46 protein-coding genes are annotated in these 53,932 nt (G+C 63.5%); 23 read left to right on the top strand and 23 right to left on the bottom strand.

What is annotated here, in order from left to right; genetic code table 11:
* Window positions 1-2,698, top strand: a 2,698-nt coding sequence (locus tag Q7V20_RS01035; RefSeq protein WP_304786248.1) for a cadherin-like domain-containing protein, incomplete at its 5' end; no start/stop codon positions are given.
* A gap of 32 nt (window positions 2,699-2,730) precedes the next feature.
* Here Q7V20_RS01035 and Q7V20_RS01030 read toward each other — a convergent pair.
* The 4 genes from Q7V20_RS01030 to Q7V20_RS01015 are packed head-to-tail and all read right to left on the bottom strand — an operon-like array spanning window position 2,731 to window position 6,126.
* Complete coding sequence (locus tag Q7V20_RS01030; protein WP_304786246.1) at window positions 2,731-3,576, bottom strand: urease accessory protein UreD; 846 nt, start codon at window positions 3,574-3,576, stop codon at window positions 2,731-2,733.
* Between the two features lie 31 nt (window positions 3,577-3,607).
* Window positions 3,608-4,378, bottom strand: a complete 771-nt coding sequence (locus Q7V20_RS01025) for an ABC transporter permease (protein ID WP_304786244.1) — start codon at window positions 4,376-4,378, stop codon at window positions 3,608-3,610.
* Window positions 4,375-5,118: an ABC transporter ATP-binding protein gene (locus tag Q7V20_RS01020; RefSeq protein WP_304786256.1), complete on the bottom strand. Its 744-nt coding sequence runs from the start codon at window positions 5,116-5,118 to the stop codon at window positions 4,375-4,377. The genes Q7V20_RS01025 and Q7V20_RS01020 overlap by 4 nt, the downstream gene beginning before the upstream one ends.
* A gap of 24 nt (window positions 5,119-5,142) precedes the next feature.
* Window positions 5,143-6,126, bottom strand: a complete 984-nt coding sequence (locus Q7V20_RS01015; RefSeq protein ID WP_304786242.1) for an ABC transporter substrate-binding protein — start codon at window positions 6,124-6,126, stop codon at window positions 5,143-5,145.
* A gap of 212 nt (window positions 6,127-6,338) precedes the next feature.
* On the opposite strand from Q7V20_RS01015, the gene Q7V20_RS01010 reads away from it, so the two are divergent.
* Entirely contained in the window at window positions 6,339-8,876 is a 2,538-nt protein-coding gene (locus tag Q7V20_RS01010) for a chemotaxis protein CheW (RefSeq protein WP_304786240.1), read from the top strand.
* Window positions 8,877-8,919: 43 nt separating this feature from the next.
* Here Q7V20_RS01010 and Q7V20_RS01005 read toward each other — a convergent pair whose 3' ends face one another.
* The 7 genes from Q7V20_RS01005 to Q7V20_RS00975 form a co-directional block, all read right to left on the bottom strand.
* Complete coding sequence (locus tag Q7V20_RS01005; RefSeq protein ID WP_304786238.1) at window positions 8,920-11,238, bottom strand: hybrid sensor histidine kinase/response regulator; 2,319 nt, start codon at window positions 11,236-11,238, stop codon at window positions 8,920-8,922.
* A gap of 128 nt (window positions 11,239-11,366) precedes the next feature.
* Window positions 11,367-11,939, bottom strand: a complete 573-nt coding sequence (locus Q7V20_RS01000) for a tRNA-uridine aminocarboxypropyltransferase (RefSeq protein WP_304786236.1) — start codon at window positions 11,937-11,939, stop codon at window positions 11,367-11,369.
* Window positions 11,936-13,378 carry an aminoacyl-histidine dipeptidase gene (locus Q7V20_RS00995; RefSeq protein ID WP_304786234.1) on the bottom strand — a complete coding sequence of 481 codons (1,443 nt, stop codon included), beginning with the start codon at window positions 13,376-13,378 and terminating at the stop codon, window positions 11,936-11,938. The genes Q7V20_RS01000 and Q7V20_RS00995 overlap by 4 nt, the downstream gene beginning before the upstream one ends.
* A 33-nt stretch (window positions 13,379-13,411) precedes the next feature.
* Window positions 13,412-14,662 (bottom strand): M20/M25/M40 family metallo-hydrolase, encoded by a 1,251-nt coding sequence (locus tag Q7V20_RS00990; RefSeq protein WP_304786232.1) that lies wholly within the window; start codon window positions 14,660-14,662, stop codon window positions 13,412-13,414.
* Window positions 14,659-16,440, bottom strand: a complete 1,782-nt coding sequence (gene uraD / locus Q7V20_RS00985; protein ID WP_304786230.1) for a 2-oxo-4-hydroxy-4-carboxy-5-ureidoimidazoline decarboxylase — start codon at window positions 16,438-16,440, stop codon at window positions 14,659-14,661. Before uraD ends, Q7V20_RS00990 begins: the two co-directional genes overlap by 4 nt.
* Window positions 16,437-17,381: an allantoinase PuuE gene (gene puuE, locus Q7V20_RS00980; protein ID WP_304786228.1), complete on the bottom strand. Its 945-nt coding sequence runs from the start codon at window positions 17,379-17,381 to the stop codon at window positions 16,437-16,439. The genes uraD and puuE overlap by 4 nt, the downstream gene beginning before the upstream one ends.
* Window positions 17,378-18,130, bottom strand: a complete 753-nt coding sequence (locus Q7V20_RS00975) for a GntR family transcriptional regulator (RefSeq protein WP_370652379.1) — start codon at window positions 18,128-18,130, stop codon at window positions 17,378-17,380. Before Q7V20_RS00975 ends, puuE begins: the two co-directional genes overlap by 4 nt.
* Before the next feature lie 121 nt (window positions 18,131-18,251).
* Between Q7V20_RS00975 and uraH the strand changes: the two genes are divergently transcribed.
* The 4 genes from uraH (at window position 18,252) to Q7V20_RS00955 (ending at window position 23,537) form a co-directional block, all read left to right on the top strand.
* Window positions 18,252-18,638, top strand: coding sequence for a hydroxyisourate hydrolase (gene uraH / locus Q7V20_RS00970; RefSeq protein ID WP_304786226.1), 387 nt, complete (start codon window positions 18,252-18,254; stop codon window positions 18,636-18,638).
* 3 nt (window positions 18,639-18,641) lie between these two features.
* Window positions 18,642-19,895, top strand: coding sequence for a urate hydroxylase PuuD (locus tag Q7V20_RS00965; RefSeq protein WP_304786224.1), 1,254 nt, complete (start codon window positions 18,642-18,644; stop codon window positions 19,893-19,895).
* Window positions 19,896-19,999: 104 nt separating this feature from the next.
* Window positions 20,000-22,264 carry a catalase/peroxidase HPI gene (gene katG / locus Q7V20_RS00960; RefSeq protein ID WP_304786222.1) on the top strand — a complete coding sequence of 755 codons (2,265 nt, stop codon included), beginning with the start codon at window positions 20,000-20,002 and terminating at the stop codon, window positions 22,262-22,264.
* Between the two features lie 22 nt (window positions 22,265-22,286).
* Complete coding sequence (locus Q7V20_RS00955; protein WP_304786220.1) at window positions 22,287-23,537, top strand: trans-acting enoyl reductase family protein; 1,251 nt, start codon at window positions 22,287-22,289, stop codon at window positions 23,535-23,537.
* Between the two features lie 88 nt (window positions 23,538-23,625).
* Here the strand turns inward: Q7V20_RS00955 and Q7V20_RS00950 are convergent, their stop codons facing one another.
* Both Q7V20_RS00950 and Q7V20_RS00945 read right to left on the bottom strand, forming a co-directional pair.
* Entirely contained in the window at window positions 23,626-24,105 is a 480-nt protein-coding gene (locus Q7V20_RS00950; protein ID WP_304786217.1) for a VOC family protein, read from the bottom strand.
* A gap of 23 nt (window positions 24,106-24,128) precedes the next feature.
* Window positions 24,129-25,712, bottom strand: a complete 1,584-nt coding sequence (locus Q7V20_RS00945) for a bifunctional 3-(3-hydroxy-phenyl)propionate/3-hydroxycinnamic acid hydroxylase (protein ID WP_304786215.1) — start codon at window positions 25,710-25,712, stop codon at window positions 24,129-24,131.
* A gap of 147 nt (window positions 25,713-25,859) precedes the next feature.
* Between Q7V20_RS00945 and Q7V20_RS00940 the strand changes: the two genes are divergently transcribed.
* The 8 genes from Q7V20_RS00940 to Q7V20_RS00905 all read left to right on the top strand — a co-directional run bounded on the left by Q7V20_RS00940 (window position 25,860) and on the right by Q7V20_RS00905 (window position 32,422).
* The gene (locus Q7V20_RS00940) at window positions 25,860-26,480 is read left to right on the top strand and encodes a TetR/AcrR family transcriptional regulator (protein WP_300545682.1); all 621 of its coding nucleotides are present in this window, start codon (window positions 25,860-25,862) and stop codon (window positions 26,478-26,480) included.
* Window positions 26,477-27,547 (top strand): 2,4,5-trihydroxytoluene oxygenase, encoded by a 1,071-nt coding sequence (locus Q7V20_RS00935; RefSeq protein ID WP_304786211.1) that lies wholly within the window; start codon window positions 26,477-26,479, stop codon window positions 27,545-27,547. Before Q7V20_RS00940 ends, Q7V20_RS00935 begins: the two co-directional genes overlap by 4 nt.
* Window positions 27,548-27,704: 157 nt before the next feature.
* Window positions 27,705-28,676, top strand: a complete 972-nt coding sequence (locus tag Q7V20_RS00930; RefSeq protein WP_304786252.1) for a fumarylacetoacetate hydrolase family protein — start codon at window positions 27,705-27,707, stop codon at window positions 28,674-28,676.
* A gap of 14 nt (window positions 28,677-28,690) precedes the next feature.
* On the top strand, window positions 28,691-29,485 hold the full coding sequence (locus Q7V20_RS00925; RefSeq protein WP_304786209.1) for an SDR family oxidoreductase: 795 nt from the start codon (window positions 28,691-28,693) through the stop codon (window positions 29,483-29,485).
* 2 nt (window positions 29,486-29,487) lie between these two features.
* Window positions 29,488-30,237, top strand: coding sequence for an SDR family oxidoreductase (locus Q7V20_RS00920; protein ID WP_304786208.1), 750 nt, complete (start codon window positions 29,488-29,490; stop codon window positions 30,235-30,237).
* Window positions 30,238-30,379: 142 nt separating this feature from the next.
* On the top strand, window positions 30,380-31,345 hold the full coding sequence (locus tag Q7V20_RS00915; RefSeq protein WP_304786206.1) for a fumarylacetoacetate hydrolase family protein: 966 nt from the start codon (window positions 30,380-30,382) through the stop codon (window positions 31,343-31,345).
* A complete protein-coding gene (locus Q7V20_RS00910) occupies window positions 31,342-31,695 on the top strand; it encodes an SDR family NAD(P)-dependent oxidoreductase (protein ID WP_304786204.1) in 354 nt (117 codons plus the stop codon). The genes Q7V20_RS00915 and Q7V20_RS00910 overlap by 4 nt, the downstream gene beginning before the upstream one ends.
* A gap of 121 nt (window positions 31,696-31,816) precedes the next feature.
* A complete protein-coding gene (locus tag Q7V20_RS00905; protein WP_304786202.1) occupies window positions 31,817-32,422 on the top strand; it encodes a TetR family transcriptional regulator in 606 nt (201 codons plus the stop codon).
* Here Q7V20_RS00905 and Q7V20_RS00900 read toward each other — a convergent pair.
* The 5 genes from Q7V20_RS00900 to Q7V20_RS00880 all read right to left on the bottom strand — a co-directional run bounded on the left by Q7V20_RS00900 (window position 32,410) and on the right by Q7V20_RS00880 (window position 37,545).
* Window positions 32,410-33,570, bottom strand: coding sequence for a serine hydrolase (locus Q7V20_RS00900; protein ID WP_304786201.1), 1,161 nt, complete (start codon window positions 33,568-33,570; stop codon window positions 32,410-32,412). The genes Q7V20_RS00905 and Q7V20_RS00900 overlap by 13 nt on opposite strands.
* A 21-nt stretch (window positions 33,571-33,591) precedes the next feature.
* Window positions 33,592-34,689, bottom strand: a complete 1,098-nt coding sequence (locus Q7V20_RS00895; protein ID WP_304786199.1) for an amidohydrolase family protein — start codon at window positions 34,687-34,689, stop codon at window positions 33,592-33,594.
* Window positions 34,690-34,769: 80 nt separating this feature from the next.
* A complete protein-coding gene (locus tag Q7V20_RS00890) occupies window positions 34,770-36,179 on the bottom strand; it encodes a serine hydrolase (RefSeq protein WP_304786197.1) in 1,410 nt (469 codons plus the stop codon).
* Window positions 36,176-36,778 (bottom strand): TetR/AcrR family transcriptional regulator, encoded by a 603-nt coding sequence (locus Q7V20_RS00885; RefSeq protein ID WP_304786195.1) that lies wholly within the window; start codon window positions 36,776-36,778, stop codon window positions 36,176-36,178. Before Q7V20_RS00885 ends, Q7V20_RS00890 begins: the two co-directional genes overlap by 4 nt.
* Window positions 36,779-36,834: 56 nt before the next feature.
* Window positions 36,835-37,545: a TetR/AcrR family transcriptional regulator gene (locus tag Q7V20_RS00880; protein WP_304786193.1), complete on the bottom strand. Its 711-nt coding sequence runs from the start codon at window positions 37,543-37,545 to the stop codon at window positions 36,835-36,837.
* 115 nt (window positions 37,546-37,660) lie between these two features.
* Here Q7V20_RS00880 and Q7V20_RS00875 point away from each other — a divergent pair, with 115 nt between their 5' ends.
* The 5 genes from Q7V20_RS00875 to Q7V20_RS00855 all read left to right on the top strand — a co-directional run bounded on the left by Q7V20_RS00875 (window position 37,661) and on the right by Q7V20_RS00855 (window position 42,548).
* Complete coding sequence (locus tag Q7V20_RS00875) at window positions 37,661-38,662, top strand: phytanoyl-CoA dioxygenase family protein (RefSeq protein WP_304786191.1); 1,002 nt, start codon at window positions 37,661-37,663, stop codon at window positions 38,660-38,662.
* Between the two features lie 6 nt (window positions 38,663-38,668).
* The gene (locus tag Q7V20_RS00870; protein ID WP_304786189.1) at window positions 38,669-39,721 is read left to right on the top strand and encodes an SMP-30/gluconolactonase/LRE family protein; all 1,053 of its coding nucleotides are present in this window, start codon (window positions 38,669-38,671) and stop codon (window positions 39,719-39,721) included.
* A gap of 150 nt (window positions 39,722-39,871) precedes the next feature.
* Complete coding sequence (locus Q7V20_RS00865) at window positions 39,872-40,747, top strand: hypothetical protein (RefSeq protein ID WP_304786187.1); 876 nt, start codon at window positions 39,872-39,874, stop codon at window positions 40,745-40,747.
* Between the two features lie 111 nt (window positions 40,748-40,858).
* Window positions 40,859-42,082: a lipase family protein gene (locus Q7V20_RS00860; RefSeq protein ID WP_304786185.1), complete on the top strand. Its 1,224-nt coding sequence runs from the start codon at window positions 40,859-40,861 to the stop codon at window positions 42,080-42,082.
* Window positions 42,083-42,137: 55 nt separating this feature from the next.
* A complete protein-coding gene (locus tag Q7V20_RS00855; protein WP_304786183.1) occupies window positions 42,138-42,548 on the top strand; it encodes a GFA family protein in 411 nt (136 codons plus the stop codon).
* 40 nt (window positions 42,549-42,588) lie between these two features.
* Here the strand turns inward: Q7V20_RS00855 and Q7V20_RS00850 are convergent, their stop codons facing one another.
* Complete coding sequence (locus Q7V20_RS00850; protein WP_304786181.1) at window positions 42,589-43,332, bottom strand: SDR family oxidoreductase; 744 nt, start codon at window positions 43,330-43,332, stop codon at window positions 42,589-42,591.
* 63 nt (window positions 43,333-43,395) lie between these two features.
* Here Q7V20_RS00850 and Q7V20_RS00845 point away from each other — a divergent pair, with 63 nt between their 5' ends.
* The gene (locus Q7V20_RS00845) at window positions 43,396-44,499 is read left to right on the top strand and encodes a GlxA family transcriptional regulator (RefSeq protein WP_304786179.1); all 1,104 of its coding nucleotides are present in this window, start codon (window positions 43,396-43,398) and stop codon (window positions 44,497-44,499) included.
* Here the strand turns inward: Q7V20_RS00845 and Q7V20_RS00840 are convergent.
* Genes Q7V20_RS00840 through xdhA form a run of 4 tightly spaced genes read right to left on the bottom strand, consistent with a single transcriptional unit; the run spans window position 44,432 to window position 50,523 of the window.
* The gene (locus tag Q7V20_RS00840) at window positions 44,432-45,793 is read right to left on the bottom strand and encodes an 8-oxoguanine deaminase (RefSeq protein WP_304786250.1); all 1,362 of its coding nucleotides are present in this window, start codon (window positions 45,791-45,793) and stop codon (window positions 44,432-44,434) included. The two genes, Q7V20_RS00845 and Q7V20_RS00840, sit on opposite strands and share 68 nt — an antisense overlap.
* Before the next feature lie 40 nt (window positions 45,794-45,833).
* Window positions 45,834-46,706 (bottom strand): xanthine dehydrogenase accessory protein XdhC, encoded by an 873-nt coding sequence (gene xdhC, locus Q7V20_RS00835; RefSeq protein ID WP_304786178.1) that lies wholly within the window; start codon window positions 46,704-46,706, stop codon window positions 45,834-45,836.
* Between the two features lie 5 nt (window positions 46,707-46,711).
* Window positions 46,712-49,024: a xanthine dehydrogenase molybdopterin binding subunit gene (xdhB, locus tag Q7V20_RS00830; RefSeq protein WP_304786176.1), complete on the bottom strand. Its 2,313-nt coding sequence runs from the start codon at window positions 49,022-49,024 to the stop codon at window positions 46,712-46,714.
* The gene (gene xdhA, locus Q7V20_RS00825) at window positions 49,024-50,523 is read right to left on the bottom strand and encodes a xanthine dehydrogenase small subunit (RefSeq protein ID WP_304786174.1); all 1,500 of its coding nucleotides are present in this window, start codon (window positions 50,521-50,523) and stop codon (window positions 49,024-49,026) included. Before xdhA ends, xdhB begins: the two co-directional genes overlap by 1 nt.
* 130 nt (window positions 50,524-50,653) lie before the next feature.
* Here xdhA and Q7V20_RS00820 point away from each other — a divergent pair, with 130 nt between their 5' ends.
* The 3 genes from Q7V20_RS00820 to Q7V20_RS00810 all read left to right on the top strand — a co-directional run.
* On the top strand, window positions 50,654-51,667 hold the full coding sequence (locus tag Q7V20_RS00820; protein WP_304786172.1) for a LysR family transcriptional regulator: 1,014 nt from the start codon (window positions 50,654-50,656) through the stop codon (window positions 51,665-51,667).
* 6 nt (window positions 51,668-51,673) lie between these two features.
* Window positions 51,674-53,074: a guanine deaminase gene (gene guaD / locus Q7V20_RS00815; protein ID WP_304786170.1), complete on the top strand. Its 1,401-nt coding sequence runs from the start codon at window positions 51,674-51,676 to the stop codon at window positions 53,072-53,074.
* Between the two features lie 18 nt (window positions 53,075-53,092).
* The coding region (locus Q7V20_RS00810) for an ATP-binding cassette domain-containing protein (RefSeq protein WP_304786168.1) at window positions 53,093-53,932 on the top strand (840 nt) is incomplete at its 3' end.

The raw sequence follows: 53,932 nt of genomic DNA, 5'->3' as shown, positions 1-53,932 counted from the left end.
CGGCACGGCCAACGGTGGGGCCAACCTGGACACCACGGCCCGCACGATGACGCTCAACGTCACCTCGGTGAACGACGCCCCCACAGGTGCCAGCACCACCATCACCACGCTGGAAGACACGGCCCACACCTTCACGGCAGCTGACTTCGGCTTCACCGATGCCAACGACACGCCAGGCAACACTTTGCTGAGCGTGAGGATCACGACCTTGCCAGGCGCAGGCAGCTTGACCTTGAACGGCGTGGCAGTCACGGCGGGGCAGGTGATCTCGGCGGCCGACATCGCCTCGGACATGCTGGTGTACACACCCGGTGCGGATGACAACGGCGCAGGCTACGCCAGCTTCACCTTCCAGGTGCAAGACAACGGCGGCACGGTCAACGGTGGCGTCAACCTCGATGGCACACCGCGCACGATGACCGTCAATGTGATGACGGTGAATGACGCACCCGAAGGAACCGACGCCACCGTGACCACGCTGGAGGACGCCACCTACACCTTCACGGCAGCAGACTTTGGCTTCGCCGACCCCAATGACGCACCAGGCAATGCCATGCAGGCCGTCAGGATCACGACCTTGCCCAGCGCAGGCAGCTTGACCTTGAACGGCGTGGCGGTCAGCGCGGGCGACTTCATCTCAGCCGCCGACATCGCGTCCGGCCTGCTGGTGTACACCCCGGGCGCCAACGACAACGGCACGGGCTACGCCAGCTTCACCTTCCAGGTGCAGGACGATGGCGGCACGGCCAACGGCGGCGTCAACCTGGATGCCACACCCCGCACCATGACAGTCACCGTCACCTCGGTCAACGATGCCCCGGTGGGCACCGACACCACGGTGAGCACCCATGAAGACACCAGCTACACCTTCACTGCGGCCGACTTTGGCTTCACAGATGCCAATGACTCACCCGGCGCCTTGCTACAGGCCATCAGGATCACGACCTTGCCCAGCGCAGGCGGCTTGACCTTGAACGGCGTGGCGGTCAGCGCGGGTGACTTCATCTCGGCCGCCGACATCGCCGCCGGCCTGCTGGTGTACACACCGGGTACCGACGAACACGGCGCGGGCTACGCCAGCTTCACCTTCCAGGTGCAGGACGATGGCGGCACGGCCAACGGTGGGGCCAACCTGGACACCACGGCCCGCACCATGACCGTCAACGTGAGCTCGGTGAACGATGCGCCCACAGGCGCCAGCACCACCATCACCACGCTGGAAGACACGGCCTACGTCTTCACGGCAGCTGACTTCGGTTTCAGCGACTTGAACGACGCACCTGGCAACACCTTGCTGGGCGTCATGATCACGAACCTGCCAGCCTCGGGCAGCTTGACTTTGAGCGGCGTGGTGGTCACCGCAGGCCAGGTGATCTCGGCGGCCAACATCAGCTCGGGTCTGCTGGTCTACACCCCCGGCGCTGACGGCAACGGCGCGGGCTACACCAGCTTCAGCTTCCAGGTGCAGGACGATGGCGGCACGGCCAACGGCGGCGTCAATCTGGATGTCACGCCCAGGACGGTGAACTTCAACATCACCGCGGTCAACGACGCTCCGATGGGCAGCGACAAAACGGTGAGCACCACAGCAGGCAACAGCTACATCTTCGGGATGGCTGATTTCGGCTTCACCGACCTGCGCGATGCCCCGGCCAACGCCTTCTGGTCTGTGGGCATCAGCACCTTGCCCGGTGCAGGCTCATTGACCTTGAACGGCGCGGCCGTCAACGCGGGCGACTTTGTACTGGCCAGTGACATCGCGGCTGGCAAACTGATGTTCACCCCGGTGACCGGCGCCAGCGGGGCCGTCTATGCCAGCTTCACCTTCCAGGTCATGGACGATGGCGGTACGGCCTTGGCTGGTTCTGACACCGATGTCACTGCGCGCAGGATGACCATCGCAGTCACCTCCGCGGAGGTGCCAGGCATGCCCGGCACGTCCAATCCAGGCTCGGGCCCAGGCACGGGCACCGGCGGCGGCTCGCTCACGGACCCCAGCCCCGAGTCCCCCACCACCCCACCGAGCGACCCCAAGGACGACACGGTGGACCAGATCGGGGACAAGCTGGAAGAATCGGCCGAGGGGGCAACCAACCCGCCAGAAGACTCCCCGCTACCACCGGTTCAAGGCGGTGAGGATGCTGGCGTCTCCGGCCAAGCCGCCAGAGCAACCGGCTACTCCTCATCGTACGGCGCCACCCACCAGGGCATGGGCTTTGCCTTCCGCTTGGAAGCAGGCGGCTTCAACCTGGGTTTGATGAGCGGCAACCTGCTGCAGGGCGTCAGCATCAATCCGGTCAACGTGACCGCTGATCAGGACCTCAACCTGAGCTTCTCCAACACGGGCGTGAATGGCTCGGGATACGCTGCACCCAGCCTGATGTTCACGGAAACCGCTGAAGATCGCCAGGTCAAAGTCGAAAAGATGGTAGTGCAGACCTCGGGCGCGGCCCTGTCGATCGGTGCGGTCTGGTGGGCGGCGCGGATGTCGGGCTTGTTGGCCAGCTTGATGATCAGCACCCCGGCCTGGCGCTCGATCGACCCCTTGCCTGTGATGGGCCTGGGCGAAGGGAAAGGGCCGGATGACGACGATGACGGCGATGAGCAAGGGGATGACCCCAGCGGCATGGACGCCCGGGCGGCGCGGCTGTTTGGGGCCAACAAGTTCAGAAGCCGTGAAATAGAAGGCATTGGATGAGCGAGGGGGCGATGCCGGATACCGGATTGGCCTCAGGTTCGCCAGACCCTGGGCGGGCAAGCTGCCATCTGCCATGCGACATCACGCCAGTTTGCCCGCACCGAGGTGAGCAACTGCATGGCGGGTTCCACGCGATCGGCCAGCACGCGCAGCACCACGACCTGATCGTGCGGACTGGTGCAACCGGCTTGTGCTTTTAATGCATGCGCATCGATCAAGGCTCGGGCGCCATCCAGCAATGCATCGCGCCGCGCGCCGTTCATGGCCTGTCCGGTGGCGAACCACAGGGTGGCCATCACTCGGTGGCCCGCCCAGCCCAAAGGGCTGTCCAACAGGCGGTGGTCGTCGGCCTTGACGGTGCCGCGCTCCAGCCACACACCGGGCAGGTCGATGCTCTGGGTGTAGTGCGCACCCGCGTGCGCCGGATCGTCGAACAGCTCGCCCGCCGCAGGCAGGCCCAGCGCCAGCACATCCCAGCCCATCATCTCGGCGCCAGGGGCCAACTCGAAACGCATGCGGTTCTCGGCGCGGCAGCCCCGGTAGGCGATGGTCTCAAGAGGCAGCCATTCCAGGCGCGCGCCATCGGCCACCTTGGCGACCAACGATTGCTCGGCCAACGCCCCGGCGCTGCGGTAAAACCGCGTGGCCCCCGGTGTGGTGATCAGGGCATGGCTGCCTGGTGCCAGGTTGGCTGCGATCTCGAGCACGTCGCCACCGGCAATGCCTCCCGGCGGGTGAACCAGCACGTGGTGGCACACGGCATCGCCTTCCGGGTAAAGCCGTTGCAGCACACGCAATGGTCCGTGGTGCAGGTCGTGCGCGATCGTGCGCGGGCCATCAAGGCGGTAATCCAGGGTCAGGTGGCCATGCCAGCTCATGGGGCAACAACTCGCTTCAACTCGAACCCGTTCAGTGTAGTGGCCGGGCCGACTCGTGCCAGCCGCCCAGCACCCACCTGGTCAACGCCGCCAGCACCGCGAACAGGCCGACCCCGGTCAACGTGATCAGCGTCAATGCGGCGAACATGCGCGGAATGTTGAGTTGATAACCCGACTGCAGGATCTGATAGGCCAGGCCGGTGCCGGTGCCACCCGTGCCCGCCACGAACTCGGCCACCACTGCGCCGATCAATGACAAACCGCCAGAGATGCGCAGCCCCGCCAGGAAAAAGGGCAGGGCACTGGGGATGCGCAAACGCACGAGCAACTGCCAGCGGCTGGCGCCCTGCAGCCTGAAATAATCGGCCAGCCCGGGATGGATGCTGCGCAAACCGGTCGTCGTGTTGGCGATGATGGGGAACAAGGCCACCAGCGTGGCGCACACCACCAGCGACCAGGTCGGATCCTTCACCCAGATGATGATGAGCGGGGCGATGGCCACGATGGGCGTCACTTGAAGCAACACGGCGTAGGGAAAGAACGCGGCTTCGATCCAACGACTTTGCACGAACACGAAGGCGATCAGGCTTCCGATCACGACCGACGCCGTGAAGGCCAGCAAGGTGATTTTCAAGGTCACCAGCAGCGCCGCACCCAGCAGGGGCCAGTCCGACACCAGGGTCTGACCGACCAGCCAGGGCGAAGGCACCAGGTAGGCAGGCACCTCGAAGTACACCACGCAGGCTTGCCACAAGCCCAGCAACAGCGCGGCGGCCAGGACAGGCAGGGCGATTCGCATCATGTCGTCGCCTTCATGGCATTTTTCAGGCATTGACGCAGATGCCGCTCCAGGGTGTGGAAGGCCGAACTGGCCCGCCAGTCGTCGCCACGCGGGTAGGGGGCGCCAATGCTGATCTCATCCACAATGCGGCCAGGGTGCGCCGCCATGACCACCACGCGTTGCGACAGGTAGACCGCCTCGCTGATCGAGTGCGTCACGAAGACCACCGTCAGGCCTTGGGCTTGCCAAAGCTTGAGCAGTTCGTCGTCCAACCCTTGTCGGGTGATCTCGTCCAAGGCGCCAAAAGGCTCGTCCATCAGCAAAATCCGAGGCTCGGTCACCAGGCCGCGGGCAATCGACACGCGCATCTGCATGCCGCCTGACAACTCCCTTGGGCGTTGCCCGGCGGCGCTCTGCAAGCCCACCAGCGCCAACGCGCGCGCGACTCGCCCCTCAGCGTGCGGCCTGGGCACATGGGCCAAATCCAGCGGCAGCCTGACATTGGCCTGCACGCTGGCCCACGGCATCAAGGTGGCTTCCTGGAACACAAAGGACAAGCGCTGGCCTTGCACCACGATGCCGCCTTCAGTGGGCAACAGCAAACCCGCCATCATACGAAGCAAGGTGCTCTTGCCACAGCCCGAGGGGCCCAGCAGGGTGACGAACTCGCCCTCGGCCACCGACAGGCTCACCGGCAGCAAGGCCTGCGTGCCATTGGGGTAGACCTGCGTGGCCCCCTGGACTTCAATCGCTGGATGCATGCTCAAACCGGCGTGCTCCCGGGCTCAGGGCATGACCTTGGCCGGCGCGATGAAATCGGTTCGGTAGGTCTGTTTGAGCGGCACCTTGGCAGGGTCCACCAGCTTTTGCTTGACCAGCATGTCGTAGGTCTGCTTCATGCGCTCGTCCGTGATGATGCCGATGCCCAGCTTGGCCGCATCGCCTCCCATCACCGTGCCGGTGTCTTTCAGGGTGGCAATGCCATAGGCCAATTGCTCGTCGGTCATGTTGGGGTTGTCTTTCCTGATCAGCGCATTGGCGGGGGATGGGTCTCCCGTCAGGTAGCTTTTCCAACCCTCCATGGACGCCTTGACGAAAGCCGCCACCGCCTTGGGCCGTTCTTTCAGGGTCTTGTCCATGCAGACCACGGCCGTGGCATAAGGCGGCCAGCCTTCGTCGGCCAGCATGAAGACGCTGGGTTTGAGCTTGCCCTCCTTCTGGATGGCAAAAGGCTCGGACGCCAGGTAGCCTTGCTGCGCGATGCCCTTGTCAGCCAGAAAGGGCTGGATGTTGAAGGTGTAGGGCCGCATCTGGCTGTCGGTGAAGCCGTATTTGGCCTTGAGCCAGGGCCAATAGGTGACCATGCCGGCGCTGCCAATCAACAGGGTGCGGCTTTTCAGCTCGGGCAGTTGCTTGACATCGGGGTGGGCAATCAGCACCACCGGGTCTTTCTGGAAGGCGGCGGCCACGGTCACGGCCTTGATGCCTTGCGCCCAGGACTGGATGGTCTGCACGTCGTAGCCCATCACGCAATCGGCCTGGCCAGCCAGCATCAGTTGCATGATGTTGACCTGCGGCCCGCCCATCTTCAAGGTGACGTCAAGGCCGGCTTTGGCATACAGGCCGGTGGCCTTTGCCTGGTAGAAGCCGCCGTGTTCGGCCTGGGCATACCAATTTGTCACGTAAATGAACTTTTCTGCGGCGTGACTCAAAGGGGTGCACAGCAAGGCCAGAAGAGCCAGGCTTGTGCGCTGAAATCGCTTGTTCATGGGGGCGTCCATTGGGTGTTCCGGGATGGCGGGGACCATGCGCAAGTATGGCGCAAGCCAGTTGTGACAAATGAACGTGTGCGCACCACCAGCGTGCAGCCCACATCGCGGGCCTCCCTGGTGAAAGCGCTGATTTCCTGGTCAAGTTTTTCGGAAAGTAGTCGTTGTCATGACCTGCACCGAACCTTGAGCAACATGATGTGGGAGCTGGCATGACCCAAGCGACTGAGTTGATCCCTTACATGCGTGACGTCACGCTGTGCGAGCGGCAATTGAACGAGCTGGAGTTCACCTGGCGCCTGATCGAGACCACGGCCAAGATGATCTGCCCGGCCGAAGCCAAGACCATCTTGCCCTCGATGGCTGGCACGCGGGAAGCGTTTGCCAAGCTGGAGCACCAGTTGGTGGCCGCGCTGGCCACCGAGAACCTCAACAAGGTGGTACTCGACATAGGCTCGAAAGCGCAGGTGGTGGTGGACATCGTGATCCGCAACCTGTTCGAGCGCACGGCCGACGTGGGCTTTCTGGCGACCGATGAAGACATCCGCCGCTTCCTGCGTGGCGATGGCGTGGGCCGCGATGCCATCGAGCATCGGCTCAAGGAGTACATTGCCAAGTATTCGGTGTACGACGAGATCCTGGTGCTGTCGCCCGATGGCCAGGTGCTGGCCCACCACGATGCCACCAATGACGTGAGCCACAGCGCCGACCCTTTGCTGGCGCAGACTCTGGCTTCCACCGACTACGTGGAAACCTTCAGGCGCACCGACCTGTGTCCGTCGAAAGACCGCGCCTTGATCTATTCGCGCCGCATTGAGGACGACACTGGCCAGGTGCTGGGCGTGCTGTGCCTGTCGTTCCGGTTTGACGACGAGATGGAAAGCATCTTTCGCGCCTTTCGACGCAAACAGGACCGGTCGGTGATGCTGCTGCTGGACGACGAAGGCCAGGTGATTGCCAGCAGCCAGGAAGACCACGTCGCTGTGGGCAAGCGCCTGCCCGCCGATCCGCAAGCCCGGTGCGACATCATCGAGTTCGGTGGGCGCGACTACATCGCCAAGGCCTGCCGAACCACGGGCTATCAGGGCTACATGGGGCTGGGCTGGATGGGCTTCGTGATGGTGCCGGTGGATGCCGCCTTCCGTGACCAGCGGGTGTCGGAGCAGGTGGCGGTGGGTGGCGCAGGCATGCTGTGCGAAGAGCTGCGCGCCATCGAAACCCAGGCCAGCCAGATCAACAAGGCCTTGCGCCGGGTGGTGTGGAGTGGCCAGGTCATGTCCAGCGGCAAGGGTACCGAGCTGGCCAAGCTCAAGGCGGTGCTGCAGCAGGTCAGCGAAACCGGGGAGCGCATGCGCAGCGTGTTCTCGCGGGCCATGCAAGACCTGTCGCACACGGTGGTGTCATCCAGCCTGCACGATTTGCAATTTGCCTCGCACCTGATGATCGACATCATGGACCGCAATTTGTATGAGCGCGCCAACGATTGCCGCTGGTGGGCACTGTCCTCCGAGATCCGCGAGATCCTTGGGGCGGGCGAGGTGGACCAGGTGGGCGTGCAACGCATCGCGGCCATCCTGGACTACATCAATGGCCTGTACACGGTGTACGCCAGCCTGTATGTGCATGACCGCCATGGGCGCATCCTGGCCGCGAGCGATCTTCACAAGACGGAGCTGGCCGTGGTGGGCGACCGGCTGGATGGTCGGCTGTTGAGCCACGTTGGCGCCTTGCAGTCGACCCAGGACTACTGCGTGTCACCTTTCGCGGCCAGCCCGATGTATGGCGGTCGGCCCACCTACGTCTACCAGGCGGCCATCCGCCATCCGCATGACGAGGGGGCGGTGGTGGGGGGTATCGGCGTGGTGTTTGACAGCGAGACCGAGTTCTTGAACATGCTCAAGGGCGCTTTGCCGGCACGCGCTGGCGTTTGGGCCGTGTTTTGCGATAAGGCCGGCCATGTGATTGCCTCCACGCACCCGGACATCCAGGCCGGTCAGACCGTGCCGTTTGACGTGGACATGCTGGACCTGACGCATGGCGCGGGCACCTCCATGGTGGCTCCCATCTTTGGCCAACCGCACCTGGTGGGCGTGACCATGTCTTCGGGCTACCGCGAGTACAAGAACACGGGAGACTATGACAACGATGTGCTGGCCCTGGTGGCGTTGCCCTTGGTGTCGGCTGAACTGGCTGCCGCTGATGGCTTGCCCGCACTGGAAATCCAGGCGCCAGCGCGGGTGGGCGATGGCCACGAGTACGCCACCATGCTGCTGCATGACCGCTACCTGGCGGTCGCGGTGGAATCGGTGATGGAAGCTGGTGAGATGTCGGCGCTGCGCAGCCTGGGCTCGGGGGCAGGGCAGATCGTGGGGGTGATCCCCCTGCAGAACGCGGACAACCAAACCAGCTTTGTGCCGGTGCTCAGCCTCTACGATTTCTTTGACCTGCCGCATGGGGAATTGAGCGGCCAGATCATCATCACTCGCTGCAGCCATGGCCTGCTGGGCCTGTTGGTGGACGAATTGCACGAGGTGCTGGAGTTTGACGACGCGGCCATCAAGAGCCTGCCGGACATCATGAGTGGCCGCTTCCGCTGGATCTCTCAGCTCATCAGCGTCAATGGCGGGCGCGAGGTGATCACCGCGATCAATCCGGAGGCCATCTATGAAATGCTGCGCGACAAGATCAAGGGCAAGCTCAATGAGCTGGAAAGCTCCGAAGGCTTGATTGCGCATAGCGGCGCAGGCTGAACACCATCACGGCGCCCCACACCCCTTTGGACGACGCGGTGCGTCAAAGCTTGTGGGAGCTGGGTTGCCTGTCTGCCTCGCCGAGGTTCAGCAAGGAATCCAGCATGCCCAGCGTTAGCTTCAAGTCCAAGGGCTTGTGAAGGTAGCTCAGGGCCCCGGCGCGCTCTGCACGGGCCTTGGTTTCGGCGCTGACATCCGCGGACACGATGACCACCGGTGGCCGGGGTTGCTGTCGCTCTTCGCTCAACCACGTCAGCAGATCCAGCCCATTTCCATCGGGCAATTGCATGTCCAGCAGCACCAGGTCAAAGGTCTCGCTCTCCAGGCGCGCCATGGCGGTCTGGGCGGAATGCTCGAAGACGAGGCTGATCTGCGGGCGCAGCGCCAGCATGGCGGTCATGGCGTCGCGGTTGGTCTGTCGGTCTTCCACGCACAACACCTTGCGTTGGCCTGCGGTGGTATCCAGTTGGGGTGAGGCCAGGGAGCTCTGCGCGTGGGCGGAACCGGAGCCCGTGGCAGGCAGGGTGAACTGGAACTCGCTGCCTTCGTTCTCGATGGTGCGCACGCTCAAGCCGCTGCCCATCAGTTCCAGCAGCCGCTTGCAAATCACCAGTCCAATGCCGGTGCCGGGCGTGGAGGTGTTTTCGCGACCCAGCCTGTTGAAGGGTTCGAACAAGTGTTCGACCTGTTCCCGCGTCATGCCCAGGCCCGTGTCCCTGACCCGGAAGGTCAGTTGGCCCTCGTGCGCCTGGATGATCAAGCTGACCTGGCCGCCCCGCCGGTTGTACTTCACGGCGTTGCCAAGCAGGTTCAGCAGCACCTGCTTGAGCCGTGTACGGTCCGCGCGCACTTGTGCCACACCATCCTGCGTGATGACGTCCAGGTGCACCCCGGCCGAGCGCGCTTGCGTGGTCAACATCTGCTGGCAGTCGCGCGTCAGAGCGCGCACATCCACGTCTTCGATGAACACATCGACTGAGTCGCTTTCGATCTTCGACACGTCCAGTACATCAGAGATCATCTCCAGCAAGTGCAGTCCGGAAGATTCGATCTGACTGACCATGCCCAGTTGCCGGGCACTGAGTGGATCGGCCGTGTTCATCTTGAGCACCTGAGCAAAGCCCAGCACGGCGTTCAACGGGGTGCGCAACTCGTGGCTCATGCGCGAGAGGAAATCGGTTTTGGCCTGGTTGGCGGCTTCGGCAGCGGCCTTGGCCCGACGTTCCTGTTCATGCTGGCGCAGGCGCTCGCCCATTTCTGAGAAGCCTTGCTCCAGCGCCACGAACTCGCGGCTGGCCATGGCGTTGGAGGGGGGGCCGGGGTCCACGCCCCGCGACAAGCTGCTCATGCGGGCCAGCAGCCGATGTGCCGGGTCCACCACCTTGGCCATCGCCAGCCGCCATGCCACCCACATGGCTGCCAGGGACAGCAGGGCGTTGACGATCAGCAGCGTGATCAAGGACTCTTTCAGTCCGGCAGCCAGGTCGGCCTTGGGCACGCCCACCGCCACGCTCCAGTTGGAGATGCTGGAGCGGCTGAAGGCCGTGATCACGGGGATGCCGTCCAGGGTGGTGGTTTCCAGAACGCCTTCCCGCTGTTCTTGCACCATGCGGACCAGGTCGGGCACGGCCGACTTGCCCTGAAAGCGAGTCAATTCATGTGTGCGTGTGATCACTTTGCCCTGGCCGTCCAGCACGGCGCCAATCCAGTTGGCGGGCAGGCGCTGCGCCAGCAGCACCTTGGCGACGCGGTCCGGAAATATTCCGGCATTGAGGCTGTAGATGATGTGGCCGTTGCGCTTGACTGGCACGCTGATGGCCAGGATGGGTTTACCGGTGGCGGGCCCGATGAACAAGTCCGTCAGGACGGTACTGCCGGTGGTGAACACGGCTTGCAGCTGCGCTGGCCCACCTTTGGCTGGCAAGGGGGCATCGGGGGGCAATATGGTGTTGAGTTGCTGCCGCCCGCTGGCGTCGATCAAGACGTAATTGGTGATGTTCTGAAAAGGCAGCGCCTGCTTGGCTTGCTGATAAAAGGCGGGCAGGTCATGGGTGTCCAGTGAGGCAGAAGTGGCCAGCACATGCAGCCCCGATTCGATGCTGGCGATGTCTCGGTCGAGGTTGGCCGAAATGGCGCGTGTGGTGGCAATGGCATCCTGTGTGGCCCGTGCTTTTTGCTGCCGGTAGTCCGACACGATGAAGTAGGTGGACATCATGGCGCCAGGCAGGATGCAGGCCATGGCCAGCAAAGCGAGGCTGCTGCGGATGCTCCAGGTGGTGGCCAGGCGCGCCGACAGCCCGGCTCCGCGTTTGAAGACCCAGGTCTTTCGTGGGCCGATGCTTCGTGGCACGAAGTGAATCATGGCGTGAATCCAGAGGCATGGATGTCTTGAACACGGGCAGCCTGTGGACGAGGCAGCAGCGGGCACAACCAACAACACAACTGTCCACTCGGGCAGTAGACCACAAGCCTGCAGCGGCATGTTTGGATTCAGCGCATCTGGTGGGCCACGAAACCGTCAAACGACGCCAGCAAGGGTTCAAATTGGCCAGACAGCCCTTGCAGCTGCTGCAGGGCGAAGCAGGTGGCTTCCAGCGTGGACAACTGGCCAGGGCGATGTGCCTTGCGGATCAGGTAGTGAGAGGGCGGAGGCGCCTGAAGGGCCAGGCGAGGCAGCAGGCGCAGGGCCGGGTTCAGGTGCAGCATCTTGCGGCTTTTGCGCCACGTGCCGTCCAGCACGATCAGTCGAATCTGACTGGGATTGGTCGGCAAGGGGGCTGGTGGGGCTTCTTCGGCATCACCGGGGTACAGCAGAAGGTTGACGCGGTGCGTGGTGTCCAGCAGGCCTTGCAACATCAGTGGATCAAAAACCTCGCCGGTCACCAGGCGGCTGCCGACCAAGCTCAGGTGCAGCAAGCGCGCGCTGCCTTTGGCTTGGTGGACTTCCATGGGGTGCTGAAGGATCAGCACCTCTGTCTGCGTCACGGTAGGGGTGACCCATCGACAGATGCAAGTGCTTTCGGGGCGCAAGCACCGTGTGCACTGCGGCCGACCAGGCCTCACGCGTGCGCCGCCAGGATGGCCGTCAGCAGTTGCCAGGTGCGCGCCACCGAGGCCACGTCCACCGATTCGCCAGGGGCATGCGCGCCCCGGATGGTGGGTCCGAAGGAGACGATGTCCATGCCTGGGTATTTGGCCGCGATGATCCCGCATTCCAGTCCGGCGTGGATCACCTGCACGGTCGATTCGGCTTGGAACTCGTCTCGGTAGACACGCTGGCACAGCTTCAACAGGGCCGAGTCGGGGTTGGGTGTCCAGCCAGGGTATTGGCCGGCCGATTCGGCCACGGTGGAGGACAGTGCCCACAGGCTGACGATCTCGTCGGCCAGCGCCTGGCTGCCACTGTCCAGCAGAGAGCGGACCATGAAGTTGCAGTTGCCGCCGCTGGGCTTCAGGTCCACCATGCCCAGGTTGTTCGAGGTTTCGACCACGCTGGGCACGCGTTGGCTCATGCGCCGCACGCCATGGGGGCTGGCATGCAGGGTATTCAGCCACACGCCTTGGTCTTGGTCCGACAGCACTTGGGCGACCGAGGTGGCTTGAGCACTCAGCTGCAAGCCTGGCTCCACGCCAGCCAGCTCCTGGCTCAAGAGGTTTTGCCAGCGCACCAGTTCATCGGCCAACTCGGCGCCTCTTCCAGCTGGCAGGGCGATGGTGGCAAAGGCTTCGCGGGGCAGGGCGTTGCGGGCCGTGCCGCCGCGCAGTTCAGACAGCAACATGGGGTGGCGTCGTGCCAGGTCATGCAGCACCCGCACCAGCAGCTTGATCGCGTTGCCGCGCTCTTCATGGATGTTCACGCCAGAGTGCCCGCCACGCAGGCCGCGCAGAGACAGTTGCCACGTTTCGTGGCCGCCGGGCAGCGGCAGGGCCTGACCTGGCCGGGACACATTCACATCCATGCCACCAGCGCAGCCCAGGTAGAACTCGCCCCATTCCTCGGTGTCCAGGTTCAGCATCACGCTGCCTTGCAGCACGCCGCTGGCCAGGCCCTGCGCACCGCCCATGCCGGCCTCTTCATCCACGGTGAACAGCGCTTCGATCGGGCCGTGGGCCAAGCCACGGTCTTCCAACACTGCCAGGATCATGGCCACGCCCATGCCGTTGTCGGCCCCCAACGTGGTGTCCTCGGCCACCAGAAAGCCTTCGCGCAGCACCGCCTTGATCGGGTCGCGTGAGAAGTCGTGTGTGGAGTCGCTGTTCTTCTGGCAGACCATGTCCAGGTGACCTTGCAGCACCATGCCGGGCACGTGCTCGCGGCCCGGGCTGGCCGACTTGCGGACGATCAGGTTGCCAGCGGCATCGACCTGTGTGGCCAAGCCTCGCCCGTTGGCCCATTCGCGCAGGTGGTCGCGCAAGGCCTCTTCCTGCTTGGACTGGCGGGGAATGCGGCACAGCGTGGCGAAGTGGGCCCACACGGTGCTTGGATGCAAATCGCTGAACATCAACTTACCTTGTGCTGGTCTAAAACGGCATTGTCAGGTCAGCAGGTCCAGCAGGGTCCTGGCGATCACCTTGGTGGCCTTGCGCAGGTCTTCCAGCTCCAGGTGTTCATCAGCTCTTTTGGCGTTGGACTCGAAGACCGTGCGTGGCCCGGCGCCATAGATCACGGCCGGGATGCCTTGGGCGCAGTACAGCCGCACGTCGGTGTACAGGGGGGTGCCCATGTTGGGGATGGCTTGCCCAAACACCGACTGGCCGTGCTTTTGAATGGCCTCCACCAAGGGCGCGTTGCCCGGCAGTGGCTGCAATGACTTGGCCAGCAGCAGGCGTTTCACGTCCACGGTGATGCCGGGGAAGTTGGCGGCGGCCTCGGCGATCACGCGGCGGATGTCGGCTTCCACGGCCACGGGGTCTTCTTCCGGGATCATGCGGCGGTCCAGCTTCAGCACCACTTTGCCGGGGACCACATTGGTGTTGGTGCCGCCTTCAATGCGGCCCACGTTCAGGTAGGGGTGTGTGATGCCCGGCACCTTGGACGTGGTCGCTTTGTAGAGAGCGTTTTGCGCGTACAGGGCATTGAGGATGACGACCGCGCCTTGCAAGGCGTCGATCCCGGTGTGCGGGATGGCGGCGTGGGCCATCAGGCCGTGCACGGTCACTTCCATCTGCAGGCAGCCGTTGTGGGCGGTGACGACCTCGTAGCTGAATCCTGCGGCGATCAGCAGGTCGGGTTTGGTCAAGCCCTGGCGCAGCAACCAGCCTGGGCCCATCTCGCCACCGAACTCTTCGTCGTAGGTGAAGTGCAGTTCGACCCCGCCTTGGATGGTGGGCGCTCCAGTCTGGGCGGCCAGGGCTTCCAGCGCACGCAGGGCAAAGCTGAAGGTGGCGAAGTCGCTTTTGCTGACGGCGCTGGCGCGGCCATACAGCTTGCCATCGACGACCTCGCCGCCATAGGGGGCGTGGGTCCAGCCTTCGCCCGGGGGGACCACGTCGCCGTGGGCGTTGAGGGCCACGGTGCGGCCGCCTTCGGCAAAGCGGCGGCGCACGATCAGGTTGGTCAGGCTGGTCAGCCCGTAGTCTCGCACCTCGGCTTCGGGCACGGCGTGTTGCTCGGCCTGCCAGCCAAAAATAGAGAGCAACTCGGCGGTGCGTTGCGCGTGCGGCGCGTTGTTGCCGGGGGGCGTGTCGGTGGGCACCTGCACCAGGGCCTGCAGAAAGCGCACTTCTTCGTCGAAGTGGGCGTCGATCCAGGCGTCCAGGGCCTGGTAGGCGGAAGCGGTTGTCATAGGTTTTCCAGCAAGTGCATGAAGGCGTCCACGCAAAGTTGGGCGTCGTCGCTGGTGATGGTCTCGAGCGGGTTGTGGCTGATGCCGGCGTTGCCGCCCCGCACAAAGAGCATGGCTTGCGGCATGACCTGGTGCAGCTTCATGGCGTCGTGGCCAGCGCCGCTGGGCAGGGTGTAAGCCGGCAGGCCGGTGGCTTGAACAGCCTGGGCCCAGCGGGCTTGCCAGGCAGGGTCGCTGGGCGCGGCGGCGGCGGTCATGGTGCGTTCCAGTTTGTAGTGCACACCGCGTCGTGCGCAGATGCTTTGCAGCGCACCTTCCACGTCGCTGGCCAGGGCGTCGCGCTGCTCGTTGTTGGGCGCGCGCAGGTCCAAGGTGAACTGGCAGCGGCCGGGCACCACGTTGATCGAGCCTTGCGGCACATTCAAGACGCCCACGGTGCCGACGGAGGGGCCATGGGGGCTGCTCTGATCCAGACCCGCCCGGCGCTCGACGTAGAGCAGCAGCTTGGCCACGGCGGCGGCGGCATCCTTGCGGCGGTCCATGGGTGTGGTGCCGGCGTGGCTGGCCATGCCCACCACTTCGCCGCTGTAGCGTGCGCTGCCGTTGATGGACGTGACCACGCCCAAGGGCATGTCGATTTCGTCCAGCACGGGGCCTTGCTCGATGTGCACTTCGACAAATGCCTTGTACTGGCTGGGGTCACGCTTCAGGGCCTTGATGGCGTCCAGTTTGCCCGGCAGTCCAGCGTCCACCATGGCCTGGCGCACGGAGATGCCATCGGCGTCAAGCAGGTCCAGCCAGGCTGGGTTGAAGTCGCCGGTCAATGCGCCCGATCCTAAAAAGGTGGCCTTGTAGCGCTGGCCTTCTTCTTCGGCAAAGCCCACCACCTCGATGCCGAAGGGCAGGCGCTGACCGCGGCGGTGCAACTGACGCACGCAGGCCATGGGCACGAAGATGCCCAGCCTGCCGTCGTACTTGCCGCCGTTGCGAACGGTGTCGAAGTGAGAGCCTGTCAGCAGCCAGGGTTCATCGGGGTCGGTGCCACGGTAGCGGCCCACCACATTCCCCACAGCGTCCTGGGTGACTTCGTCAAAGCCGCAATCGTGCATCCAGGTTTGCAGATCCTTGGCGCAGGCTTGGTGGGCGGGGGTCAGGTAGGTCACCGTCAACTGGTCGGCGGTGTCGCCTGTGCCTTCGGTGTGCCGAGCCAAGGCCTCTGCCCAGTCCCACACCAACTCGCCGTCTGCATTGCTCACGGCGAACTTGTCGTTCAGGCGGATCTCGGCGATGCGGTGGATGTTGCGCAGGCACTCGGCCAGTTCAAAGTCCGGGTGGTTGTCCAGGCGGCGCTGGAAGGTGGCGATGATGGCCGGGCGGCTCAGGCCCTGGCCGCGCGGGCCGCGCACCGCCATGATGAAAGGCCAGCCAAAGCGGGCGTTGTAATCCTGGTTGAGCTGTTGCAGCAGGGCGAACTCCTCAGCCGTGCAGTGGGTCAGGCCGGCTTTGCTTTGCTCATTGGTGGATTCCGACGTGAGTTGGCCAGCCACGGCGGCCTTGCCTGCCAGCTCGGGGTGGGCGCGGATCAGGCCCAGTTGCGCTTCTGGTGCTGCTTGCCGAACCACGCGGGCCAAGGCGTATTTCAAATGGGGCAGGGTCTTGAAAGGCCGTTGCGCCCAGGTTTGCTCGGCAATCCAGGGAGAGTGTTCGTAGACGCCATCCAGCAAGGCGGTGAAGCCAGCCTGATCGGCGTTGTTGAGTTGGTCCAGGGTCAGGCTCATGATGGGTGCACCGCTTTCCAGTGGCGCGCGATGTCCAGGCGGCGGCAAACCCAGACCTTGTCGTGCGCTTCAAGGTGGTCCAGAAAACGCTGCAGTGCACGGATGCGGCCAGGCCGTCCCAGCAGGCGGCAGTGCATGCCCACGCTCATCATCTTGGGCGAGTTGGCGCCGTTGGGGTCGCCCTCGGCGTAGAGCACGTCGAAGGTGTCGCGCAGGTAGGTGAAAAAATCGTCGGCCTGCGAATAGCCTTGCGGCAGGCAAAAGCGCATGTCGTTCACATCGAGCGTGTAGGGCACGATCAACTGCGACACGGTTTCGCCGTTGGTTTTGGTCACCGGCATCCAGAAGGGCAGGTCATCGCCGTAGTAGTCGCTGTCGTATTCAAAGCCGCCATAGTCGGCCACCAATCGGTGCGTGTTGGGGCTGTCGCGGCCGGTGTACCAGCCCAGGGCACGCTGACCAGTGAGTTGCTCGATGGCCTGCATGCCCAGCGCCATGTGCTCGCGCTCGGTGGCCTCGTCCACATTCTGGTAGCTGATCCAGCGCCAGCCGTGGCAGGCGATTTCGTGGCCCAGTTCAACAAAGGCCCGCGTCAGTTCCGGGTGGCGTTGCAGGGCCATGCCCACGCCAAACACGGTGAGCGGCAGCTGGCGTTGCTCGAACTCGCGCAGCAGGCGCCACACGCCCACACGCGATCCGTACTCGTAGATCGACTCCATGCTCAGGTGCCGGTCCGCAAAGGCGGGCGGGTTGAACATCTCGCTGAGGAACTGCTCGCTGCCCGGGTCGCCGTGCAATACGCTGTTCTCGCCGCCTTCTTCGTAGTTCAGCACGAACTGCACGGCAATGCGCGCACCGCCGGGCCATTGGGCATGCGGTGGATTGCGGCCATGCCCGATCAGGTCGCGCGGGTAGGGGGTGCTGTTCACGTTGGCGGTCATGGTCTCAGGGCATCGGCCAGTGTGAGCTGGGGGACGCGGGGGTGTTCGGTCAATCGGTGTTCGACGGTGTTCAGGTGCTCGTCCATCAAGCGGATGGCCTCATCGGCATCGCGTGCCTCGATGGCCCGCAGGATGTCGACGTGTTCCGCATTGGAGGCCCCTGCGTCGTCGGATGACTGGTACATCAGGGTGATCAGCGAGCAGCGCGATACCAACTCCTGGATCAGCTCGATCAGGACCTGGTTGCCCAGCACCTCGGCCAGGCGCACGTGGAAATCGAACAACAGCTTGGTGCGCGTGGCCACGTCAATGCGGCTCACAGCCTCACGCTCGGCTTTCAAATGCGCCTTCAGCCGTTTGATGTCAAGCGGGCGGGCCTTGTCGACCAGCTCGCGCAGCATCTGGCTTTCGACCATGCGGCGCACGGCGAAAACTTCGCGTGCCTCAATGATCGACGGCTTGGCCACGAAGGCGCCACGGGCCGGCTCCAACCGCACCAGCTTGAGCTGCGACAGGCGGATCAGCGCCTGCCTCACGATGGTGCGCGACACGCCAAAGCGGTCGCCGATGGTTTGCTCGACCAGCTTGGCGCCGGGCTGCAGGCGGTGTTCCACGATGGCGCGCGTGACCGCGGCCACGATGACTTCGGTGCTGGACGACTCGCCTTCGTCCACGCATGCCTGATCCACGGTCGGCAGGGCGTCTGCATCGACCTTGGCCAGTCGGAGGTTCTTGCGTGAAGCGCTCATCGTGGTTAAAGTGTATACAGTTTTGTGCGCTGTCGGCAAGCCCGAGGCGGCCTTTCATGGTCGGCCCGCGACTTGCATCGCCCCTCTTGAAGGCACATGCCGTGCCAGGACACCCCGATCCATGACCGACCCCAATCCCCCCATCGCCTCCGCACCTTCAGGCCGCCTGACCACCCATGTGCTTGACACCGTGCATGGCCACCCCGCCGCCGGCATGTCGGTGGCCTTGTACGTGATGCAGGGTGAATGGGCCTTGATCAAGCAGGCTCGCACCAACGCCGACGGCCGCCTGGACGCGCCCCTGCTGTCTGGCCACGACCTGGTGCCGGGACGCTACCGCCTGGTGTTTGACGTCGAGGCGTATTTCCGCCACATGGGCGTCGATCTGCCCAAGCCTGCCTTTTTGGGCCAGGTGCCGCTGGACTTCGGCATGGCCGACAACACGGCGCATTACCACGTGCCCCTGCTGGTCAGCCCCTGGGCGTATTCCACCTACCGAGGCAGTTGATCGATGTTTGCAGACGCGGCACCCTGGCTGAACTACGCCCTGGATTGGGCCAATCTTTTGCTGCGATGGGCCCACGTGGTGGTGGCCATCGCGTGGATCGGCTCTTCGTTTTATTTCGTGTGGCTGGACAACAGCCTGACCCCGCCGCCTGACCAGGCCCTGAAAGACAAGGGCGTGGGCGGCGAGTTGTGGGCGGTGCACGGCGGCGGCTTCTACAACCCGCAGAAGTACCTGGGGGCGCCCAAGGCCGTGCCTGCGCACCTGCATTGGTTCTACTGGGAAAGCTATTCCACCTGGCTGACGGGCTTTGCCTTGTTCACGGTGTTGTACCTGTTCAATGCGGGCACCTTTTTGATCGACAAATCGGTGTTCAACTGGACGCCCACGGCGGCGGTGGGCACGGCGCTGGGTTTCCTGGCTGGCTTCTGGTTCATCTATGACTGGATCTGCCGCACCGTCGGCCGCAAGCCCGAAGGCAATGCACTGGTAGGAGCCCTGGTGTGTGTCGTCGTGGTGTTCGCGGCCTGGGCTGCTTCGCAACTGTTCGCGGGCCGTGCTGCCTTGCTGTTGGTCGGGGCCATGATGGCCACCACCATGAGTGCCAACGTGTTCTTCTGGATCATCCCGGGGCAGCGCACCGTGGTCGAATCCATCAAGGCAGGCCAGCCGGTGGACCCGGTGCATGGCCAGCGCGGCAAGCAGCGCAGCGTGCACAACACCTACTTCACCATGCCGGTGTTGATTGCCATGCTCAGCAACCACTACAGCTGGGTCTACAGCCATGCACACAACTGGCTGGCGCTGGTGCTGTTGATGTTGGCGGGTGCCTTGATCCGCCATTTCTTCGTGGCGCGGCACAAGACTGAAGTGGCAGGGGCGCCAGCGCCCTGGCGTTGGGCCGTGGCTGGTGGCGTGGTATTGCTGGGCGTGATCATCTGGTTGGCGCCCACGCCACGTCTGGCTGTGGTGGCCAAGCCGACGGTGGCCGCCTCCTCTTCGGCCCCTGTCGCCAGTGCCCCGGTGAACCCGCTGCTGGCCCAGGTCAACGGCATTGTTCAGCAACGCTGCCTGATGTGTCACAACGCTGAATTGGCCAGCAAGGGCGTGGCATTGCACACGCCCGAACTGATTGCACAGCACAAGCAACAGATCTACCAGCAGGCGGTGATGCTGCGGGCCATGCCGATGAACAACGCCACGAAGATCACGGAGGATGAACGTGGGATTTTGGCCAAGTGGTATGAAGCCGGGCCCTGAGGGCGGCCCCTCCCGCTATCGGTGAGATAGGGGTTTTCAGTGTCGCCAGCACTGTTTATGCGTGAGAATTTCCTCTCCTTCTAACCCCGGAAAGAGGAGCTCACATGGGTAGCGACAAGACTGAGGCCAAGTGCCCGTTCAATCACGCCACAGGCGCTGGCACAACCAGTCAAGACTGGTGGCCCAAGCAATTGCGCGTGGACCTGCTCCATCAGCACTCCGCCAAATCCGACCCCTTGGGGCAGAGCTTCAATTACGCCGAGGCTTTCAAGAGCCTTGATCTGGCAGCCGTCAAGAAAGACCTGGCCGCCTTGATGACCGATTCTCAAGACTGGTGGCCGGCCGACTTCGGGCACTACGGTCCGCTGTTCATCCGCATGGCCTGGCACAGCGCTGGCACTTACCGCATTGGCGATGGCCGTGGCGGTGCGGGCCGTGGTCAGCAACGCTTCGCGCCCTTGAACAGTTGGCCAGACAACGTGAGCCTGGACAAGGCCCGTCGGCTGATCTGGCCCATCAAGCAGAAGTACGGCCAGAAGATCTCGTGGGCGGATCTGATGATCCTGACTGGCAACGTGGCCCTGGAAACCATGGGCTTCAAGACCTTCGGCTTTGCTGGTGGCCGCGAAGACGTGTGGGAGCCTGATCAAGACGTGTATTGGGGCCGCGAGACGACCTGGCTGGGCGGTGACCTGCGTTACGCCCATGGCTCGGATGGTGTTGCGAAGGCGGGCGGGGTGCTCGTGTCCGATGACCAGGCCGACGGCGACAAGCACACGCGCAACCTGGAGGATCCACTGGCCGCCGTTCAGATGGGCCTGATCTACGTCAACCCGGAAGGCCCGGATGGCAACCCCGACCCCATCGCTGCGGCGCGCGACATCCGCGACACCTTTGCGCGCATGGCCATGGACGATGAAGAGACCGTTGCGTTGATCGCTGGCGGCCACACCTTTGGCAAGACCCATGGCGCCGGCCCAGCCTCTCATGTTTCGGACGAACCCGAAGCGGCCGACATCGAAGACCAGGGCTTTGGCTGGAAGAGCAGTTTTGGCACGGGCAAGGGCGGTGATGCGATCACCAGCGGCCTGGAGGTCACCTGGACCACCACGCCCACGAAGTGGAGCAATAACTTCTTCGAGAACCTGTTCGGCTTCGAGTGGGAGTTGACCAAGAGCCCTGCAGGCGCCCATCAATGGGCGGCCAAGGGCGGCGCGGGCGCGGGCACCATCCCGCATGCGCACGACCCTGCCAAGCGCCTGGCGCCCACCATGCTCACCACCGACCTGTCACTGCGCATGGACCCAGCTTACGAGAAGATCTCCCGGCGCTTCCTCGCGAACCCCGATCAGTTTGCCGATGCTTTCGCGCGGGCCTGGTTCAAGCTCACCCACCGCGACATGGGGCCGCGCGCCCGCTACCTGGGCCCTGAAGTGCCCGCCGAGGAACTCATCTGGCAGGACCCCATCCCGGCCGTGAACCACGCCTTGGTCGATGCACCGGATGTCGCAGTGCTCAAGCAGAAGGTGTTGACATCGGGCTTGACGGTGGCGCAGCTCGTCTCCACCGCGTGGGCATCGGCGTCCACCTTCCGTGGCTCGGACAAGCGGGGCGGGGCCAACGGCGCGCGCATCCGCCTCGCGCCGCAGAAGGACTGGGCCGTGAACCAACCAGAGCAATTGCCCAAAGTGCTGGCCGTGCTGGAAGGCATCCGCGGTGGTTTCAATGCCGCACAGGCTGGCGGCAAGGCGATCTCATTGGCCGACCTGATCGTGCTGGCAGGCAGTGCGGGTGTGGAGAAGGCCGCCAGCGATGCTGGCCATGCGTTGACGGTGCCTTTCACGCCGGGCCGCGCGGACGCCTCGCAAGATCAGACCGACGTGCCGTCCTTCGTGCCGCTGGAGCCGATCGCCGATGGCTTTCGCAACTACCAGAAGGCGCGGTATGCCGTGCCGGCCGAAGCCTTGCTGATCGACAAGGCGCAACTCCTGACGCTGACCGCGCCAGAGATGACGGTGCTGGTCGGTGGCTTGCGCGTGTTGGGGGCCAATGTGGGGCAGACCCCGCACGGCGTCTTCACCCACAAGCCCGGTACGCTGAGCAATGACTACTTCGTCAACCTGCTGGACATGGGCACGGAGTGGAGGCCGGTCTCAAGCGCCAAGGAGGTGTTTGAAGGGCGCGATCGCAAGACAGGCGCCATGAAGTGGACGGCCACGCGCGTCGACCTGATCTTTGGATCGAACGCGCACTTGCGCGCCATTGCCGAGGTTTACGGCAGCTCGGACTCGAAGCAGAAGTTCGCTCAGGACTTTGTGGCGGCGTGGGTCAAGGTGATGAACCTGGACCGTTTCGACGCAGAATGCTAGCGCAACATGAGGAACTCCATACATGAACACACCCAGCTACGACATCGTGGTTTTCGGTGCCAGCAGTTTTGTTGGCCAGATTCTGAGCAAATACCTGGCCGAACATTTTTCGGGCCAGAACGAGTCCTTGCGGTGGGCCATCGCTGGCCGCTCTGAATCAAAGCTGAATGAGGTCAAGCGCTCACTGGGTGCGGCAGGACAGTCCCTGCCCATCATCGTGGCGGATGCCGCCAACGAAGCCCAATTGAGGGCCATGTGCGCGCAGACGCGGGTGGTGGTTTCCACCGTCGGGCCTTATGCACTGTATGGCGAGCCGCTGGTCAAGGTTTGCGCGGAAAGCGGCACCGACTACTGTGACCTCACGGGCGAGACTCCGTGGATGAGACGGATGATCGATCGGTACGAGGCCACTGCCCGGCAATCGGGTGCACGCATCGTGCATTGCTGCGGCTTCGACTCGGTGCCCTCGGACATGGGCGTTCGCTTCTTGCAGCAGCAGGCGATGAAGCAATGGGGGGCTCCGGTCACCAGCGTCAAGATGCGGGTGAAGTCCATGAAGGGCGGTGCCTCTGGCGGCACGGTGGCCAGCCTGGTCAATGTGGTCAAGGAGGCCATGGCCGATCCAGCCTTACGCAAGGAACTGGCCAATCCCTATTCCCTGTGTCCTTCGGGCCATGGCTTCACGGCTCGCCAGCACGCCGTCAATGCAGCTGAGTTCGACGACGACTTCGGGGCTTGGGCCGCTCCCTTCGTGATGGCCGCCATCAATGAGCGTGTGGTTCACCGCTCCAACGGCCTGTCGGGCCAGGCCTATGGCGAACGGTTCACTTATGACGAAGGCATGCTGACGGGCTCAGGCGTCAAAGGTCGCTTGGCTGCCTTGGCGGTCGCGGCCGGCCTGTCCTTTTTCACGGCGGGCATTGCCATTGGCCCCACGCGCCGCCTGCTGGAGCGCTTCGTGCTGCCCAAACCAGGCGAAGGCCCCAGCCCCGAGGCCCAGTTGACCGGCCGGTATGACCTGCGCTTCTTTGGCCGAACCGACCAGGGGCAGACCCTGCGTGCGAAGGTCACCGGAGACCGAGATCCTGGTTATGGCTCTACCGGCAAGATGCTGGGCCAGGCGGCGGCCAGTTTGGCACTGGACCATGTTCAGGATGGTGTCAAAGTGGGCCGTGGTGGTGGTTTCTGGACGCCTGCCACCATGTTCGATGACCGGTTCATCGAACGCTTGGTGCGCCATGCCGGGTTGCGTTTTGAACAGGTGTCTTCCTGATCTCTGCAAAGGCTCAGCGAACCTGTCTGCTGTGGTCCACGGGCAAATGCATCTGCCGATGTTGCATGCAGACCTTTGACCCTGAAACTCAGGCACGCAGCGCGGCTTCGATCTGAGCGATGTCGATCTTGCCCATCGTCATCATCGCGTCGAAGGCGCGCTTGGCAGCGGCGCGGTCAGGGTGGGTGATCGCGGTCATCAGGACGCGAGGCGTGATCTGCCAAGACAAGCCCCATTTGTCCTTGCACCAACCGCAGGCGCTTTCCTGGCCGCCGTTGCCGACGATCGCGTTCCAGAGGCGGTCCGTCTCCATCTGGTCGTCGGTGGCCACCTGGAACGAGAAGGCCTCGTCGTGCTTGAACTGCGGGCCGCCGTTCAGGCCCAGGCAAGGGATGCCCATCACCGTGAACTCCACAGTCAAAACGTCGCCCTCCTTGCCGTCGGGGTAGTCGCCTGGCGCGTGGTGGACGGCGGTCACCGCGCTGTCCGGGAATGTTTCGGCGTAGAAGGTCGCGGCGTCCAGGGCGGTGCCGTCGTACCAAAGGCAAATCGTGTTCTTGCTGGCCATGGGGTTCTCCTGAGTCAGGCCTGTCAATTTACCAAGACGCGCAAGCTGTCGCTGATCAACCTGGACACATTGGTGGCAGGGCCTTCGTGCATGACGGTGCGATCAGGCCGTGCAATGGCCACCCAGCCCATCGGCGCGTAGTTCGGAACCAACGCCCCACTGATGTCCTCCCAGCGTTCGGAGCGCGTGCCAGCGCATGAACGCCCCCGCGGATCAATCTGAACGAATCTCCCCCCCGCCTTCACCCACGAACGGGACACTGCGGGGTCAAGGTGCTGCTGAGGGTCCACGCCAAAGCCAATGGCCACCATGGTCTCTCCGAGCACGTCGTCACTCAACAATGGCCGGGCGTTCAAGCTCCCACGCACCCAACCTTGCGCCAACAGGCCACCACGCCGCAGCCGAGACGGCCCGCCTTTGCCCACGAACAGCCCCTTCCGAAAGCAGTGCGCTGGCTTGACCTCCAGCTCCTCGAACAGGCGTCGCAAGCGGGGCACCAAACGCAGGCCACTCATCACGCCATGGAGTAAAAAGGCTGACACCGAATTGCCTGGCATGACCATGCGGCCCATGAAGGTGGCCAGCCGCACCATCGCCACCACATGGGGTCGCCGCTCCTGGTTGTAGGTTTCCAGGATGGCGGCGCTGGCCCGGCCCTGGAGCACCCAGGCCAGCTTCCAGCCCAGGTTGCCCACGTCACGCAAACCCGCCACCAGGCCCTGACCAATGAAGGGCGGCGTGATGTGAGCCGCATCACCCACCAGGAAAGCGCGCGCCGATGAAAACCGATTGGCCACCCGGGCGTGAAAGCGGTAGACCGCCACACGCTCGATCTCGATCTCTTCCGTCTTGGCCCATGGTGCCAGCAGGCGTCGGATGGTTTCCGGCTTCTCCATTTCTTCGCGTGTCTCATGCGGGGCCAACTTGAACTCCCAGCGCTGGCGTCCGCCTGGGGCCACCATGTGCGGCACGGGCCTCTTGTGATTGCACAGGAACTCGACGTGGTCTATGGGATCAGGCACCTTCTTCGCATCGACCACCAGCCAGTCCTCCGGGTAAGACTGCCCATCAAACTGATGCCCCAGTTGACGGCGCACGAGCGAGTTGGCCCCATCTGCCCCGATGAGGTAGTCGGCACGCACGACGGACACCGAGCCGTTGGCCGTTTTCAGACTCACGTGCACGCCACCGCCGTCTTGGGTGAATGAGACCATTTCGACGCCCAGATGGGTTTGCACATGTGGATGCATGGCCAGTTTGGCGCGCAGCACCGCTTCGAGTTCGGGCTGGAAAAACGTGACCAGCTTGGGATGCCCGTCCATGGGGCCGCAAGAGTTGGCCTGCCCGAATTGACCAAACACCGGCGAGTGCATGCGCACGTGCGGGATGGCCACCGTCTCGAACTCACCCTCGGTCACGCCGCACATCTGCAGTATGCGAAGGGCCTCGTTGTCCAGGGCAATGGCACGGGGGGCCGCAAAGATCTCAGTGGCCTGATCAATGGCCAGCACCTGGATGCCGTAGCGCCCCAGCAGATTACACAGGGCCGCGCCCACGGGCCCCAGGCCGACAACGATGACGGATGTTTGAGAGGGGAGCAACTGCATGGCATGCTTTCAAAAATTATGATCTCTAATGTCACAAATTGAACACATGTGTTCAATTAAAACACTTAGGGAAGATGCTGGGTCATTTTTAATTGACTAAATTGAACACATGTGTTCAATTTGAGGCCTCGAAAGTGAGGTCTATCCATGGCTCCGTCCACCAGCGCTCAAGAGCGCATTCATCAAGCTGCATTGCGGCTCTTCGCTGAGCGCGGGGTCACGCAGGTCAATGTGAAAGAGTTGGCGCTGGCTGCTGGCGTGGCCCGAGGCACCATCTACGCCCATGTGAGCGAGCCAGAAAGGCTGTTCGAGGACGTGGCCGGCCAACTGGCTGCCGAGATGAACGAGCGGGTGGCCTTGAGTTTTCAGGGCGTGGTCGATCCTGCTCACCGCTTGGCCAATGGCATTCGCTTCTACGTTCGGCGCGCGCACGAGGAGCCTGACTGGGGGCGCTTCATCAACCGCTTCGCCTTTGCCAACCCTTCCATGCAACAAATGTGGAATGGGCAGCCCGTTCAAGACCTGATGAATGGGGTTCTGGAAGGACGCTACCGCTTCCAGACGGCCCAGTTGCCCTCGGTGGTGGGCTTGGTGGCGGGCGGGGTGCTGGGCGCGATCTTGCTGGTGCTCGAAGGCCACCAGACTTGGCGCGCAGCGGGCTCAGACACGGCGGAGCTGGTGTTGATCGCCTTGGGCATTCACCCCTATGAAGCGAAATCGCTGGCCACGCATGAACTGCCAGCCTTGCCAGACAGGTCGGCCCCATGAAGTTGAGCACGCTTGAGCCTGCGCGGCATGCCAACCCGACGGTCAAGGCGCAAAGCCTGGCTTACCTGATGTTTGAACGCCCCGACCTGGACAAGGCGGAGCGGTTCTTGACCGACTTTGGTTTGAAGGTGGCGCACCGCGAGGCCGGGGCCATTTACTTCCGGTCCGCTGGCACGGCTCCATTCTGCTATCGCGTGGCGCAGGCGGCAAAGCCGCGCTTCGTGGGCTTTGGCCTGACGGTGGGTGACCGGGCTGATCTGCTGAAGCTGGCCAGTCTGCCTGGCGCATCGCCGGTGCGAATGGCCAGGACGCCTGGTGGCGGTGAGGTGGTGAGCTTGGTCGATCCCTCGGGCTTTGAAGTCGAGGTGGTGGCTGGGCAGTCGATGTCAACGCCACTGGCCGTGCGCCCACCATTGGCCATGAACCTGGGCAACACGCCTGTGCGGGTTGATGCGACCCAGCGCCTGCCTTTCGAGCCGCCCGAGGTTCTCAAGCTCGGTCATGTTGTGCTGGAAGTGGCCGACTTCCAGGCGACCTGTGGCTGGTACACGCGGCACCTGGGCTTCATCCCGAGCGATGTGCAGGTGCTGCCCGATGGCTCGCCTGCCGTGGCGTTCATGCGGCTGAACCTGGGGGCTCAACCCGCTGACCACCACACCCTCGCCTTGGCGCAAGGCTTCATGCCGATGTACAGCCACAGTGCTTACGAAGTGGTGGACGCCGATGCCGTGGGCATGGGCCAGCGCCTGCTGCGGGAACGAGGATGGCGGCACGCCTGGGGCATTGGCCGACACATCCTTGGCAGCCAGATCTTTGATTACTGGCAGGATCCTTGGGACGCCAAGCACGAACACTATTGCGATGGTGATGTGATGACGGCCCAACTGGGCACCGGCGTTCACCCGGTCAGCCGCGAAGCCATGTCTCAATGGGGACCGCTGATGCCCGGCAGCTTTACCAAGCCCAAGCTGACCCCGTCGAACATCGCCGCCCTGCTGCGCAACTTGCGCCGCAGCCCAGACCTGTCTGTGCGCAAGCTCATCACCTTGGCCAGGCTGTTTGCCTGACATCGGCATGACCCCACTCACGCGCCGTCGCTCGCTCAAGCTCAGTGCCGCCACCGTTGGCGCCATGGTCTTGCCTGCGCCCGCCGTTGCGGCTTCGTCACCGCCCGCCATCAGCAGCGGCAGGCGGCCCACCCATTCTTCATCCAGAGCACGTCCCATGGCCATTCATGTTGTTCGTTTTTCCCACAGCCACCGCATCCAGTGGGGCATGGTGTTTCAAAACCAGATCACGCCACTGCCCGGTGAATACGCCACCACGGCGGACTTCATCCGAAGCAATCCAGTCGAAGGCTTGAGGGAGTTCGCGAAGTCGAGCGCGGCCAGTAAAACCTTGCTGGCCTTGGCCGATGTCCAGATTCTGTCGCCCGTGACCACCAACCAGCAGTTCATTTGCCAGGGCGCCAACTACCGCCAGCACATGATCGAATCGGGCATGGACCCCGATGCCAAGTCCTACAACATGATCTTCACCAAGGCCACGAGTTGCATCGTGCCTGCCGACAGTGATTTGGTCAAACCGGCGCAGGTGCGCTTTCTGGACTATGAGATCGAGTTGGGCTTGATCCTCAAACGTGATGTGCTCGCCAAGACCGTGGTCACAGACGCCAATTTGCATGAGTTCGTGGCCGGTGCCGTCATCGTCAACGATTACTCGGCGCGCGACATCCAGATCCCGCAGACGCAGTTCTACAAGGGCAAAAGCTTCCGCACCTTTGGCCCGGTCGGCCCCTTCTTGTGTCTGATGACCCCGGCCGAGATGAAGCACCTGAAGAATCTGCAGTTGACGCTGACGGTCAATGGACAGACGCGGCAAAAGGACTCGACGGCCAACCTGGTGTTTGGCCCGGCTGAAACACTCACCGAGCTGTCCGGCGTGCAAGACCTGTTCGTGGGTGATCTCTTGTCCACCGGCACCCCGGCGGGTTGTGCGCTGTCTGTTCCATCGCCCTTCAAACAACGTGTGGGTGCTTTGCTGCCTGAGAAAACCAAGTGGGCCATCTTCAACAAGGTGCAAGAGGGCCGTGACCAGTACCTCAAGGCCGGCGACATCGTCGAAGCGCGGATTCAAAGCCCCGATGGCGTCATCGACCTCGGGGTGCAACGCAACAAAGTGGTCAACGGCCGCTGAATCGTCAAAGCAGCATGAAAGACTTCCAAAACAAGGTGATCTGGATCACCGGGGCCTCATCCGGCATTGGCGAAGCCATGGCCTACGAGTTGGCACGGCGCGGCGCCTTGCTCATCCTCTCTGCACGGCGAACCGATGTGCTTGAGGCCGTGAAAGCCCGTTGTGAACGACCTGACCGGCACCTGGTTCTGCCGATGGACATGACCGATCAAAGTCGCTTTCGTGAGCAAACCGCCGTGGTGCTGTCCACCTACGGTCACATCGACATGTTGGTCAACAACGCTGGCGTGAGTCAGCGTGCTTTGGTGAAGGACACCTCGGTGGAGGTTGACCGGCAGATCATGGAGCTGGATTTTTTCGGGCCGATCGCGCTGACCAAGATGGTGTTGCCCCACATGCTGGCCAGAGGCTCTGGGCACCTGGTCGCCGTGTCTTCGGTGGTCGGCCTGGTGGCCACGCCTTACCGATCGGCCTACGCCTCGGCCAAGCACGCGATCATCGGATTTCACGATGCCTTGCGAGCCGAGGTGCATGCGGCGGGCTTGAAGGTGTCGGTGCTGTGCCCAGGCTTTGTGCGCACCAATGTGAGCCTGTCGGCCCTGACCTCGGATGGCACGCCCCATGGCCGGATTGACGCGCAGCAAGACAAGGCCATGAGTGCGGAGGCCTTTGCACGCAAAGCGGCTGATCGGCTGGCTCGCGGCCAGGGTCGCATCGTGATCGCTGGCAAGGAAAAGTTGGCGGTCTACCTCGGTCGGCTGTCGCCTGCCTTGCTGGAGCGGCTGGTCCGCAAAGTGAGCGTGGTCTGAGCATGGCTGGCACATCAACAAGTGCTGACAAAGGCACCGCCGTTGTCACGGGTGGCTCGTCGGGCATCGGGCGGGCCTTTGTGGCATCGCTGCACCGCAGCGGCTGGCGGGTGGTGACGTGTGGCCGAGATGCGGACAAGCTCGATCAATTGGCCCAAGCGTTTCCGGGCATCCACACCTACCTGTGCGATGTGAGCGACAAAGCCTCGGTGGTGGCCTTCGTGGCTTTGGTATCCGCCGCCTTCCTTGACATCAAGCTGTTGGTCAACAACGCGGGCGGATTGCGCGAACTCGACTTCACGCAGCCCGATTTGTTGCAGCAGGATCTGACACAAGAGATCCGTGCCAACCTGGAGGGCAGCATCCACATGACCGCGGGGTTCTTGCCCTCGCTGCGCGCATCCACCCCGTCTCGCATCATCATGGTGAGTTCGGGCTTTGGCTTGTTGCCCGCCACGCGGGCGCCGATTTATTCGGCCTCCAAGGCGGGCTTGCGAAGTTTCACCAAGGCGCTTCGTCGCCAACTGGACGGGCAGGGCATCACCATCACCGACGTGGCCCCGCCTTCGGTGGACACGCCCGCCACGGCACACTACCAAGCCAACAAGATCTCTCCCGAGCAAGTCGTCGCGTTGACCTTGGCCGCTGCCTGGCGGGGCCAAGCAGAGGTCTACCCGGGCATGGCGCGTTGGCTGCCCTTGATGATGCGGCTGGCGCCTGGCCTGATCGCGCGCATCGTGGCCAAAGGCTGAGTCAGCCTGTGCAGAGATGAACGGCTGGAGGTGGCTAGCCTGAGTTCGCACCGAATGTCAGGTAGCTCATCCACTCGCAAAATGACCTCAAAAGCTTCGGTAGCAGCCCTCCTCAAATTACATTCAACCAAACGAGTTCGACATGGCTACTTCACTTGTTCGCTACGCACATCCTGCTCAAGCAGGGCAGGCCCATTGGGGCGTGCTGTTCGACCGGCGCATCGCCCCTTTGCCCGGCACCTACGCAACGACAGCAGACCTCATCCGGGACGGGCAAGCCGAGGCAAGAGCCATGACGTCTGCACAGGCTGCCGTGTCCTTGGGTGACGTCACCGTCCTGTCGCCCATCACGGTGAACCAGCAGTTCCTATGCCAGGGTGCCAATTACGGGAGCCATGTGCGCGAGTCCGGCAAGGATCCGTCCGACATGCCCTTCAACACCTTCTTCACCAAAGCGTCGTCATCGCTGACAGGGCCTTATGACGACGTGATTCGGCCTGCGCACGTCAAACTGTTGGACTATGAAATCGAGCTCGGCCTGGTGCTAGGGCGTGACCTGACCGCAGGCGTGCAAGTCAAGCCAGATCGACTGCATGAAGTGCTGGCGGGCATCACCATTGTCAACGATGTGTCTGCACGCGACGTGCAGTTGCCCCAAGGCCAGTTCTACAAGGGCAAGAGTTACCGGACGTTCGGGCCGGCCGGGCCAGTGCTGCTCTTGCTGGAGCCTGCTGAGTGGCAACGTTGGCCTGAGTTGCACATGCAGTTGAGTGTCAATGGCCAGGTTCGGCAGGACGACTACTGCCGCGACATGCTGTACAAGCCCCACCAGACCGTGAGTGAGTTCTCGGCGCTGCAGAATCTCCATGCAGGGGACCTGGTTGCGACAGGCACGCCTGCCGGTTGCGCAGCCAAGGCACGCGGCAAGTTGTCCATGTTTGTGGCCAACCGCATTTTGTCTGAGCCGACCAAGTGGAAGATGTTCATCAAGGGTGGCGTGCGCAACCCGCTGTTCCTGCAGCCCAGCGATGTGATGACCCTGAGCATCCGTACCGATGACGGCGCCCTGGACCTGGGACAGCAACGCAGTGTGGTGGTGCAAGGATGAGCACCGCACAACAATGGCTTTGCCTTGCACCAGGCAAGCCTGCAAATTTTTGGGCAATGACCTGGCCGGGGTTGTTCAGTCTGTTGGCGGGGGCATTGCCTGGAAGCCCCCAGCGCGGAAGAGGCCACATTGCTCAAACAAGCCATGAGCTTGTATGCCGACCCGTTCAGGATTTTTTTCCTTCGCTGCGCGCATCCACCCCTTCTCACATCGTCATGGTGAGCTCGGGCTTTGGCTTGTTGCCTGCCACGCGCGCACCGATTTATTCGGCGTCCAAGGCGGGTTTGCGAAGTTTCACCAAGGCGCTTCGTCGCCAACTGGAAGGGCAGGGCATCACCATCACCGACTGAGTCAGGCTGTGGGGGGATGAACGGTGAGAAGTGGCTACCCTAAAATCGCCACATGTCAGGTAGCCCCACCACTCGAAAACCAAACTCAAAAGCCTCGGCGGCAGAGCCAGCAACGTCGTCGTTGTTCAAGCGTGAATATGGCCAAGGCCGACGCAAACTTCTGGAGGCGGTGACTCGCCTGGCCGCCAGAGAAGGGCACACGCGCTTCAGCTTGCGCGAGCTGGCCAAAGAGGCGGGCCTGGGCCACAACTCGCTTTACCGGCATTTCAACAGTGTGGACGACATGATCCCCGAGCTGATGGAAGACTTCAGCCAGGAGCTGCGGGAAGGCTTGAGGCAGGCTCGCAAGGCGGTTCCCCCCGGGCAAACGCCCGCACTGACGGTCGTGTCGTGGCTGCTGGACTTTGCACTGTTGCACCGCGACGTCTTCATTCTGTCGATGCGCCAGCGGGTGGGCCCGCCGAGCGCCGCCAGAACAGCTTTGGAAGGCAATTTGAAGGCGATTCGCCAGGACATGCTCTCAGAGCTTGGCGCGCTGGGCCACTTGCCGACCAAGCTGCACCCCAGGATGGACTGGGCCTTGGAGATGGTGATTGACCAGAGCTTTCGTCTGTGCATCGAATACATCGAGCATCCCGACCAGCGGGAGGACATCCTGGTGCGTGCCCAGTTGTCCTTCGCCTGGGTCATCGGTGGGGCGCTCGCACCAGGCGCTCAGTCCAGATAGTCTGCCAGCGCGCGGCCCATCACCACGTTCTCTTCAATGTGAGCGCCAACGGTGTCGAAGTCCCCACTGATGCGCACGATGACGGTGTTCTGCTTGGGCAGCACATGGATCGCCTGGCCAAAGACGCCCAACGCGGAGAAGTCCTCGCGGTCGCCTGCCAGGGGCCACCAGTGATAGCCGAAACCATAGAGGCCCAACTTGTTGCCGTTGACAGGCACGTTGCGCCAGTTGGTGGGATCCCCTGCAAAGGTGGTGGATCGGCGAACCCAGTCGCTTGAAACGATCTGCCGACCATGCAGGCGGCCCTCTTGCGCGTAGAGAAGGCCGAACATCGCATAGCTGCGCGTTGTCGCGTACAGGCAGCAGAAGGTGAATGCATCGCCGCTGCGGTCAACGAGCACCTTGGCGCTGTCAGACGTTCTCATGGGCTTCCATAGCTTGAGCGCCAGGTAGCGTTGATAGGGCATCCCGACAGCCTTCTCCAGCGCCATTGAAATGGCTTGTGAGTTGATGCTGGCGTATTGGTACTTGCTGCCTGGTGCAAAGGCAGGCGCCACCAGGGCGTCCGTCGTCTTCTCTCTCAGGCTGTAGCCCGAGCTTCCGAGCGTGTAGTAGTCCGCGATGGTGTCCATGAAGAGCTTGAATCGATCGGCCTCTTCGTTGTAGGCCACGCCCGAGGACATCTGCAGGGCCTGCTTGAAGGTGACGCCCGCAAAGCCATTGACGGCCAGCGCTGGTTCGTACGCGTCCATCCTGTCGTTCACCGAGCGGATGGCGCCTTCGCCGATGGCGATGCCCACCACGGCCGACAGCACCTGCTTGGCCATGGACCACGACTGGTGGAGCGAGTTTTTGGTGTACGGGAACTTGTTGTACTCGTACACGATCTTGCCGTCTTTGATCACCAGCATGGCACGCACCTTGGCATCGCTCTGGTACTGCGACAGGCTCTTGCTCACGCCTTCGTAGGTGTAGCGCAGGGCAGAGATCGGTGCCTTGGGCGAGGCGGTGGGCAAGCTCGCCGGAAACGTGGCCATGTCCACGGTCTCGCGGGGCAACACCAGCTCTGGCAGGAACAAGGCGGGTGGCAGGCTTTGAGCTTGTGCCTGACAGGCGGCGATCACGCCGAGCAACAGTATCTTCTTCATTTCATGCCTCCTTTGGGTTGATCACTTGGTGCCCAGGCGTTTGGCCAGATTGGGCAATTGGGCCAATGCATTGCCGCGGTCGACCAACTGTCGCTCCGTGGCATTGAAGGTGTCGTTCAGCTCCGAGTTCGGATCGCCTGGCAGCTTGAGCGCGTAAGTCAGCTGGGAGTACGGGTAATCGGTGCCCAGCAGCACATGGCTGACTTCGGTGATCTGCCTGACCGCTGCCATGGCAGGCGGCGCCGCCGACAAGGCGGTGTCGAAGAACAGCTTGGCGTAGGAGCTCTTGCGGGGATTGAGGTTGAGCGCCAGGAGGGCGCTGCGGTAGGAGAGGAAAGGAATGGTGCCTCCGGCGTGGGCCAGCAGCCAGCGGATGTTGGGGTAGCGCCAGAAGATGCCCTTGTAGAGCATGTTGGTGACGGCCCGCGTCGTCTCGAAAGGGAACTCCAGCACGAAGTTCGGGATGGAAAGGTCCGGCCCCGCCGGTGGTGCCACCGGGTGGATGAACACCAGCGCGCCCAGCTTATCGAGCGTCCGCATCAACGGGTCCAGGCGGGGATCGCCCAGGTAGATGCCCTTGTAGTTCGAGTACAGCCCGACGCCATCCAGCCCCAGCACGTTCAATGCGCGCAGGGCCTCCTGGGCAGACTGCTCGACTTCTTGAGGATCATCGGCCCGCCCCAGAGGCAGCGAAGCGAAGCCGCCAAATCGCCGATGGAGACTCGAATAGGCGGAGGCGCCCATCAATGATTGCCGGATGTAGTCGTTGATCTGGCGCGCCATCAGGTCACGCGATTCAGCATCCGGCAAGAAGCCCAAGCCAGGCTCCGACAGGGAAACGACCTGAGTCTGGATGCCGAACTTGTCCATGAAACGCACCGCGGCCTCTGGCGTCCAGGCCGGGGGTGGCAGGCCTCCGTCGTTTGGCACGTTGTAGGCCTTCAGGGCCTCGCGGTAGAAATCGGGGATCAGGTGGGCGTGGACGTCGATTCGGGAGGGGGCCACGCCAGCCTGGGCAGTCAGAGGCGCGAGCCCCCCGAGCACGGCAGCCGCGCCCATGGTGAACGTGGACGTCAGGACGCGACGGCGCGCCATCACGGCATGGTTTGTGTTGGGCATGGGCCCCCCTTTTGACAAGATGGGAACAAGTGTACGCATCTTGATTTTGGGACGTGAAGGGTGTTTTCCCTTGCCAAGGGTCAGCGTTGTTCCACCATGTCCGCCACGGCCTCGAACACCAGCGCGCGCGCCTGGTCCTTGTCGAACGACACGCCCATGCGCAGCACCACCAGATTCTGGCTGGGCACGATCACGAGGAACTGGCCCATGTGTCCGGCGAACCAGACCAGGTCGGCGGGCAGTCGGGCACGGACGGCATCGGGGATCGCCGTGGCGGGCTGGCGCCAGATGAAGCCGCCGTACTCGGTGCTGGCCGGTGAGGGGCCCACCAGGAACTTCATCACCTCAGGCGCGATCAAGGTCTGGCCCTGCCACTGGCCGTCTTGCGCCACCAACTGCCCCAGCCTCAACCAGTCCACGGGGCGCAACACGCCACGTGCGCCCCCCACTGGTGTGCCGCTGGCGTCGGGCTCGATCACGCCCTGGCGGATGCCCAGTGGCGCGAACAAGCGCTGCTGGTAGTAGTCGTACAGCGCCTGGTGGCTGCCGCCCAGCACCTGCTTCATGGCATAGGTGGCCACGGTGGCAAAGCCCGTGGAGTAGTTGAAGACGGTGCCTGGGGTGGCCGTCAGGGGCCGGTCAGCGGCCCACGCGCCTTGGTTGGGCTGAGAGAACAGCATTTCGGTGGCATCGCTGGCGCCGTCATAGCCTTCGCTCCAGGCCATGCCCGGGGCCATGTTGAGCAACTGCTTCCAGGTGATGGCCGCCTTGGCGCTGCCAGCCCACTGGGGCAGGCCCACGGGGGCGTCCAAATCCAGGCGGCCATCGGTGGCCATCACCCCCGCCATCAGACCTGTGAGCGACTTGGTCATGGACCAGCCCAGTTGGGGCTGATCACGCCGGTAGTCGCGCGCATAACGTTCGTACACCAGGTGGCCATCGCGCGCCACGAGGAAGGCCAGGGCGTTCTGCTTCTGGTTGAGCTTGGTGGTGGTCTCGGTGAAGATGCGCTCGCCATGGGTGGCCAGCAAGGCAGCCTGCGCTGGGGTGAGCCGCGCTGCTTCGGTGGGGCCTTCGCCGGCAGGCCATGACTGCACGGAGGGCAGCGGCAGGGCCACCGGTTTGAAAGCCTGGGCGCGCACGCCCGCTTCGGTGGCACCCGGTGGCACGAGCGTGCAGCCCAGGCCTTTGCGGTAAACGGCGGTGCGCTTGTGGGTGATGAAGGGGATGAAGCTGCTCACGTCCACCTTGCTGCCAGGGCTGTACTTGATGGTCCACACGATGGGCAAGGGTTGGACCTTGGGCGCGGTGTAGAGCCAGCGCACGCGCAGGTAGTCATCACCGCTTTGCTGGGTGCGTGTGCACAACTCCCAAGCGGCGTAACCGGTGCCTGCAGGGATGTCGGCGATGAGATCGGCCCGGGCGGCCTGGGTGCTCAGCAAACTCAGGCAGGCCAGCGATGCCGCCCTCCAGGTGGTGTGGCGGATCATGGGGTGGTCTCCTGTCGGGGTTGTTGAATCAGTTGGGCGTAGTGTTTGATGGCTTGGGTGGTGCCGACCTTGTCGCCCGTGGTCAACAGGTCAAGCAGCAAGCCGCGCACGATGGCCAGTTCAAGCCGGGCGCGAGTGCGAGCCTTGGCCTTGCTCAGACCGTGCTGGGTTTGCAGGGACTGGGCCACGCGGCCAATCCAGCCGTCCACCGCATGCGCCAGAAAATCGCCAAAGCGTTGCCGATCACGCAGGGCCTTGACGTAGATCTCGAGCATCAGCTGGAACACGGGCAGGTAGCTGGGCGAGGTGAAGTGCTGCCAGACCTCTTCGATGGGCGGAACCGTGAAGACCTGGCCTTGGGCCATGCCAGCCCGTCGGTGTTGATCCGTGTTGCGCAGGTGCTCGACCACGGCCTCCCAGAAGCCGTCCACATCGCCAAAGTAGTAGCTGAGCATGCGGTGGCTGGTGCCCAGGCTGGTGGCCATGCTGCGCAGTGATTGGTCGCTGTAGCCATGGGCCAAGACATGCGCGATCGCCTGATCCAGCAAGGTGGTGGCTTGATCGGAGGTGGCGCGTGGGTGGGTGGGGGCTTTCGGCATGGACAAAATGTACCAAGTGGTACATGCTTGGGCAGCCGTGCTTTCCCCAGGGCCTGTCAGGCCTGTGCGAATGGATTGGCGGGTAGCTCGATGTGTGGAAGCGGGCGGCGCGCGATGTCTTGCGCTTCTGCTGTGCTCAAGCCCAGCACGGTCAGCAAGATGGCCGCGATGCGTTCGGACAAGGTGGCTTCATCGCCAAAGATATCTGGCGTGGCTTCGGCGCCCTTGCGGCCTGGGTCTGACACCGCCGCCAAGGCACCCAGGATGGTGCTGCCCACCGCGATGTAGACAGAAGGCAGGTCTGCCACGGTGAATCGACCTGAAGACACGCCTTTGCCGATGTCTTGCAGCAGGTACTTGCCCAGGCCGGTGGTCATGCTGTCGCGGCTGAAGCTGGTTTGAAAAACAAACCGCCCCCACAGCGGGTCAGCGCGCCCGCGCAGCACTGTGTAGCGGGCGGACGCGGCGATTTTTTCAGCCGGATCGCTCAGTTGCTCGCCCAGTTTGTCCAGCGCCACCGCGAAGTGCCCGATGACCTCTTCGATGAGGGCGGCGTGGATCACGTCCTTTGAAGCGAAGTGGTTGTAGAACGAGCCGAACCCGACATCCGCCTGCTCGGTGATCTCGTTGATCGTGACCCCGGCCACCCCCCGATCGGCCATCAAGTGCAAGGCGGCACCCAGCAAACGGGCCCGTGTGTCGCGCTTGCGCCTGGCGCCGCGGGGTGCTTTCTCGGTGGTCGGCATGGGGACATCTGCGGCTTTCATGAGCATGAGCCTACCACCCAGCCTGAGCGCGCTCGTGCTGCAGGGTATACCCCAGGATGCACGTTAATGATCGATAAATCATAATTGATGAATTAATCAGTTAAAAGAGGTGCCCATGAGTTTTCCCGCCCACCCCGTCCGCAGGTTGACCGACGAAGAGCTTGAACGCTATGAAGAAGACGGCGTCCTCATGGTGCGCCAGGCCATTGACCCCAACTGGGTTGCCATGGTCGAAGAGGGCCTCGAAGAAGCGTTGCGCGACCAGTCCATGGTTGGCAAGTTCATGTCGAGGAAGGTTGAGGGCTACAAGATGGACATCTTCTTGTGGAAGCGCATCGATGTCCTGCGCGACCTGGTCTACTACGGCCCGTTTGCGCGTTGGGCACAAGATCTGATGAAGTCGAAAGAAGTGCGCTTCTTCTATGACCAGATGTTCGTCAAGGAGCCCGGGACGGACGCCCCCACACCCTGGCACCAGGATTTGAGTTTCTGGCCCATCCGTGGCGAGCAGGTCACCTCGTTCTGGATTCCACTGGACCCGGTCAACAAGGACAACAGCGGGCTGCTGTATGTCAAGGGTTCGCACAAATGGCCGCAGCGCTTCAAGGCCTTGTCGCCGGACTATGTGGCCGCCATCATCGACGAGTCGATGGACGACATCCCGGACATCAACGCCAACCTGGACAAGTACGAGCTGCTGCACTGGGACATGGAGCCGGGCGACATCCTGATGTTCCACCCGCTGACCTTGCATGGCTCCTACGGCAACAGCTCGCGCACGCGGCGGCGGCGTGCCTTGGCATTGAGGTGGACGGGCGACGATGTCACCTACCAGCCGAGTGCCAAACGCATGCCGATCCACTACCGGCACGAGTCCAAGGAAGGTGGCCCGCTCAAGGGTGCGGCCTTTCCCATCATCTTGCCGCGCCACGATGCGGCTGAGCGCAATGCCCGTGTGCAGCCTGAAACCCCCATCACCCACAAGTTGCTGACGTCTGCCGTTCAGAACGCGGTGTCGGCGGCCAAGCTGCAGCTCAATGGCAGCAAGGCCGCCATTCCCCGTCAGACCTGGTCCAACCCGACCGACATCAAGCCTTCCGAAGACCAACGCAGCTGAGCCCGCATGAAACCATTGCACATCATGGGCGCGACCGTGCTCGCCGCCCTTGCTTACCTTTCGCTTTGGCCTGTGGAGATCACCCCCCGGGCCTGGACACCACCGCCGCTCGCCCAGCAAGCCGCGCCGAACCAAGCCCTCAAAGGCATCAAGCGGATAGGCTTGAATTGGGGGGTAGGGCCGGAGGGCATCTCATTCGACGAGGCCGGGCGGATATACGCCGGCTATGCCGACGGGCGCGTCGTTCGCTTGGCCGCTGATGGCCTGACGCATGAAGAGCTCGCCAACACCGGCGGGCGGCCATGGGGGACCTTTGCCTTGGCCGATGGCAGCGCAGTGTTGGTGGCCGATGCCGTCAAAGGCTTGCTGCGCGTCACGCAGGGCAAGGTGGAGGTGCTGGCCACCCAGGCTGACGGGGTCCCGTTCAGGCTGACCGACGACGTGGTGCAGGCCAAGTCGGGCATGGTTTACTTTTCCGATGCCTCATCCAAGTATGGCTTGAACAAGATGATGGCGGACGTGTTTGAGCATGGCAACCATGGCCGGTTGATCAGTTACGACCCGCAAACCAAACAGGCGAAGACCTTGGTGGCCGGCCTGCATGTGGCCAATGGGGTGACTTTGGGGCCTGACGAGGCGTATCTGCTGATCTCCGAGACGCTTCAGTATCGTGTGATGCGCTATTGGCTCAAGGGGCCGAAGGCGGGGCACTATGAGCCGTTCCTGGAGAACCTGCCCGGGTTTCCCGACAACATCAGCTACAACGGCCGCGAGGGGTTCTGGCTGGCGCTTTTCGCGCCTCGCGATGCACTGCTCGATCGAATGCTGCCTTACCCCTGGCTGCTGAAGGCGGTGTACCGCATTCCAGAGAGCATGCGGCCCAAAGCCGCCAAGCACGCTCGCGTGCTGAAGCTGGATGTTCATGGCCAGGTGGTGGCGGACCTGCAAGATGCCACCCAGGGCGCGTATGCGCCGATCACCAGCGTGCGCGAGCGGGGGGGCGCACTTTACTTTGGCAGCATCGAATATCCCGCCATCGGCCGACTGCCGCTTCCCTGACCACGCCTGTTTGTGGTTCGTTAAATGAAAAACAACCGGGAAAGTCCGCACCGACAAAGCCAATGATTGGCCGGTTCGGCCCATGCGGCCATGGCAACGGGGACCTAGCATCCGGGCAGCTCCAATCTGCCCGTGAACGCAAGGTCCACCATGAACATCACTCGCCGATTTCTTTGTACCCTGATGCTGTCGGCCTGTGCGCTGATGACGGCCCAGGCCCAGGCCGCCGGGTACGAGCGTGGCCCGGACCCTACCGCAGCCCTGCTGAATGCCACAGGTCCCTATGCGGTGAGCGCCTTCAAGATTTCGAGGGCCGATGCCAAGAGCCACAACTACGGTGGCGCCACGGTTTACTACCCGCAGGCACCAGGCCAGACCTTCGGTGTGGTGGCCATGATGCCCGGCTTCCTGGCCTTCCAGGCGGTCTATGAAACGCTGGTGAAGAAGGTGGCGTCTCACGGCTTTGTGGTGATCAACCTGGACAGCGTGGCCAGCGCTGACACGCCCGACATCCGCGCCCTTGCCGTGGCCGGTGGCTTGCAGCATGTGGTCGATCTGGCCAAGGCAGGGCAGGTGCCGTATGCGGCGGTGACCGATGTGACCCGCCGCGCGGTGATGGGCAACTCCATGGGGGGCGGTGCAGTGCTGAGCGCTGCCGTGGCCGACAAGACGCTCAAGGCCGTGGTGGCGCTTCAACCCTGGCACACCACCAAAAGCTTTGCAGGCAATGCGATTCCGACGCTGATCGTGGCGTGTGAGAAAGACAACATCGCGACGAACAAGACGCACTCGGACCTGTTCTTTGCCAGCTTGAACCCTTTGCTGCCGCGCGCCGAAATCGAAATCAAAGGCGCGGGCCACCTGTGCTCCACCTTCCTTGGCAGCAAGGCGCACTTGACAACCTCAGGCAAGGCCTCGGTGGCCTGGCTCAAGCGCTTTCTGGACGAAGACATGCGTTACGACGCCATGGTCAAGGGTGGCATCGACGAAGGTGAATTCAGCCGCTTCTTGGTTCAAGGCTTCTGAGCCAGCCCCCTGTTCAGTGGGTGTGTTTCCCCTTGTCTCAACGGGAAAACGCCAAGAGATTGATCTGACCCCGCCCCTTCCAATCAAATCAAACCCCGTTAAAGGAACAACATGAATCGAACCGTGAAACGCCTGACCACCCTGGCCAGCCTTGCCTGCCTGAGCGCCTTGTCCATGACCAACCTGGCCCAGGCTCAACAGCTGTATCCCACGGTTGATGCCAAACTCAAACCCACCACCGATGCCTTCTACACCTCGCCGACCAGCGATGCGCTGGCCGCCGAAGCCCCTGGCAACGTGCTGCGCTATCGCGCGCTGCCCGCCGCTTCGTTGGGCACCAGCCTCAAGGAAGGCTGGCAGGTGATGTACCGCTCGACCAACACCAAGAACCAGCCCGTGGCCATGGTGACCACCGTCTTGATCCCCAAGGCTGCACCGGCCACCGGTCGCAAGCTGCTGTCCTACCAATCCTTCTATGACAGCCTCACGCTGGATTGTTCACCTTCGGGTCAAGCCACGTCCAACACACTGCTGGAGAAAACCTTCTTCCAGTCGGCGCTGAACAAAGGCTACGTCGTGACCATGGCCGACTACGAAGGCCTTGAGTCGCAGTGGATCGTGGCCAAGAACAGTGGCCAGGGTGTGCTTGATGGCATCCGTGCCACGCAAAGGTTCAGCAAGGCCGGCTTGAATGCGCTGACGCCTGTGGGCATGCTGGGCTACTCTGGCGGTGGCTTTGCCACGGCCTGGGCCGCTGAGCTGGCGGGCGTTTATGCACCCGAATTGAAGATCATTGGCGCAGCCCAAGGCGGCTTGCCCGTCAACCCGATCAACGTGGCCAAGAAGGTCGATGGCACGTTCTGGGCTGGTGCTTACCTGGGTGCGGTCGTGGGCTTGTCGCGCGGCTACCCTGAGATCAAGGTCGAGGACTACGCCACCCCGGCGGGCGTTGAGGCCATCAAGGACATCGGCACACGTTGCCTGACCGGTTCGCCCAATCTGCTGACGGCCTACGCCTACAAGAAGGGCTCTGACCTGTTGAAGGATCCCAACTTCCTGAACCTGCCCCTGATGCAGGCCGTCAACGCCGAGAACACCATGGGCCAGTACACGCCCAAGATCCCGCTTCACATCTTTCAAAGTGTTGGTGATCAGCTGATGCCCATTGCCGATGTGGACAAGCTGGCGGCGTACTACTGCGCCAACAAGGCTACGTTGGAGTACAAGCCAGTCAAGGGCACCGACCACGTGTTGGGCGCCCTGGGCCTGAGTGGCGGCATGACTTACCTGCTCAACCGTTTCGACGGCAAGGTGGCGCCGAACAACTGCAAGTAAGGTGCAAGGAAAGATCTGTCAAACTTCCTGAAATCAAGGTTTCAGGAGGGCGGTCATGCACCGTGGCAGTTGCCTCTGCGGGGGCGTCACTTTCACCATCTCCGGCGACTTGCCGCCCATCCAGGTCTGCCACTGCGGCCAATGCCGCCGTGCGCAGGGCACGCCTTTCGTCACCAACATCCCGTTGGACGAATCGCAAGTGGATTGGCTCTCGGGCGTCAACCTGATCCAGCGTTACGAGTCGTCGCCTGGCAAGTACCGCTGCTTCTGCAAGACCTGTGGCTCGCCGCTGTTCAGCCAGCGCACCTCGCTGCCCGGGGTGCTGCGGCTGAGGGTGGGCACGCTGCAGGGGCATGTCAAAAGCAAAATCGGCATCCACATCTACGACGCCTCCAGGGCCAACTGGTGGACGGCGCAAGACGATGCCCATGCGCCCAGGTATGAGGAAAATGGCCCGGCCGCATGAAGCACGCAGAAGAAGCGGATGAAAAACCCTTTGCCAACGTTCATCGCTTGGCCAACCAGTTCTCGAAGGTGGTGGCGCCCAGAGTCGGCTTGTCACCGGGCGTGAGCGATCCGTCGTCAAGCTGCAAGCCAAAATAGGGCGCTTTCGCATCCGCCACCACGGTGCGTGGGTCACCCATGGCCGTCAGGTAGCGTTGAACCAGGCCAGACAGCCCCACCCGCTCCGGCCCCGCGATCTCGACCATGCCGTTGACCGGTGTGCCCAGCGCTGCATCGGCCATGGCGGCAGCGACATCGTCTGACGCAATCGGTTGAACCATGGCAGGCGACAAGCGCACCGTCTGCCCTTCGGTGCCTGCCTGCGCGATGGCGCCGAGGAACTCCATGAACTGCGTGGCGCGCACGATGGTGTACGGGATGGGCGAGGCCTTGATGAGCTTTTCCTGCGCGAGCTTGGCGCGGAAGTAGCCACTGTCCTGCAGGCGCTCTGTGCCCACCACCGACAGGGCCACATGGTGCTGCACGCCCGCCACCGCTTCGGCCGCCATCAGGTTGTGCCCCGAGGTTTCAAAAAATTCGAGCACGGCCTTGTCCTCGAACGAAGGCGAGTTGGCCACATCAACCACCACTTGCGCACCCTTGAGCGCTTCAGCCAGGCCTTCGCCCGTGAGTGTGTTGACGCCGGTGTTGGGCGAGGCGGCCACGGCTTCGTGACCGCGCGCGGTGAGTTGTGCGACGAGCTTGGTTCCGATGAGGCCGGTGCCCCCGATCACGACGATCTTCATTTCATGCCTTTGGATGATGTGCTGTTGACGGCTCAATCCTAGGCGTGAAAGAATCTGGCTGAAATGACAAATATCCCTGAAATTCTGCCAAAGCGACAACGTGCCAGACGCGTGCTGTTCCTCGCATTCCCCCATGTGGGTTTGCTTGACCTCACGGGGGCGCAGACGGTGTTCTGGGCCGCGACCAAGGCGATGGAGGCGCGGGGGCTCAAAGGCTACGAACGCTTGACGGCCAGCCTGGATGGCGGCCTGGTGCGCAGCGCGGAAGGGCTGGAGCTGCAGACCATGCGGCTCAGCGACTGCCCCCTCTCGTCCATTGATACCCTGGTGGTGCCCGGCTCGCCGCACATGGATTTGGTGCTCGACAACTCGGTGGCGCTCGTCAAATGGCTGCGGCGTGCATCGGGCCGTGCCCGTCGCACGGCCTCGGTGTGCAGCGGCGCCTTCTTGCTGGCCGCGACTGGGTTGCTCGACCACAAGCGTGCCACCACGCATTGGCTCATGTTCGACATGATGAGCGAGCGTTTTCCATCGGTGCAGATTGATCGTGACGCGATCTTTGTGCAGCAGGGCCCGGTCTGGACCTCGGCCGGCGTCACGGCAGGCATCGATCTGGCCCTGGCGCTGGTTGAGGCTGATTGTGGGCACGATGTGGCGATGGAGGTGGCGCGTGAACTCGTCGTGTACCTCAAGCGCCCCGGAGGGCAGTCGCAATTCAGTGCTCTGCTGCGCTCACAAAGCGATGCGACCGCTGCCTTCGATGAACTCAATCTCTGGATCGCCGGGCATCTTCACCAGGCCGATCTCACGGTCGAATTCCTGGCCGATAAGGCGAGCATGAGCCCACGCAACTTCGCCCGCCTCTACAAGCAGAAGACGGGGCGCACGCCGGCCAAGGCCGTCGAAGTGTTCCGACTGGAAGCGGCCCGACGATTGCTCGAAGATTCGACATCGAACATCGACCAGATCGCGACGATGTGCGGCTTTGGCGACGAAGAACGCATGCGGGTGACGTTTCAGCGCAATCTGGGTGTGGCGCCACGGGACTATCGCGAGCGATTCGCCAATCGCGGGCTCCACGAGCTGCGCGGACAGTGCCCTACAGCCTTGCCAACTGCCGTGCCATCCGGTTGTGCCGCTCTACCAGAACACCCTGATCCACGTTGACCAACTGCCCATGGTCAGCCACCACGCGCCCGTTGACGATGGTCCACGCCGTGGTCTGGCCATGGCACATCAGCAGCGAAGCCACCGGGTCGTGCACGGCGCTGCCCGCCATGGCCAGAGTGCGCAGGTCAAAAATGGCCAGGTCGGCCGCGTAGCCCGGTGCGATCTGGCCGATGGCATCAAAGCGGCCTAGCACCTGGGCCCCGCCGCGCGTGGCCAGGCGCAGGGCATCGCGCGCGCTCATGCTGGCGGGGCCGTGGTCGCACCCAAAGGGCTCCAGGCTGCGGCCCACACGCGCCAGCAGCATGGCTTGCCGCGCTTCGGCCATCAGGTGGCCAGCGTCGTTGCTGGCCGAGCCGTCCACACCCAGGCCCACCTTCACGCCCGCGTCCAGCATGCGGCGCACAGGCGCGATGCCTGAGGCCAGGCGCATGTTGCTGCAGGGGCAGTGCGCCACGCCCGTGCCCGTGGCGGCGAAGCGGGTGATGCCGTGGTCATCGAGCTTGACGCAGTGCGCATGCCACACGTCATCACCCAGCCAACCGAGTGACTCGGCGTACTGCGTGGGCGTGAGCTTGAAGCGCTCCAGGCTGTAGGCCACGTCGTGGTCGTTCTCGGCCAGGTGGGTGTGCAGGCGCACGTCCTGTTTGAAGCTGCGCGCCAGCAAGGCCGATTCGCGCATCAGATCGGGGCTGACCGAGAACGGTGAACACGGCGCCAAGGCCACACGCACCATGGCGTGGCGGCGGGTGTCGTGAAACGTTTCGACCAGGCGGCGCGAGTCGCGCAGGATGTTGTCCTCGCGCTCGACCAGGTGGTCGGGCGGCAAGCCACCTGCGCTTTCACCCACGCTCATGCTGCCCCGGCTGGCCTGGAAGCGCATGCCGATCTCTTGCGCAGCAAAGATGCTGTCGTCCAGCCTGACGCCGTTAGGGTAGATGTAGAGGTGATCGCTGCTGGTGGTGCAGCCGCTGTGCAGCAGTTCGGCCATGGCCACTTGCGTGGACACATGCACCATGTCGGGCGTGAGACCTGCCCAGATGGGGTAGAGCGTGCGCAGCCAGCCAAAAAGCTCGGCGTTCTGCGCCGCAGGGATGGCCCGCGTCAGGCTTTGGACCATGTGGTGGTGCGTGTTCACCAGGCCGGGGATGACGACGTGGCCGCGTGCATCGATGGTTTGCGTGGCCTGGGCCAGAAGCTCGGCAGGCAGGTCTGCCGTGGGGCCAGCGGCCACGATCTCGCTGCCTTGGATCAGGACACTGGCCTGGCGCCATTCGGTGCCAGCGTCGTCCATGGTGGCAATGCACTCGGCGTCCTTGATGAGCAGCACGGCGTCAGTCCTGGTGGGGTGGGGCGGTGTTTTGCAGCAGCTGCGCGAGCACGGCGATGGCGATGACGGCGGGCTCTTTGCCGCTCACGCCGCTCAAGCCGATGGGGCAGGTCAGGCGGTCCAGCGTTTCAGGGGTGATGCCTTGCTCGGTCAGGCGGTGCCGGAACTTGGCGCGCTTGGTTTGCGAGCCGATCAGCCCGGCGAAGCGGAAGTCACCGCGGCGCAGCACGGCATCAATGATGCGCAGGTCCAGGTCGTGGCGGTGGGTCAGCACCAAGTGGCAGGCATTGGTTGGCGAATCACGCACTTCATGCTCGGCGGCGTCGGTGTCCAGCCATTGGATGTGCGGTGGCAGGCTGGCCAGCATCTCAAGGCTGGGCAGGCCGGGTTGCTTGGTGTTGGGCAGGCGGGCATCTTCAGCGCGCTCGTCGATCCAGCGCACGGTGCAGTCCAGGTCCACCAGCAGGCGCACGATGGCCTGGCCCACATGGCCAGCGCCGTGAAGCTCCAGGTGGAAGCGGGGTGGTGGCAAGGCCCAGTCGGCCAGGGTAGCGTCGTTCAATGGTGCAAAACGCAAGGTGACCACGCCACCACAGCATTGGCCCAGCGTGGGGCCCAGTGGAAACGTGCGTGTCCATGGGGCCGTGGGCTGGGCGTTCTCTTGCAAGGCATGGCGGGCCAGGTCAATGGCCTGCCATTCGAGGTGGCCCCCGCCGATGGTGCCGTCCACCTCGGTGGTGGACACCAGCATGCGCGTGCCAGTGCCGCGCGGGGTCGAGCCTTTGATCTCGTCCACCGAGATGACCAGCGCATGGCGGTGGGCCGCCCACCATTGTTCGGCGGTGCGTCGCAGGGCCCGGGCACTCAGGCTACTCATGGGGATCAGGCCCGCGCAGCCTTGACGGCATCGACCGCGTCGAGGATGGCCTCGGGCGTGGCGGGCGCGCGCAGAGGTGGATCGATGCCGTGGTGACCCACGCTGGACACCGCATCGCGGATCGCAAAAAACACCGAAAAGGGCAGCAGCAAGGGCGGCTCGCCCACGGCTTTGGACCGGTGGATGGTGTCTTCCACGTTGACGTTGTCGAACAGCTTGACGCGGAAGTCTGCCGGGCAGTCGCTGGCGGTGGGGATCTTGTAGGTGGAGGGCGCGTGCGTCATCAGGCGGCCGGTTTGCGGGTGCCAGTACAGCTCTTCGCTGGTCAACCAGCCCATGCCCTGGATGAAGCCGCCTTCGATCTGGCCGATGTCCACGGCCGGGTTGATGGACTGGCCCACGTCGTGCAGCACGTCGGCGCGCAGCAGCTTCCACTCGCCTGTCAGCGTGTCCACCAGCACTTCGCTCACGGCCGCGCCATAAGCGAAGTAGAAGAAGGGCCGACCTTGCATGGTGGTGCGGTCCCAGTGCAGCTTGGGCGTGGTGTAAAAACCGTCGGACCACAGTTGTATGCGGGCAAAGTAGGCTTCGCTGATCACTTGCTCGAAAGGCAACTTCTTGTCGCCGATTTCCACCTGATCGTCCACGAAGCGCACGGCATCCGGGGGCACCTCTTCGCGGTCGGCCAGGAACTTCGTCAGCCGTTCGATGATTTGCCGCGCCGCATCGGCGGCGGCCTTGCCGTTCAAGTCGGACCCCGTGGACGCGGCCGTGGCTGAGGTGTTGACCACCTTGTTCGTGTCGGTGGCAGTGACGCGCACGCGGCCCATGCTGACGCCCAAGGTGTGGGCCACCATTTGTGCCACTTTGGTGTTCAGGCCTTGCCCCATCTCTGTGCCGCCGTGGTTCACCAACACGCTGCCGTCGGTGTAGATGTGCACCAGAGCACCGGCCTGGTTCAGGTGCACCACGTTGAAGGAAATGCCGAACTTGAGCGGTGTCAGGGCCAGGCCTTTCTTCAACACCGGGCTGCTGGCGTTGAAGCTTTCAATCGACTGGCGGCGCGCTCGGTAATCGCTGCTGGCCACCAACTCATCAATCAAAGGGCGCAGCACATTGTCTTCAATCGTCTGGCCATAGGGCGTGACGTTGTTCTCTTGCAGGCCATACAGATTGACCATGCGCACGTCCAGCGCATCAAGCTTGAGTTTGCGGGCGATGCTGTCCAGCGCCACCTCTACCGCCAGCGCGCCCTGCGGCCCACCAAAGCCACGGAAGGCGGTGTTGCTTTGCGTGTTGGTGCGCGCGCAGTAGCCGTGCATGTCCACGTTGGGCAGCCAGTAGGCGTTGTCGAAGTGGCACAGGGCACGCGTCATCACGGGGGGCGACAGGTCGGCCGACCAGCCAGCGCGCGAGACCATGTCCACCTGCGCGGCCAGGATGCGGCCCTGGTCATCGTGGCCGATCTCGTAGTCGTGGATGAAGCAGTGGCGCCGGCCCGTGATCATGAAATCATCGTCGCGGTCCACGCGCAGCTTGACCGGCCGCTTGAGCTTTTGGGCAGCGATGGCCGCGATGCACGCGAACACGGCCGATTGCGATTCCTTGCCGCCAAAGCCGCCCCCCATGCGCCGGCATTCAACCTGGATGTGGTGCGAGTGCAGGCCCAGTGCGTGCGCGATGTGGTGCTGCATCTCGCTGGGGTGCTGGGTGGAGCAGTGAACCAGCATGCCCTGATTTTCGCGCGGGATGGCGTAGGAGATCTGGCCTTCCAGGTAGAACTGTTCCTGCCCGCCCAGGTAGAAGCGATCCTTCAAACGGTGTTGCGCCTGGGCCATCGTGCCGGCCGCATCGCCGCGCTTGAGGTGCATGGGCGGCACCACGTAAGACTCGGCAGCGTGGGCCGCTTCGATGGTCAGCAGCGAAGGCAGGGCTTCGACCTGGATGACGTCTTTGGCACGGGCCGCAGCACGGCGGGCCGATTCACGGTCAGTGGCGATGACGGCGAACACCGGGTGGCCCAGGAAGTGCACCTCCCCATCGGCGAGGATGGGCTCGTCGTGGATGATGGCGCCGCAATCGTTCTTGCCGGGCACATCCTGGGCGGTCAGCACCGCGACCACGCCGGGCATGGCCTTGATGGTGTCAACATCCACACCGATCAAACGGCCATGCGCCAGGGGCGACAGGCCCAGGGCGCAGTGGAGGGTGCCAGCCAACTCGGGCAAATCGTCGATGTAAGGCGCAGCGCCCGCCACGTGCAGGTGGGCAGATTCATGCGGCAGGGATTGGCCCGCCGCCGTGGCGGTCTTCATCATCAGGCGGTCCATACCTGCACCTTTTCAGCGGCGAGCGCGTGCTCCGTGCGGGTTTCAAGCCAGAAACGTTCCAGCAGGTTGGCGGCCACGCGCGAGCGGTAGCTGTCGCTGGCGCGCAGGTCGGTCATGGGCTTGAAGTCTTGGGCCAGCGCGGCCTGGGCTCGTCGCAAGGTGGCCTCGGTCCAGGGTTGGCCAACCAGCGCGGCTTCGGCCTGGGCAGCACGTTTGGCCGTGGCCGCCATGCCTCCCCAAGCCAGACGGGCTTCGGCGATCAAGTCACCGTCCAGGCGCAGCATCAGGCCGACGCACACGGCCGATATGTCGCTGTCGCGGCGCTTGGAAATCTTGTAGCCGCGCACGATGTCATCCAGCTTGGGCAAGGGGATGTGCATGGATTGCAGGAACTCGCCGGGCTCCAGCGCGTTCTTCATGTAGTCCAGGTAGAAGCTGGACAAGGGCAGGGTGCGTTGCCAGTCGCCCTTGCGCAGGGTGACCTCAGCGTTCAGGGCCAGGAGCATGGGCGCGCTGTCGCCGATGGGCGAGCCATTGGCGATGTTGCCGCCCAGGGTGCCCGCGTGGCGCACCGGCGGCGAGGCGAATCGCAGCCAGATCTCGCGCAGCGCAGGCACATGCTGCACGATGGCGGCCCAGGCGTCTTCCAGCGAGGCGGCGGCGCCAATGGTCAGGCCGGTGCTGGTGGCTGTGATCGACTTCAACTCCTTGACGCGGCCCAGGTAGAGGATGTCGCCCAAAGGTTTCATCTGCTTGGTGACCCACAGGCCCACATCAGTGCTGCCAGCCAGCAGGCGCGCTTGCGGCATCTGCTGGCGCCAGTGTGCCAGCTCGCTCAAGGTGGCGGGGGCGACGAAGCGGGCGCGCTTGGCCGGATCGGTGGCTTCGGGTGCTTCGTGCACGAAGGTTTCGTCGGATGGGGCCAGAGCCTTCAAGGCGGCCAGGGCTGGGGCAGGGTCGAAGACCACGCGGGGCGCCTCGAACATCTTCTGTCCTGCATCCAGGATGGGGCGGTAGCCGGTGCAGCGGCACAGGTTGCCCGACAGCGCGTCGGCCAGGTCTTGCCTTGGCAATGCCTGCACCCGGTCTTCATAAACTTGCCACAAGGACATCACGAAGCCCGGCGTGCAGAAGCCGCATTGCGAGCCGTGGCAATCGACCATGGCCTGCTGGCAAGGGTGCAGCGCGCCCCCGTTCATGCCCTGCAGGTCTTCGACCGTGAACAGGGCTCGGCCATCGAGCGTGGGCAAAAACTGGATGCACGAGTTGACCGTGGTCTTGGTGAGGGCCTGACCGGATTCGTCCACCTCGCCAACAACCACGGTGCAAGCGCCGCAATCACCTTCGGCGCAGCCTTCCTTGGTGCCCGTGCAATGCGCCTGTTCACGCAGCCATTGCAGCACGGTGGTGGTGGGCGGCAGGCCCTCCACGGTGTGAATCTGGCCTTGGTGAAAAAAGCGAATCGGACGGGGTGTCGGGTCGCTCATGGTCAGACTCCTGGAACAGCGAAAGCATTGAATGGCACACCCCACTGAATGGGGATCCCGCATCAGAGGGTACTGCGATTGGGGTTTGCCGCTATACCATCATCGTAATAATAACTATCTGCTGTTGCACATGAGCAAGGACGCTGTTTTCGACAAGATCGACCTTTCCCTCATCCGGGTCTTACACACCGTGATCACCGAGTGCAGCGTCTCCAAGGCGGCCCTTCGCCTTCAATCCAGCCAGCCCGCCGTCAGCACCCAGCTGAAGCGGCTGCGCGAGATCACGGGCGACCCGCTTTTGGTGCGCTGCGGCCAAGCCATGGCGCCCACCGATGTGGCCTTGAGCCTGCTGGAACCCGCTTCGGCCATCCTGCAGCACGCGCAGAGCATGTTTGGCCACAAGAACTCGGTGCGCGACTTCGACCCGGCCAGCACCACACTCACTTTCCGCATCGCCGCCACCGATTACCTCGATCCATTCTTCCTGCCCGAACTCACCCTGAGGCTACGCCGACTGGCGCCCAACATCAAGGTCGAAGTGGTGCAGTTGACGGCCGAACTCGACCACCGGCGCAGCCTGGCGCGTGGAGAGGTTGACCTGGTCATCGGCAATTGGCTGGAGCCCTCTGACGAACTGCACCTGGGTCGCCTGCTGACCGACGAGGTGGTCTGCCTGGTGTCTGAAGACCACCCCGCCGCGCGCCTGCCCAAGGAGGGCAAGCGCGCCTGGTCCATCGAGCAGTACCTGGCGGCCGAGCACGTGTCGCCACCGGCGCTGCATCCTGGCGCCGTGGGCGTGATCGACGAGCGCTTGGCCATGCAGGGCTTGCGCCGGAACATCGTGGTGCGCAATCCGCACTTTGCCCAGCTGCCCTACATGGTGGCAGGCTCCTTGCTGGTGTTGACCACGGGGCGCCGCTTCTGTGAGCGTTACGCGCAACAGTTGCGCGTCAAGATCATCCGATGCCCCGTGCCGTTCCCCGCCATGAACTACTATCAGCTGTGGCACGATCTCACGCACCATTCAGCGGCCAGCCGCTGGTTGCGAGAGCAAGTGCGCGACGTTGTGCGTGGTCTGCACCAGGTTCGTCCTCCTTTGCGCGCCGAGACCTTGCCCGTGCTGGGTTCTTCGGCCAAACAGTGAGCTTTCATGCCTGATCCCCGATTGAATCCTGCCAATGGCCCAGCGGCCCACACCCGACGGGTGCTGCGCGGCGATCTGCTGGATTTCACCGCCGACCCAGGCTTTGCACTGCCCGCCGAAGCGCCAGGTGTGCGCTGGCGCCCTGACCACGTCCTGCTGATCGAAGGCGAGCGCATCGCGGCCATCCAGCCCGCCAGCGAGCCGATGCCGCAGGACTGGGCCGATGTGCCGGTGACCGACCACCGTGGGCAGTTGATCCTGCCGGGCTTCATCGACACCCACGTGCATTGCCCACAGCTGGACGTCATCGCCAGCTATGGCGCCGAGCTGCTCGATTGGCTCAACACCTACACCTTCCCGGCCGAGCGTCGCTACGTGGACCCGTTGGTGGCCCGTGAAGGCGCCGAGCGCTTTCTGCACGCCCTGTGGGCCCACGGCACGACCAGCGCGGTGGTGTTCCCCACAGTGCACAAAGTCAGCGCCGAAGCCTTGTTCGACATGGCCAGCGCGCACCACATGCGCTTGATCACCGGCAAGGTCTTGATGGACCGCCACGCGCCTGAGGGCCTGCTGGACGACGTGGACCAGGCCGAGAAAGATTGCGTCGACCTGATCGACCGCTTCCATGGCAAGGATCGGCAGGCCTTTGCCGTGACCGTGCGCTTCGCGCCCACCAGCACCCCCGAGCAACTGACCATGGCTGGCCGCCTGTGCCTGGCCTACGCGGGCACCTACATGCAAACCCACGTGGCCGAGAACCGCGACGAGGTGCGCTGGGTGACCGAGCTGTTCCCCACCGCGCGCAGCTACCTGGACGTGTACGACCGCGACGGCCTGATCGGCCCTCGCGCGGTGCTGGCCCACGGCATCTGGCTGGACGCCAACGACCGGGCGGTCTTGAAGGCGCATGGAGCTCAGATCGCGCACAGCCCGTCGTCCAACCTTTTTCTGGGCAGCGGCCTGTTCAACTGGTCGGAGGCCGAACGTGAAGGCGTGAACGTGAGCCTGGCCAGCGACGTGGGCGGCGGCACCAGCCTGTCCATGCTGCGCAACATTGCCGATGCCTACAAGATCCAGGCGCTGCAGGGCGTGCGCCTGTCGGCCTGGAAAGCCCTTTACACCTGCACCTTGGGTGCCGCCAGCCACCTGGGCTTGGCCGATGAAATAGGACGCCTGGAGCCTGGCTGCATGGCCGACGTGGTGGTGTGGAACGTGGCGCAGGGGCCAGTGGCCGAGCACCGGGATCAGGTGGCGCAGCAGAGGCTGGCCCGCGTTTTGCACGAGCATTTGCACGAGCGCATCTTTGCCTGGGTGACCATGGGCGATGAACGCAATTTGGTGAGCACCTATGTGGCTGGCCAATGCGTGCATCAGACCCCGTCGGTTGTTCAGGCCGCAGTCCAATAACGCGCCCAGGCGCTTTTTATGTCCTACCGCCTAGAACTCAAGAACATCACCAAGCAGTACCCTGCGGTGCGGGCCAATGACGATGTCAGCCTGCACGTCCTGCCAGGCGAAATCCACGCCGTGCTGGGCGAAAACGGCGCTGGCAAATCCACCTTGATGAAGATCATCTTTGGCGCGGTCAAACCCGATGCCGGCGAGATCTACTTCAACGATGCCTTGGTGCAGGTGCGTTCGCCGCAAGAGGCCCGCGCGCTGGGCATCAGCATGGTGTTTCAGCACTTCTCCTTGTTTGACACGCTCACCGCCGCCGAAAACGTGTGGCTGGGCCTGGACAAGAAATGGACGCTGCCTGAGGTGATCGAGCGCATCCAGGCCGTCTCAAGCGACTACGGCTTGGAGGTTGATCCCTGGCGCCCTGTGCACACCTTGAGTGTGGGCGAGCGCCAGCGGGTCGAGATCGTGCGCGCCTTGCTGACCAACCCGCAATTGCTGATCCTGGACGAACCGACCTCGGTGCTGACGCCGCAAGCCGTTGAAAAGCTCTTCGTGACCTTGCGCCAACTGGCCGAGCGAGGCTGCTCCATCCTCTACATCAGCCACAAGCTGGACGAGATCCGCGCGCTGTGCCACCGGTGCACCGTGCTGCGCGGCGGCAAGGTCACGGGCGAGGTCGATCCACGCCAAGAGACCAATGCCAGCCTGTCGCGCCTGATGATCGGCTCCGAGCCGCCACAGCTCAAGCGCGTGGCCCCGGTGCTGGGCGCCACGGCCTTGGTGGTCAAGAACCTGAACCTGGCCAAGCAAGATCCGTTTGGCGTGAACCTGCAAGACATCTGTCTGCAAGTGCAGGCTGGCGAG

The organism is Aquabacterium sp., assembly GCF_030652515.1.
GTDB lineage: Bacteria > Pseudomonadota > Gammaproteobacteria > Burkholderiales > Burkholderiaceae_C > Aquabacterium.
This window is presented reverse-complemented; position numbering and strand designations above follow the sequence as displayed.

Coding starts and splice junctions, on each gene's coding strand:
- Q7V20_RS00990 (WP_304786232.1), bottom strand. CDS start 14,662: ATGACAACCGCTTCCGCCTACCAGGCCCTGGACGCCTGGATCGACGCC.
- Q7V20_RS00945 (WP_304786215.1), bottom strand. CDS start 25,712: ATGCAGTTGCTCCCCTCTCAAACATCCGTCATCGTTGTCGGCCTGGGG.
- Q7V20_RS01020 (WP_304786256.1), bottom strand. CDS start 5,118: ATGCATCCAGCGATTGAAGTCCAGGGGGCCACGCAGGTCTACCCCAAT.
- Q7V20_RS00880 (WP_304786193.1), bottom strand. CDS start 37,545: ATGAAAGCCGCAGATGTCCCCATGCCGACCACCGAGAAAGCACCCCGC.
- uraD (WP_304786230.1), bottom strand. CDS start 16,440: ATGAGCCTGACCCTGGACCAACTCAACAACGCCGATCAGGCTGGCTTC.
- Q7V20_RS00975 (WP_370652379.1), bottom strand. CDS start 18,130: ATGAGCGCTTCACGCAAGAACCTCCGACTGGCCAAGGTCGATGCAGAC.
- Q7V20_RS00820 (WP_304786172.1), top strand. CDS start 50,654: ATGAGCAAGGACGCTGTTTTCGACAAGATCGACCTTTCCCTCATCCGG.
- Q7V20_RS00925 (WP_304786209.1), top strand. CDS start 28,691: ATGAAAGACTTCCAAAACAAGGTGATCTGGATCACCGGGGCCTCATCC.
- Q7V20_RS00965 (WP_304786224.1), top strand. CDS start 18,642: ATGTTTGCAGACGCGGCACCCTGGCTGAACTACGCCCTGGATTGGGCC.
- Q7V20_RS00890 (WP_304786197.1), bottom strand. CDS start 36,179: ATGATCCGCCACACCACCTGGAGGGCGGCATCGCTGGCCTGCCTGAGT.
- Q7V20_RS00935 (WP_304786211.1), top strand. CDS start 26,477: ATGAAGTTGAGCACGCTTGAGCCTGCGCGGCATGCCAACCCGACGGTC.
- Q7V20_RS00910 (WP_304786204.1), top strand. CDS start 31,342: ATGAGCACCGCACAACAATGGCTTTGCCTTGCACCAGGCAAGCCTGCA.
- Q7V20_RS00855 (WP_304786183.1), top strand. CDS start 42,138: ATGCACCGTGGCAGTTGCCTCTGCGGGGGCGTCACTTTCACCATCTCC.
- Q7V20_RS00850 (WP_304786181.1), bottom strand. CDS start 43,332: ATGAAGATCGTCGTGATCGGGGGCACCGGCCTCATCGGAACCAAGCTC.
- xdhC (WP_304786178.1), bottom strand. CDS start 46,706: ATGAGTAGCCTGAGTGCCCGGGCCCTGCGACGCACCGCCGAACAATGG.
- Q7V20_RS00840 (WP_304786250.1), bottom strand. CDS start 45,793: ATGGACGACGCTGGCACCGAATGGCGCCAGGCCAGTGTCCTGATCCAA.
- xdhA (WP_304786174.1), bottom strand. CDS start 50,523: ATGAGCGACCCGACACCCCGTCCGATTCGCTTTTTTCACCAAGGCCAG.
- Q7V20_RS01010 (WP_304786240.1), top strand. CDS start 6,339: ATGACCCAAGCGACTGAGTTGATCCCTTACATGCGTGACGTCACGCTG.
- Q7V20_RS00915 (WP_304786206.1), top strand. CDS start 30,380: ATGGCTACTTCACTTGTTCGCTACGCACATCCTGCTCAAGCAGGGCAG.
- Q7V20_RS00875 (WP_304786191.1), top strand. CDS start 37,661: ATGAGTTTTCCCGCCCACCCCGTCCGCAGGTTGACCGACGAAGAGCTT.
- Q7V20_RS00845 (WP_304786179.1), top strand. CDS start 43,396: ATGACAAATATCCCTGAAATTCTGCCAAAGCGACAACGTGCCAGACGC.
- Q7V20_RS00870 (WP_304786189.1), top strand. CDS start 38,669: ATGAAACCATTGCACATCATGGGCGCGACCGTGCTCGCCGCCCTTGCT.
- katG (WP_304786222.1), top strand. CDS start 20,000: ATGGGTAGCGACAAGACTGAGGCCAAGTGCCCGTTCAATCACGCCACA.
- Q7V20_RS00865 (WP_304786187.1), top strand. CDS start 39,872: ATGAACATCACTCGCCGATTTCTTTGTACCCTGATGCTGTCGGCCTGT.
- Q7V20_RS00940 (WP_300545682.1), top strand. CDS start 25,860: ATGGCTCCGTCCACCAGCGCTCAAGAGCGCATTCATCAAGCTGCATTG.
- puuE (WP_304786228.1), bottom strand. CDS start 17,381: ATGACCGCCAACGTGAACAGCACCCCCTACCCGCGCGACCTGATCGGG.
- Q7V20_RS00930 (WP_304786252.1), top strand. CDS start 27,705: ATGGCCATTCATGTTGTTCGTTTTTCCCACAGCCACCGCATCCAGTGG.
- Q7V20_RS01005 (WP_304786238.1), bottom strand. CDS start 11,238: ATGATTCACTTCGTGCCACGAAGCATCGGCCCACGAAAGACCTGGGTC.
- guaD (WP_304786170.1), top strand. CDS start 51,674: ATGCCTGATCCCCGATTGAATCCTGCCAATGGCCCAGCGGCCCACACC.
- Q7V20_RS00950 (WP_304786217.1), bottom strand. CDS start 24,105: ATGGCCAGCAAGAACACGATTTGCCTTTGGTACGACGGCACCGCCCTG.
- Q7V20_RS01030 (WP_304786246.1), bottom strand. CDS start 3,576: ATGAGCTGGCATGGCCACCTGACCCTGGATTACCGCCTTGATGGCCCG.
- Q7V20_RS00995 (WP_304786234.1), bottom strand. CDS start 13,378: ATGTTCAGCGATTTGCATCCAAGCACCGTGTGGGCCCACTTCGCCACG.
- Q7V20_RS00885 (WP_304786195.1), bottom strand. CDS start 36,778: ATGCCGAAAGCCCCCACCCACCCACGCGCCACCTCCGATCAAGCCACC.
- Q7V20_RS00955 (WP_304786220.1), top strand. CDS start 22,287: ATGAACACACCCAGCTACGACATCGTGGTTTTCGGTGCCAGCAGTTTT.
- Q7V20_RS00920 (WP_304786208.1), top strand. CDS start 29,488: ATGGCTGGCACATCAACAAGTGCTGACAAAGGCACCGCCGTTGTCACG.
- uraH (WP_304786226.1), top strand. CDS start 18,252: ATGACCGACCCCAATCCCCCCATCGCCTCCGCACCTTCAGGCCGCCTG.
- Q7V20_RS00895 (WP_304786199.1), bottom strand. CDS start 34,689: ATGCCCAACACAAACCATGCCGTGATGGCGCGCCGTCGCGTCCTGACG.
- Q7V20_RS00900 (WP_304786201.1), bottom strand. CDS start 33,570: ATGAAGAAGATACTGTTGCTCGGCGTGATCGCCGCCTGTCAGGCACAA.
- Q7V20_RS01025 (WP_304786244.1), bottom strand. CDS start 4,378: ATGATGCGAATCGCCCTGCCTGTCCTGGCCGCCGCGCTGTTGCTGGGC.
- Q7V20_RS01015 (WP_304786242.1), bottom strand. CDS start 6,126: ATGAACAAGCGATTTCAGCGCACAAGCCTGGCTCTTCTGGCCTTGCTG.
- xdhB (WP_304786176.1), bottom strand. CDS start 49,024: ATGATGAAGACCGCCACGGCGGCGGGCCAATCCCTGCCGCATGAATCT.
- Q7V20_RS00860 (WP_304786185.1), top strand. CDS start 40,859: ATGAATCGAACCGTGAAACGCCTGACCACCCTGGCCAGCCTTGCCTGC.